The 53,627-nt window shown below is 70.2% G+C and carries 62 protein-coding genes (1 of these 62 running past the window's edge); 31 read left to right on the top strand and 31 right to left on the bottom strand.

Features of this window, described 5'->3' with window-relative positions:
- Positions 1-504, top strand: partial view of a TetR/AcrR family transcriptional regulator gene (locus FV226_RS09130; RefSeq protein WP_147750505.1) — the 3' portion only. It extends 138 nt beyond the left edge of the window; 504 of the gene's 642 nt are visible here — the last part of the coding sequence; its start codon lies beyond the left edge, outside the window; the stop codon is at positions 502-504.
- 173 nt (positions 505-677) lie between these two features.
- On the opposite strand, the gene dxr is transcribed toward FV226_RS09130, so the two are convergent.
- The 5 genes from dxr to pyrH all read right to left on the bottom strand — a co-directional run bounded on the left by dxr (position 678) and on the right by pyrH (position 4,986).
- Positions 678-1,856, bottom strand: coding sequence for a 1-deoxy-D-xylulose-5-phosphate reductoisomerase (gene dxr / locus FV226_RS09125; protein WP_147762658.1), 1,179 nt, complete (start codon positions 1,854-1,856; stop codon positions 678-680).
- Positions 1,857-1,870: 14 nt separating this feature from the next.
- Positions 1,871-2,731 carry a phosphatidate cytidylyltransferase gene (locus FV226_RS09120; protein WP_147762657.1) on the bottom strand — a complete coding sequence of 287 codons (861 nt, stop codon included), beginning with the start codon at positions 2,729-2,731 and terminating at the stop codon, positions 1,871-1,873.
- A 174-nt stretch (positions 2,732-2,905) separates the two neighbouring features.
- Complete coding sequence (frr, locus tag FV226_RS09115; protein ID WP_147750502.1) at positions 2,906-3,472, bottom strand: ribosome recycling factor; 567 nt, start codon at positions 3,470-3,472, stop codon at positions 2,906-2,908.
- 153 nt (positions 3,473-3,625) lie between these two features.
- A complete protein-coding gene (locus tag FV226_RS09110) occupies positions 3,626-4,117 on the bottom strand; it encodes a BLUF domain-containing protein (protein WP_210246579.1) in 492 nt (163 codons plus the stop codon).
- 146 nt (positions 4,118-4,263) lie between these two features.
- Positions 4,264-4,986: a UMP kinase gene (gene pyrH, locus FV226_RS09105; protein WP_147750500.1), complete on the bottom strand. Its 723-nt coding sequence runs from the start codon at positions 4,984-4,986 to the stop codon at positions 4,264-4,266.
- Between the two features lie 183 nt (positions 4,987-5,169).
- On the opposite strand from pyrH, the gene FV226_RS09100 reads away from it, so the two are divergent.
- The gene (locus FV226_RS09100; RefSeq protein ID WP_147762673.1) at positions 5,170-5,442 is read left to right on the top strand and encodes a BrnT family toxin; all 273 of its coding nucleotides are present in this window, start codon (positions 5,170-5,172) and stop codon (positions 5,440-5,442) included.
- A complete protein-coding gene (locus FV226_RS09095) occupies positions 5,411-5,689 on the top strand; it encodes a helix-turn-helix domain-containing protein (protein ID WP_147762655.1) in 279 nt (92 codons plus the stop codon). The genes FV226_RS09100 and FV226_RS09095 overlap by 32 nt, the downstream gene beginning before the upstream one ends.
- Positions 5,690-5,779: 90 nt before the next feature.
- Here the strand turns inward: FV226_RS09095 and tsf are convergent, their stop codons facing one another.
- The 11 genes from tsf to FV226_RS09035 form a co-directional block, all read right to left on the bottom strand.
- A complete protein-coding gene (gene tsf, locus FV226_RS09090) occupies positions 5,780-6,700 on the bottom strand; it encodes a translation elongation factor Ts (protein WP_147762654.1) in 921 nt (306 codons plus the stop codon).
- Positions 6,701-6,821: 121 nt separating this feature from the next.
- The gene (locus FV226_RS09085; protein ID WP_147762653.1) at positions 6,822-7,889 is read right to left on the bottom strand and encodes a 30S ribosomal protein S2; all 1,068 of its coding nucleotides are present in this window, start codon (positions 7,887-7,889) and stop codon (positions 6,822-6,824) included.
- Between the two features lie 124 nt (positions 7,890-8,013).
- Positions 8,014-9,276: a diguanylate cyclase gene (locus FV226_RS09080; protein WP_187277306.1), complete on the bottom strand. Its 1,263-nt coding sequence runs from the start codon at positions 9,274-9,276 to the stop codon at positions 8,014-8,016.
- A 149-nt stretch (positions 9,277-9,425) separates the two neighbouring features.
- Positions 9,426-10,169 carry a pseudouridine synthase gene (locus FV226_RS09075; RefSeq protein WP_147762651.1) on the bottom strand — a complete coding sequence of 248 codons (744 nt, stop codon included), beginning with the start codon at positions 10,167-10,169 and terminating at the stop codon, positions 9,426-9,428.
- 28 nt (positions 10,170-10,197) lie between these two features.
- Positions 10,198-11,118, bottom strand: coding sequence for a methyltransferase (locus tag FV226_RS09070; protein ID WP_147762650.1), 921 nt, complete (start codon positions 11,116-11,118; stop codon positions 10,198-10,200).
- Between the two features lie 221 nt (positions 11,119-11,339).
- Positions 11,340-12,338, bottom strand: a complete 999-nt coding sequence (gene era / locus FV226_RS09065; protein ID WP_147762672.1) for a GTPase Era — start codon at positions 12,336-12,338, stop codon at positions 11,340-11,342.
- 5 nt (positions 12,339-12,343) lie between these two features.
- Positions 12,344-13,138, bottom strand: a complete 795-nt coding sequence (gene rnc, locus FV226_RS09060) for a ribonuclease III (RefSeq protein WP_246691537.1) — start codon at positions 13,136-13,138, stop codon at positions 12,344-12,346.
- 8 nt (positions 13,139-13,146) lie between these two features.
- On the bottom strand, positions 13,147-13,944 hold the full coding sequence (lepB, locus tag FV226_RS09055) for a signal peptidase I (RefSeq protein ID WP_147762648.1): 798 nt from the start codon (positions 13,942-13,944) through the stop codon (positions 13,147-13,149).
- 139 nt (positions 13,945-14,083) lie between these two features.
- Positions 14,084-14,497 carry a holo-ACP synthase gene (acpS, locus tag FV226_RS09050; RefSeq protein ID WP_147750491.1) on the bottom strand — a complete coding sequence of 138 codons (414 nt, stop codon included), beginning with the start codon at positions 14,495-14,497 and terminating at the stop codon, positions 14,084-14,086.
- Positions 14,494-15,255: a pyridoxine 5'-phosphate synthase gene (locus FV226_RS09045; RefSeq protein WP_147762647.1), complete on the bottom strand. Its 762-nt coding sequence runs from the start codon at positions 15,253-15,255 to the stop codon at positions 14,494-14,496. The genes acpS and FV226_RS09045 overlap by 4 nt, the downstream gene beginning before the upstream one ends.
- Before the next feature lie 235 nt (positions 15,256-15,490).
- Complete coding sequence (locus FV226_RS09035; protein WP_147750489.1) at positions 15,491-15,757, bottom strand: hypothetical protein; 267 nt, start codon at positions 15,755-15,757, stop codon at positions 15,491-15,493.
- Positions 15,758-16,275: 518 nt separating this feature from the next.
- On the opposite strand from FV226_RS09035, the gene rpsF reads away from it, so the two are divergent.
- From rpsF to FV226_RS09005, 6 genes are all read left to right on the top strand, one after another.
- On the top strand, positions 16,276-16,749 hold the full coding sequence (rpsF, locus tag FV226_RS09030) for a 30S ribosomal protein S6 (protein ID WP_147762646.1): 474 nt from the start codon (positions 16,276-16,278) through the stop codon (positions 16,747-16,749).
- A gap of 3 nt (positions 16,750-16,752) precedes the next feature.
- A complete protein-coding gene (gene rpsR / locus FV226_RS09025; RefSeq protein WP_147725733.1) occupies positions 16,753-17,019 on the top strand; it encodes a 30S ribosomal protein S18 in 267 nt (88 codons plus the stop codon).
- 146 nt (positions 17,020-17,165) lie between these two features.
- Positions 17,166-18,200 carry a hypothetical protein gene (locus FV226_RS09020; protein WP_147762645.1) on the top strand — a complete coding sequence of 345 codons (1,035 nt, stop codon included), beginning with the start codon at positions 17,166-17,168 and terminating at the stop codon, positions 18,198-18,200.
- Positions 18,201-18,250: 50 nt separating this feature from the next.
- Positions 18,251-18,823 (top strand): 50S ribosomal protein L9, encoded by a 573-nt coding sequence (gene rplI, locus FV226_RS09015; protein ID WP_147750486.1) that lies wholly within the window; start codon positions 18,251-18,253, stop codon positions 18,821-18,823.
- Between the two features lie 273 nt (positions 18,824-19,096).
- A complete protein-coding gene (locus tag FV226_RS09010; RefSeq protein ID WP_147750485.1) occupies positions 19,097-20,584 on the top strand; it encodes a replicative DNA helicase in 1,488 nt (495 codons plus the stop codon).
- A 34-nt stretch (positions 20,585-20,618) separates the two neighbouring features.
- Entirely contained in the window at positions 20,619-21,101 is a 483-nt protein-coding gene (locus FV226_RS09005) for a DUF29 domain-containing protein (RefSeq protein WP_147762644.1), read from the top strand.
- 9 nt (positions 21,102-21,110) lie between these two features.
- Here the strand turns inward: FV226_RS09005 and FV226_RS09000 are convergent, their stop codons facing one another.
- Positions 21,111-21,428 (bottom strand): cupin domain-containing protein, encoded by a 318-nt coding sequence (locus FV226_RS09000; RefSeq protein WP_147762643.1) that lies wholly within the window; start codon positions 21,426-21,428, stop codon positions 21,111-21,113.
- A 195-nt stretch (positions 21,429-21,623) separates the two neighbouring features.
- Here FV226_RS09000 and alr point away from each other — a divergent pair, with 195 nt between their 5' ends.
- The 8 genes from alr to FV226_RS08960 all read left to right on the top strand — a co-directional run bounded on the left by alr (position 21,624) and on the right by FV226_RS08960 (position 30,179).
- Complete coding sequence (gene alr / locus FV226_RS08995) at positions 21,624-22,709, top strand: alanine racemase (protein ID WP_147750482.1); 1,086 nt, start codon at positions 21,624-21,626, stop codon at positions 22,707-22,709.
- Positions 22,710-22,756: 47 nt separating this feature from the next.
- A complete protein-coding gene (radA, locus tag FV226_RS08990; RefSeq protein WP_147762642.1) occupies positions 22,757-24,196 on the top strand; it encodes a DNA repair protein RadA in 1,440 nt (479 codons plus the stop codon).
- 219 nt (positions 24,197-24,415) lie between these two features.
- The gene (locus tag FV226_RS08985; RefSeq protein WP_147750480.1) at positions 24,416-25,024 is read left to right on the top strand and encodes a CvpA family protein; all 609 of its coding nucleotides are present in this window, start codon (positions 24,416-24,418) and stop codon (positions 25,022-25,024) included.
- Between the two features lie 184 nt (positions 25,025-25,208).
- A complete protein-coding gene (purF, locus tag FV226_RS08980; protein ID WP_147750479.1) occupies positions 25,209-26,687 on the top strand; it encodes an amidophosphoribosyltransferase in 1,479 nt (492 codons plus the stop codon).
- Positions 26,688-26,698: 11 nt separating this feature from the next.
- On the top strand, positions 26,699-27,445 hold the full coding sequence (locus FV226_RS08975; protein ID WP_147762641.1) for an SDR family NAD(P)-dependent oxidoreductase: 747 nt from the start codon (positions 26,699-26,701) through the stop codon (positions 27,443-27,445).
- 37 nt (positions 27,446-27,482) lie between these two features.
- Complete coding sequence (locus tag FV226_RS08970; RefSeq protein ID WP_147750477.1) at positions 27,483-27,890, top strand: dihydrofolate reductase; 408 nt, start codon at positions 27,483-27,485, stop codon at positions 27,888-27,890.
- 58 nt (positions 27,891-27,948) lie between these two features.
- Positions 27,949-29,073 carry a carboxylate-amine ligase gene (locus FV226_RS08965; protein ID WP_147762640.1) on the top strand — a complete coding sequence of 375 codons (1,125 nt, stop codon included), beginning with the start codon at positions 27,949-27,951 and terminating at the stop codon, positions 29,071-29,073.
- 35 nt (positions 29,074-29,108) lie between these two features.
- The gene (locus FV226_RS08960) at positions 29,109-30,179 is read left to right on the top strand and encodes a hypothetical protein (RefSeq protein ID WP_147762639.1); all 1,071 of its coding nucleotides are present in this window, start codon (positions 29,109-29,111) and stop codon (positions 30,177-30,179) included.
- Between the two features lies 1 nt (position 30,180).
- Here the strand turns inward: FV226_RS08960 and der are convergent, their stop codons facing one another.
- The 3 genes from der to FV226_RS08945 form a co-directional block, all read right to left on the bottom strand.
- Positions 30,181-31,524, bottom strand: coding sequence for a ribosome biogenesis GTPase Der (der, locus tag FV226_RS08955; RefSeq protein ID WP_147750474.1), 1,344 nt, complete (start codon positions 31,522-31,524; stop codon positions 30,181-30,183).
- A gap of 124 nt (positions 31,525-31,648) precedes the next feature.
- The gene (locus FV226_RS08950; RefSeq protein ID WP_147762638.1) at positions 31,649-32,359 is read right to left on the bottom strand and encodes a tetratricopeptide repeat protein; all 711 of its coding nucleotides are present in this window, start codon (positions 32,357-32,359) and stop codon (positions 31,649-31,651) included.
- Between the two features lie 94 nt (positions 32,360-32,453).
- Positions 32,454-33,059, bottom strand: coding sequence for an NnrU family protein (locus FV226_RS08945; protein WP_147762637.1), 606 nt, complete (start codon positions 33,057-33,059; stop codon positions 32,454-32,456).
- Positions 33,060-33,224: 165 nt separating this feature from the next.
- Here FV226_RS08945 and FV226_RS08940 point away from each other — a divergent pair, with 165 nt between their 5' ends.
- Together FV226_RS08940 and FV226_RS08935 are read left to right on the top strand one after the other, a co-directional pair.
- Positions 33,225-34,427, top strand: coding sequence for a hypothetical protein (locus FV226_RS08940; protein ID WP_147762636.1), 1,203 nt, complete (start codon positions 33,225-33,227; stop codon positions 34,425-34,427).
- A 62-nt stretch (positions 34,428-34,489) separates the two neighbouring features.
- On the top strand, positions 34,490-34,801 hold the full coding sequence (locus tag FV226_RS08935; protein ID WP_147762635.1) for a cupin domain-containing protein: 312 nt from the start codon (positions 34,490-34,492) through the stop codon (positions 34,799-34,801).
- A 60-nt stretch (positions 34,802-34,861) separates the two neighbouring features.
- On the opposite strand, the gene FV226_RS08930 is transcribed toward FV226_RS08935, so the two are convergent.
- Complete coding sequence (locus FV226_RS08930) at positions 34,862-35,311, bottom strand: hypothetical protein (protein ID WP_147762634.1); 450 nt, start codon at positions 35,309-35,311, stop codon at positions 34,862-34,864.
- 2 nt (positions 35,312-35,313) lie between these two features.
- On the bottom strand, positions 35,314-35,967 hold the full coding sequence (locus FV226_RS08925) for a hypothetical protein (protein ID WP_147762633.1): 654 nt from the start codon (positions 35,965-35,967) through the stop codon (positions 35,314-35,316).
- Between the two features lie 286 nt (positions 35,968-36,253).
- On the opposite strand from FV226_RS08925, the gene glyA reads away from it, so the two are divergent.
- The 5 genes from glyA to FV226_RS08900 all read left to right on the top strand — a co-directional run bounded on the left by glyA (position 36,254) and on the right by FV226_RS08900 (position 40,181).
- Positions 36,254-37,558, top strand: coding sequence for a serine hydroxymethyltransferase (gene glyA, locus FV226_RS08920; protein WP_147750467.1), 1,305 nt, complete (start codon positions 36,254-36,256; stop codon positions 37,556-37,558).
- A gap of 135 nt (positions 37,559-37,693) precedes the next feature.
- The gene (gene nrdR, locus FV226_RS08915) at positions 37,694-38,206 is read left to right on the top strand and encodes a transcriptional regulator NrdR (protein WP_147750466.1); all 513 of its coding nucleotides are present in this window, start codon (positions 37,694-37,696) and stop codon (positions 38,204-38,206) included.
- 17 nt (positions 38,207-38,223) lie between these two features.
- Positions 38,224-39,318, top strand: a complete 1,095-nt coding sequence (ribD, locus tag FV226_RS08910; protein ID WP_147762671.1) for a bifunctional diaminohydroxyphosphoribosylaminopyrimidine deaminase/5-amino-6-(5-phosphoribosylamino)uracil reductase RibD — start codon at positions 38,224-38,226, stop codon at positions 39,316-39,318.
- 3 nt (positions 39,319-39,321) lie between these two features.
- On the top strand, positions 39,322-39,951 hold the full coding sequence (locus tag FV226_RS08905) for a riboflavin synthase (RefSeq protein ID WP_147762632.1): 630 nt from the start codon (positions 39,322-39,324) through the stop codon (positions 39,949-39,951).
- Positions 39,948-40,181, top strand: a complete 234-nt coding sequence (locus FV226_RS08900) for a hypothetical protein (protein ID WP_147762631.1) — start codon at positions 39,948-39,950, stop codon at positions 40,179-40,181. Before FV226_RS08905 ends, FV226_RS08900 begins: the two co-directional genes overlap by 4 nt.
- 100 nt (positions 40,182-40,281) lie before the next feature.
- On the opposite strand, the gene FV226_RS08895 is transcribed toward FV226_RS08900, so the two are convergent.
- From FV226_RS08895 to FV226_RS08880, 4 genes are all read right to left on the bottom strand, one after another.
- A complete protein-coding gene (locus FV226_RS08895) occupies positions 40,282-40,704 on the bottom strand; it encodes a PaaI family thioesterase (protein WP_147750463.1) in 423 nt (140 codons plus the stop codon).
- A gap of 62 nt (positions 40,705-40,766) precedes the next feature.
- Positions 40,767-41,711, bottom strand: coding sequence for a prephenate/arogenate dehydrogenase family protein (locus FV226_RS08890; RefSeq protein WP_147762630.1), 945 nt, complete (start codon positions 41,709-41,711; stop codon positions 40,767-40,769).
- The gene (locus FV226_RS08885; protein WP_147750461.1) at positions 41,704-42,819 is read right to left on the bottom strand and encodes a histidinol-phosphate transaminase; all 1,116 of its coding nucleotides are present in this window, start codon (positions 42,817-42,819) and stop codon (positions 41,704-41,706) included. Before FV226_RS08885 ends, FV226_RS08890 begins: the two co-directional genes overlap by 8 nt.
- Before the next feature lie 99 nt (positions 42,820-42,918).
- Positions 42,919-43,815, bottom strand: a complete 897-nt coding sequence (locus tag FV226_RS08880; protein WP_147762629.1) for a chorismate mutase — start codon at positions 43,813-43,815, stop codon at positions 42,919-42,921.
- A gap of 239 nt (positions 43,816-44,054) precedes the next feature.
- Between FV226_RS08880 and FV226_RS08875 the strand changes: the two genes are divergently transcribed.
- Both FV226_RS08875 and metW read left to right on the top strand, forming a co-directional pair.
- Positions 44,055-45,260 (top strand): homoserine O-acetyltransferase, encoded by a 1,206-nt coding sequence (locus FV226_RS08875; protein ID WP_147762628.1) that lies wholly within the window; start codon positions 44,055-44,057, stop codon positions 45,258-45,260.
- Positions 45,261-45,325: 65 nt separating this feature from the next.
- A complete protein-coding gene (gene metW, locus FV226_RS08870; protein ID WP_147750519.1) occupies positions 45,326-45,967 on the top strand; it encodes a methionine biosynthesis protein MetW in 642 nt (213 codons plus the stop codon).
- A 90-nt stretch (positions 45,968-46,057) separates the two neighbouring features.
- Here metW and FV226_RS08865 read toward each other — a convergent pair whose 3' ends face one another.
- From FV226_RS08865 to FV226_RS08855, 3 genes are all read right to left on the bottom strand, one after another.
- Positions 46,058-46,513, bottom strand: a complete 456-nt coding sequence (locus FV226_RS08865; protein ID WP_147762627.1) for an RES domain-containing protein — start codon at positions 46,511-46,513, stop codon at positions 46,058-46,060.
- A gap of 26 nt (positions 46,514-46,539) precedes the next feature.
- Entirely contained in the window at positions 46,540-46,908 is a 369-nt protein-coding gene (locus FV226_RS08860; RefSeq protein WP_147762626.1) for an antitoxin Xre/MbcA/ParS toxin-binding domain-containing protein, read from the bottom strand.
- Between the two features lie 180 nt (positions 46,909-47,088).
- Entirely contained in the window at positions 47,089-48,093 is a 1,005-nt protein-coding gene (locus FV226_RS08855; protein WP_147762625.1) for an alpha/beta fold hydrolase, read from the bottom strand.
- A gap of 341 nt (positions 48,094-48,434) precedes the next feature.
- Between FV226_RS08855 and FV226_RS08850 the strand changes: the two genes are divergently transcribed.
- Positions 48,435-49,754, top strand: coding sequence for an MFS transporter (locus FV226_RS08850; RefSeq protein WP_147815312.1), 1,320 nt, complete (start codon positions 48,435-48,437; stop codon positions 49,752-49,754).
- 63 nt (positions 49,755-49,817) lie between these two features.
- The gene (locus FV226_RS08845) at positions 49,818-50,615 is read left to right on the top strand and encodes an SDR family NAD(P)-dependent oxidoreductase (protein ID WP_147762623.1); all 798 of its coding nucleotides are present in this window, start codon (positions 49,818-49,820) and stop codon (positions 50,613-50,615) included.
- A 112-nt stretch (positions 50,616-50,727) separates the two neighbouring features.
- Here the strand turns inward: FV226_RS08845 and FV226_RS08840 are convergent, their stop codons facing one another.
- Complete coding sequence (locus FV226_RS08840) at positions 50,728-51,084, bottom strand: SWIB/MDM2 domain-containing protein (RefSeq protein WP_147754595.1); 357 nt, start codon at positions 51,082-51,084, stop codon at positions 50,728-50,730.
- Positions 51,085-51,300: 216 nt separating this feature from the next.
- On the opposite strand from FV226_RS08840, the gene FV226_RS28940 reads away from it, so the two are divergent.
- The 3 genes from FV226_RS28940 (at position 51,301) to FV226_RS08830 (ending at position 52,607) form a co-directional block, all read left to right on the top strand.
- Positions 51,301-51,423 (top strand): hypothetical protein, encoded by a 123-nt coding sequence (locus FV226_RS28940; RefSeq protein ID WP_281406031.1) that lies wholly within the window; start codon positions 51,301-51,303, stop codon positions 51,421-51,423.
- Between the two features lie 173 nt (positions 51,424-51,596).
- Entirely contained in the window at positions 51,597-52,079 is a 483-nt protein-coding gene (locus FV226_RS08835) for a DUF2721 domain-containing protein (RefSeq protein WP_147762622.1), read from the top strand.
- 90 nt (positions 52,080-52,169) lie between these two features.
- Entirely contained in the window at positions 52,170-52,607 is a 438-nt protein-coding gene (locus FV226_RS08830) for a PRC-barrel domain-containing protein (protein WP_147762621.1), read from the top strand.
- A gap of 114 nt (positions 52,608-52,721) precedes the next feature.
- On the opposite strand, the gene FV226_RS08825 is transcribed toward FV226_RS08830, so the two are convergent.
- Positions 52,722-53,168 (bottom strand): hypothetical protein, encoded by a 447-nt coding sequence (locus FV226_RS08825; protein ID WP_238272576.1) that lies wholly within the window; start codon positions 53,166-53,168, stop codon positions 52,722-52,724.
- Positions 53,169-53,627 lie beyond the last annotated feature (459 nt).

The following is a 53,627-nucleotide window of genomic DNA, read 5'->3' as shown; positions in this document are numbered from 1 at the left end:
ACGGCTGGGGTCTCGAAAGGCACGCTCTACGTCTACTTCGACAGCAAGGAGGCGTTGTTCGAGGCGCTGACCCTGGAGGAGAAGCGCGGCCTCGCCGAGGCGCTGTTCAGGCTCGACGCCGACGACCCCGACGTCGCCGCCGTGCTGACGCGGCTCGGCACCACCTACCTCATCGAGATGGTCCGCCCCGAGCACGTGGCGGTGATCCGCATGGTGATCGGGGCGTGCGAGAAGTTTCCGCGCTTCGGCCAAGCCTTCTTCGAGGCCGGCCCGGCGATGGGCGTGGCGCGGCTCACCGCCTACCTCGACGCGCAGGTCACGGCCGGGCGCCTGAAGGCTGACGACACGAACCTCGCCGCCAAGCACTTCCTCCACCTCTGCCAGGCCGGCCTGCTGACGCGGTTGCTGTTCAACGCCGGCGATCCGGTGACGCGGGACGAGATCGACTATCGCATCCGGGAAGCCGTGCGGGTGTTCTTCGCGGGGTACGGCCCGGAGCGGTGACGAGCCGCGTTTGGGTATGATCGGCGTCGATGCTTACCGCATCCGCTCCGTCATTCCGGGGCTGCGAAGCAGAACCCGGAATCCAGAACCCTAGGTCGTGATCGAGATGGCACCGTCGGCGGCTCTGGATTCCGGGCTCGCCTGCGGCGCCGCGGAATGACGGCGGAGACGGCTTACCCCGCCGCGCGCAACCGCGGCAGCGCCGCCGTGCTCCAGGCCCGGACTTCGGCATCGATGGCCAGGGCCTCCTCGACGCCGTCCGGCGCCGTGCGGTGGAGGCCTGAGAAATGCGCGATGGCGCGCTCGACGAGTTCGGCGATGCCGTAGAACGGGATCGCGCCGGCGATGAAGGCCGCCACCGCGATCTCGTTGGCCGCGTTCATCACGGTCGGCGCGGCGCCGCCCTCGGCGAGCGCCGCGCGGGCGAGCGCCAGGCAGGGGAAGCGCGCTTCGTCGGCCGCCTCGAAGGTGAGGCTGCCGAGGGCCACGAGGTCGAGGGGCCGGCCGCGGGCGATGGTCAGGCGGTCACCGAGGCCCAGGCAGTGCGAGATCGGAACCCGCATGTCGGGCAGCGCCAGCTCGGCGGTGACGGCGCCGTCGAGCCAGTAGATCATGCCGTGGATCACCGATTGCGGATGCACCACCACGTCGAGGCGGTCCGGCTCGATGCCGAACAGGTGGTGCGCCTCGATCAACTCCAGCCCCTTGTTCATCAGGGAGGCGGAATCGATGTTGATCTTCATGCCCATCGACCAGGTCGGGTGGGCGGCGGCCTCGGCCGGCGAGGCGGCCGCGATGCGTTCGCGTGTCCAGGTCCGGAAGGGGCCGCCGGACGCGGTGATCATCATGGTGCGCACGTCCGCGAGCGGCCGCCCGGCCATCGCCTGGCTGAGCGCGTCGTGCTCGGAATCCATCGGCAGGATCGTCGCGCCGTAGCGCTTGGCGTCGCGCATGAAGGCGTCCCCGGCGCAGACCAGGCTCTCCTTGTTGGCGAGCGCGACCCGGCGCCCGAGGCGGAGCGCCGCGTGGGTCGGCTTCAGCCCGGCCGCGCCGCTGATCGCGGCGACGACGATGTCGGCGTCCTGCGCCACCGCGTCGAGGACCGCCGCCTCGCCCGCCCCGCTCGGGATGCCGGAGCCCGACAACGCCTCGGCGAGCGCCGGCCCGCCGGCCGGGTCGGCCAAGGCGGCGAAGCGCGCCCCGGTCTCGCGCGCGACCTTGGCCAGGGCGGCGGCGTCGCGGCCGCCGACGACGGCGCCGACCCGGAAGCGGTCCGGGTGCTGGGCCACCAAGTCGGTGGTCGAGCGGCCGATCGAGCCCGTGGCGCCCAGGATGGTGACGGTGTGGGTCACGGCGTAAAACTCCGTCAGGCCGCGAGGCGGCGCAGGATCAGGTACAGGCCGGCCAGCAGCGCGACGGCGAAGAACCCGTCGAGCCGGTCCATCACCCCGCCATGGCCGGGGATCGACGCGCCGGAATCCTTCACGCCGTAACGGCGCTTCAGGCCCGATTCGACGAGGTCGCCGCCCTGGCTCAGGACGGAGGCGACGGCGCTGGCGAGCCCGACCCAGACCAGCGAGGTCGCGGCGAGCGGGCTCCAGCCCTGGGCCCGGGCGAGCATGACGACGCCGATCCCGGCGGCGACCGCCCCGGCGAGGCCGCCGAGCGCGCCGGACCAAGTCTTCTTCGGCGACACCCGCGGCATCAGCTTCGGGCCGCCGAGCGTCCGGCCGGTGAAGTAGGCGACGACGTCGGTCGACCAGACCACGGCGAACATCCAGGCCGGCCCGAGGATGCCGATCGTCGGCGCATCGCGCAGGGCCACCGGCACCAGGGCGATCACGGCGCCGCCGGACAGCGCACCGAGCGCCCGCAGGCGTCCAGCATTCCCCTGCGCCAGGACGAGGCAGAGCACGGCGCCGAGCACCAGGATGGCCGGCACTGCGTAGCGCGGCGCGTCGCCCTCGAAGCAGGCGGCTGCCAGGATCAGCGTGCCGGCGACGACGGCGAGGAGCGCGCGGCGCGGCACCGTGCGGCTCATGCCGATCCACTCGGCGGCCCCGACGATGCCGGCCACGAGCCAGATCGCGGCGAACGCCCAGCCGCCGAGCACCAGGGCGGCCACGACGATCGCCGCCAGCACCAGCCCCGAGACGACGCGAAGGCCGAACTCACGGTTCGCGAAAGGGTTCTTCAGGGCGCCAGCGGTGGCGTCGGGGACGGCCATCAGCGGATCTCCGGCCCTCGAAACCGCGCGAGGGCAAGATGCGCAAAATGCTTCTCGTCCACGCCGCCCAACTCCGTCACATCGTCGTTTTGGACGCGATCGATCCCGGCGCCACACATCTCGGAAGCAGTCACGGGTTCGTTCTCCACTTGGGAGAGGGAGCCGCAAGCCGCCTCACACCTGCATGATTTCCTTTTCCTTGGACGCCAGCACCCCGTCGACCTCGCCGATGTACTGGTCGGTGACCTTCTGCACTTCGGTGGCCTGGCGCTTCTCGTCGTCCTCGGAGATGGCGCTGTCCTTAAGCAGCTTCTTGAGGTGGTCGAGCCCGTCGCGGCGCACGTGGCGGACCGCGACGCGGGCCTCCTCGGTATACTTGTGCGCGACCTTGACCATTTCCTTGCGGCGTTGCTCGTTCATCTCGGGGATGCGCAGGCGAATGGTCTGGCCTTCCGTCTGCGGATTGAGGCCGAGGTCGGATTCGCGGATCGCCTTCTCCACCGCCGTGACCATGCCGCGGTCCCAGACCGAGATCGAGAGCAGGCGCGGCTCGGGCACGCTGACGGTGGCGACCTGCGCCATCGGCATCGAGGCGCCGTAGGCGTCGACCTGGATCGGGTCGAGGATGCTGGGGGTCGCGCGGCCGGTGCGCAGCGATCCGAGGTCCTTGGAGAGCGATGCGACGGCGCCCTGCATGCGGCGCTTGATGTCGGACAGGTCGAAGGGGGTTGGTGTAGCCATGCGGGCGGTATTCCGACGCGAAGATCAGGAGTGAGATGGGCCTTGGGGCCGTTCGGGCGTTTCCATGGACCAAAATCCGACTCGCCGCAAATGGCGTCCGTCCGGATCGGGACTGCGATCGGAGCCTCTCGGCTCGGCAGCGCGCGCGGGTTCTCAAGCGCCCCGACGGGCCGGGTCTTTCGGCACGATCGGCCCAGCCCCGGACTTCTGGACGAAATGGCCGCCGTCGAGATGCGCGAAGGCACGCAGGAGTTTGATGGCGCTCTGGACCGGCATGTCGCTCGGGTCGAGCTTCGGGGTCGCGCCGTAATCCATGTAGATCGCGTCGAGGGCGTCGGAATGGCCGGCGAAGCCCACCATCCAACCCTCGAAGTCGCGCTGCTCGATGGGACGGCTCGACATGAGCACCATGCCGCTGTGGCGGTTGTCTGCGGCGAGCTTCCAAAGCTGTTCCGAGATCGCCGCCCGTTCCCCCTCCATCGCCTGAAGGAAGAAGTGATCGTTGAAGACCAGGGCCCCGGTCAGCCCGGACACGCGATCGTAGCGGTTGCAGGCGGTCAGGATGTCCTTGACCATCTCGCGCATGGAGCCACCGGCCAGTCTGATCTGATTTCGACTGAAGAACACGATTTGCGAAAGCGGCATTCGACGGGTCCGTCGTTTCCGCGCAAAGCTTATCCCGCGCGACGCGCCGGAATTAAAACCCTTCAATCCTCACCAAACCGTCACGACGAACTTCGCCCGCTGGTTGTTTTTCGCGGGCGTGCCCGAGCCGACCCGCGGGTGCCGTCTCAAGGCACGACCAGGGTGGAGGGCGCCTGCCCCGTCAGGATCGCGGTGATCGAGGACGGCGGGTGCACCGAGCCGACGACGATCGACAGCCGGCTCTCGCGGGCGAGGGCGAAGGCCGCCGTATCCATGATCTTGAGGTCACGACTGATCGCCTCGTCGTGGGTGATGCGGTCGTAGCGGGTCGCGTCGGGGTGGGTCTTGGGGTCGGCCGAGTAGACGCCGTCCACCTGCGTCGCCTTCAGAACCGCGTCGCAGCGCAGTTCCGCGGCACGGAGCACGGCGGCCGTGTCGGTGGTGAAGAACGGGTTGCCGGTGCCGCCGGCGAGCACCACCACCTGGCCCTTGTCGAGGTGGTGCAAAGCCGGCTGGCGCGCGTAGGTCTCGCAGATCGTCGGCATCGACACCGCCGACATCGTGCGGGCGGGCACGCCGGCCGCGTTCAGCGCTGTCTCAAGCGCCAGCGAATTCATCACCGTCGCCATCATGCCGAGCGAATCGCCGGTGGCTCGATCGATGAAGCCCGCCTGCGAAATCCGCGCGCCGCGGATCATGTTTCCACCGCCCACCACCAGCGCGACCTCGATCCCGGCTTCGATGGCTCGGGCGATGTCCTCGGCGAGCCCCGCCAGCGTCGGCGGATGGAGCCAGTACCCGTCCGGGGCGGCCAGCGCCTCGCCGGAGAGTTTGACCAGCACGCGGCGAAACGGCGTCGTCTCCGGCATCGTCCACCTCATAGGGTCCGGCGACACGGCCGCACCTGATCCAGAACCGAGGGGCTTCTACGTCACCCCGCCCCGGACCGTCGAGGGCTCGGAGACCCGGTCAGCGAACCGCTTCCGAAAAATCGGCGGCCGACCACGAGGATGAACTTGCCAGAAGTACGGAAATTCCGCACTCATCATCGGATGGACGAGCCGTTCGATCCCGGCAAGGACGCGATCAACCGCGAGCGGCACGGCCTGTCGCTCGCATTCGGCGACAGGATCATGCCGGACGAAGCCCACCTGATCATTCCCTCTGTCCGCCCGCAGGACGGGGAGGAACACTTCAAGGCTGTGGGGTCGGTCGAGGGCAAACTACACACGGCCGTGTTCACGTGGCGGAACGGGCGACCGCAGTTCATCTCGGTCAGAAGGAGCAACGCCGGTGAAGGACGAGCCTACCATTCTGGCCTCTGAGACCAGCGACCCGGAGGATTTCGACGTCTCGGCCACGACTTTGGATCGGGCGCAGAAGGCTCGGCTGATCCGCATGGCGCGCACGAGCCTCGGATTGTCGCAAGGCGAATTCGCTCTGCGCTTTCGGGTGTCGCTCGGAACCTTGCGCGATTGGGAGCAGGCGCGGACCACGGCACCCGATTTCGCGGTCGCCTACGTCCGCGTCATCGCCCGGCATCCGGACATGGTCGCCGCCGCCATCGCCTGAGGCGAACGCCGGCAGCCACGCCGTTCGACGGTACGACGCAAAAAGCCCCGGCCTTGCGGCCGGGGCTTCCCAAAACAATCGTGCTGCGGCTCAGCGCGACATGGCGGCGACTTCGCTCGCGAAGTCGGGGCCCTCTTCCTTCTCGATGCCGTCGCCGAGCGCGTAGCGCACGAAGCCGGTGAGCGCGACCGGGGCGCCGGCCTTGCCGGCGGCCTCCTTGATCACCTGGCTGATCGTCTTCGAGCCGTCGTGCACGAAGGGCTGCTCCAGGAGGGTGACCTCCTTGTAGTAGCTCTTGAGGCCGCTCTCGACGATCTTGGCCATCACGTGGTCGGGCTTGCCGGCGTTCTTCTCGCGCAGGATGTTCGACTCGCGCTCCAGCGTGGCGGCGTCGACGCCGGAGGCGTCGAGCGCAACCGGGTTGGTGGCGGCGACGTGCATGGCGATCTGGCGGCCCAGCGTCGAGAGGTACTCGACGTCACCCTCGGACTCGAGCGCGACCAGCACGCCGATCTTGCCGAGGCCCTCGGAGATCTGGCCGTGGACGTAGCTCGCGATCACGCCCTTGCTCACGTCGAGCTTGGCGACGCGGCGCAGGTTCATGTTCTCGCCGATGGTGGCGATGAGGTTCTGCAGCTTCTCCGAGACGGTCTCGCTGCCGCCGGGGAAGTGGGCGGCCTGCAAGCTGTCGAGGGTGCCGTCGGAGTCGAGCGCCATCTTGGCGGCCTCGCGGGCGAAGGCCTGGAAGGCGTCGTTGCGGGCGACGAAGTCGGTCTCGGAGTTGACCTCGACGATCGCGGCGTGGTGGCCGGCGGACTCGACGGCGACGAGACCTTCCGCGGCGACGCGGCCGGCCTTCTTGGCGGCCTTGGCGAGACCCTTGGTGCGCAGCCAGTCGACGGCGGCCTCGAGGTCGCCCTGCGTCTCGTTGAGCGCGCCCTTGCAGTCCATCATGCCCGCGCCGGTCTTCTCGCGGAGTTCCTTCACCATCGCGGCGGTGATGTTGGCCATGGCCGGTCCTTTCGTATCGTTCAGATGAGAGGAGCCCGACGTTCAGGGGTGAACGCCGGGCCCGAATGTGATGGTGCGGATCACGGCGCCCCGGACGGGGCCGCCGCGATCCATCGGGCGATCAGGCGGCGGCCTGGGCCTCGACGAAGCCGCGAGCCTGGGCGACCCAGCCGTCACGGCTGAAGCGGTCGTTGAGCTTCAGGTCGGCGTCGACCTTGGCGACGTCCTCGGGGCTCATCGCCGCGATCTGCCAGTAATGGTAGATGCCGCCTTCGTTGAGCTTCTGCACGATCTGCGGGCCGGCGCCGTGGAGCTTGGACAGGTCGTCCGGCGCGCCGCGAGGGGCGGCGAGCAGCTCGAAGTGCTCGGTGGTCTCGGCGAGCATCGCCACGTCGGCCGGGTCGAGGGCGCCCGACTCCACCGAGACGGCGGCAACCTCCTCGCCGGGAAGCTCCTCGGCCATCGGCTCCTCGGAGGCGCCGAGGTCGACGCCCGACGTGCCCTGGCCGCGGGAGATGCCGTCGATGGCGGCGCGGGCGATCAGGTCGCAGTAGAGCGCGATGGCGCGGCCGGCGTCGTCGTTGGCCGGGACCACGTAGGTGATGCCGTCCGGGTTGCAGTTGGTGTCGACGATGGCGGCGACCGGGATCCCGAGGCGCTGGGCCTCCTTGATCGCGAGCTGCTCCTTGTTGGTGTCGATCACGAACAGCAGGTCGGGCACGCCGCCCATGTCCTTGATGCCGCCGAGCGCCTTCTCGAGCTTGTCCTTCTCACGGGACAGCATCAGGCGCTCCTTCTTGGTGAGGCCCGGGCCGCCGGTGTCCAGGGTCTCGTCGACCTTGCGCAGGCGCGAGATCGAACCGGAGATGGTCTTCCAGTTGGTCAGCATGCCGCCGAGCCAGCGGGAGTTGACGTAGTACTGGGCCGAACGCTTGGCGGCCTCGGCGATCGTGTCGGCCGCCTGGCGCTTGGTGCCGACGAACAGCACGCGGCCGCCCTTGGCGACCGTGTCGCTCACCGCCTGCAGCGCGGTGTGCAGGGCCGGCACCGTCTGGGCGAGGTCGATGATGTGGATGTTGTTGCGGGTACCGAAGATGTAGGGCTGCATCTTCGGGTTCCAGCGGTGCGACTGGTGCCCGAAGTGGGCGCCGGCCTCGAGGAGCTGGCGCATGGTGAAATCGACGGCCATGAGTGTTCGCTTTCTTTCCGGTTGATGCCGCCGCGGAGGTAGCGACCGGCCGACGGATCGGCCGATCACCGGAAACGCCCCATTCAGGCATGGGGCCGGCTCCGCGTGTGGAATGGGCGGGGCCTTAGCAGAGGATCGCCGCCGGGGCAACGGTGTCGCCGGGCTCCGACCGGTGCGAGGGAGGACCGTCCTGCTCCGCCGCCACGGGGACGGGGCCGGGAAGCGCGCGGTTGCGGCCGGCCCGCTTGGCGGCATAGAGTGCGGTGTCCGCGGCGGCGACGAGGTCGCTCAGCGCGATGCCCGGCACGAGGCCGCCGGCTACGCCCAGGCTGGCGGTGACCACGCGGCCGGCCCCGAGCGCCGGGTGCGGGATCGCGGTCGCCTCGATGGCCGCCCTCACCGCCTCCGCCAGCCGCATGCCGTCGGCCAGCTCCATGCCCTGCACCAGGATCAGGATCTCCTCGCCGCCGAATCGGAAGGTCACCCCGCCGCGCCGGGCGGCGACCGCAGCGACGCCGGCGCTCACCCGGCGCAGGCAGTCGTCGCCCTCGACATGGCCGCGGCTGTCGTTGAAGGCCTTGAAGTGGTCGATGTCGAGCAGGATCGCCAGGACGGTGCGTGCCGGCGGCGATGGGGCCACGGCGTCGAAGTATTCGGCCAGGTACCGCCGGTTGAAGAGGCCGGTCAGCGCGTCCGTCCGCGCAGCGCGCGTGATCTGCTCGCGAAGCAGGGTGGCATGGAGCCCGAAGAGGAAACTCCTGCGCTCGTGGTATTCGATGATGTAGGCCGCGATCGAGAGGTGGATCAAGCAGGTCGAGTAGAACATGACGATCGCCATGGAGTTGGCGACGTCGAACATCCTCCACCAAAATATCACACTGAAATGGATGGCGATACTCGATACGAGCGCGATGAGCGCGTATCGAAAGCGGTTCTGCTGGACCACCGCTACGAACATCATGATGAGAACGTTCGTGTACTGATAATTGAGCTTGAAGACGCTGTCGCTCTGCGCCAGGACAAGCGTCGGCAACAGCAGGGAGAGCAGGCCGCAGACCACCGAGCTGCCTTCCATCCGAAACCGGGTCGGGTGCCGGCGTGCGATCCACAGCATTCCGAGCGCGAACGGCGTGAAGATCCCGATCCGGGCGACGACCATCATCGCGAAGACGTCGGGCAGGAGGATCTGGTCCAGCACGAGGAACAGGTCGTAGACCAGCACCCCGACGAGGGTCGTGATCGTCATGACGCGGGCGCGGGCCTCCCGGCCGTTCCGCTCGAACAACGTCTCGATCGGCCGCGCGAAGGCGAGGCGGCGGCTTCCCGCCGCGATTTCACGCTCGACGATGTCCGGCTGTAAGCCCTCGCCGATATCGTAGGATTGCATCGACGCGTACCTCGGCCTCTCGGCGACCACCTTAGGTCTAGATACCTTTCGAAGCGTTTTCATCGTCGATCGACGCCGTCGCATCGTCGGCGCCTGCGACAAGATGGACCACGCATCCGCAGGCGGGCGCGGGGGACCGACCGCCGGGCTTACTCCGCCACCGCGAAGACCACTGCGATCGCGAGCGAATCCATCACCCGATACGCCCCCGCCGGCAGGTCGGCCGGCAGGTCGAGCCCGCCGACGCGGTCGCGGTGGAGGGCCGTGACGTGGTTGCTCATCGCCGCGAACATGCGGCGGACCTGATGGTAGCGGCCCTCGTGCAGGGTCACGGTGGCGTGGGTCGCGTCGTCGGCGGAGAATCCCACGGGGAGGAGCGGCTTGTCGTCGTCCTCCAGCGTCAGGGTGCCGGCGGCGAGGATCGCGCCTTCGTCGCCCCGGAGCGGGCGATCCAGCGTGACGCGGTAGCGCTTGGCGACGTTGGCCTTGGGCGCGATGATCCGGTGCAGCAGCGCGCCGTCGTCGGTCAGGAGCAGCAGGCCGGAGGTTTCCTTGTCGAGGCGGCCGACGGTGGACAGCGCCGGGTCGCGGCGGCGCCAGCGCTCGGGCAGCAGCCCGTAGACCAGCGGGCCGGCCTCCTTGTGCGAACAGGTCACGCCCAGCGGCTTGTGCAGCATCAGCGCGAGGCCGGGCGGCGGGTCGATGCCTTCGCCGTCGACGGTCAGGCGTGCGGGCAGATCCGGGGTCACGGCGATGCGGGCGCCCGCGTCGTCGAGGGACGCGCCGTCGAGGACGATGCGGCCGGCCCGCGCCAAGCCCGCGATCTCGCGGCGCGAGCCGTAGCCGAGGTTGGCCAGCAGCTTGTCGAGCCGGGCGGTCGGGACCTTGCTCATCGAAGCCCCCGACTCAGACGAATCCGACTCACTTGCGCGCCTCGAACACCTTGTAGCCGTGGGCCGACGCCTTCACCGTCACCGCCTTGAAGGCCTCGGCGAGCACGCGCTCGTAGGGCAGGTGCGCGTTGGCCGTCAGCCACAGGCTGCCGCCGGGGCGAAGCGCCTCCGCGGCGCGGCGGATGAAGACCTGGCCGAGCTTCTGGTCCTCGGTGCCGCCATCGTGGAAAGGCGGGTTCGTCACCACGAAGTCGAGGCGCGTCAGGCCCAGGTCGGCGGCGCGGATGTCGGCCCAGCGGATACTGCTACGCGGGTCGCCGACGTTGCGGCGTGCCATCTCGACGGCGCGGCGGTCGACGTCGACCAACGTCAGCGCGGTGACGGCGGGTGAGGCCAGCACCGCGCGCGCCAGGATGCCGAGGCCGCAGCCGAGGTCGGCGCCGGCGCCCTTCAGCGCGGGCAGCGTCGCGAGCAGCAGCGCGCTGCCGGGATCGAGCCGGTCCCACGAGAAGATGCCGGGCTGCGTGCACAGCGCGAGGTTGTCGATGTGGCGCGGTGCGCCCTCGGAGAGCGCCGCGTCCAGCGGCAACGCGCCCTCGGGCCGGACGACGCGGCAGATCCGGTGGTGGCGCCTGGCCTCCTCGGCGCTGCCGCAGCCGAGGTCGGAAAGTTCACGCGCGAGCCGCGCCCCGCCGCGATCCTTCGGCGCCAGCGCCAGGAGGTCGCCGCCGGGCCGGAGCGCGCGAAGCGCCTGCGCCAGGACGAAGCGGCGCTCCACGGTCCCGGGCGGCGCGAGCATCCAGACCCGCGCGAGGCTCAGGTCAGCGCAATCCTCCAGCCGGGCCGATCCGGGAACGAGGGGCGAGACCTGGACGGCGCCGGGCGGAACGTCGGCGAGCTCCGCGGGCGGCAGGCCGTAGACGGCATCGGATAGGGACGTGTCGGACATGGGTATCGTGGATTTCGGTGTCGCGGATTTCGGTGTCGGTCGACTGAAGAGGCCATAGGGGATGCGGGCGACGCCGCGATGCGGCCGCTCCGCGCGGGAACGGCTCGGGATAGGCGGTCGGGTCGTCGTCGCGGAATCCGCTCACCGCCGGGTCGGCACGGAGAGCCCGACGCATCAACACGCCGTTTCGCGCGATTCGAAAAGGCGCGCGCAGAAAAGAATCAGCCGCGCGGGAATTCCAGGCCCATCTCGCGGTAGCGGGCCGGGTCGTCGGCCCAGTTCTCGCGCACCTTCACATGCAGAAACAGATGCACCGTGGTCTCGGCCACCTCGGCGATCTCGCGGCGGGCCGCCGTGCCGATCGCCTTGATGGTCTGGCCGTCCTTGCCGAGCACGATCGAGCGCTGGCTCTCGCGCTCGACGAAGATGGTCTGCTCGATGCGCACCGAGCCGTCCTTGCGCACCTGCCACTGATCGGTCTCGACGGTGGAGCGGTAGGGCAGCTCCTCGTGCAAACGGTCGTAGAGCTTTTCGCGGGTGATTTCCGAAGCGAGCATGCGGATCGGCGCGTCCGAGACCTGATCCTCTGGGTAAAGCCAGGGGCCGGCCGGCATCAGCTTGGCCAGAGCTTGCTTCAGCGTGGCGATGCCGTCGCCGTTCAGCGCCGAGATCATGAAGGTGTCGGCGAAGGGGATGCGCTTGTTCAGCTCCTCGGCCAGCGCGAGCAGCTTCTCGCGCAGGATGAGGTCGATCTTGTTGAGGATCAGGATCTTGTGCCGGCGCACGTCCGGCAGGCGCGCCAGGATCGTCTCCAGCTCCTCGTCGATCCCCTTGCGGGCGTCGACCAGCAGGCAGACCGCGTCGGCGTCGGCCGCCCCGCTCCAGGCGGAGTGGACCATCGCCCGGTCGAGCCTGCGCTTCGGCTGGAAGATGCCGGGCGTGTCGACGAGCACCACCTGGGCCGAGCCCTCGATCAGGATGCCGCGCACCAGCGCCCGCGTGGTCTGGACCTTGCGCGAGACGATCGAGACCTTGGTGCCGACGAGGCTGTTCAGGAGCGTCGACTTGCCGGCGTTGGGCACGCCGATCAGGGCGACGAAGCCGGCCTTGGCATCGGTGGGCGTGCCCGGCAGCAGGCTCGGGGGCGCCCGCTCCGCCGCCGCCTCGAACGCGTCCTCGGAATCGTCCTGCGGGTCGTCCTGGGGCTCTTCTTGGGCCATCGCGCTCATGTTCGGTCCTCGCTCGGCCGCTCGCCGACCCCGTTCCCTGCTTCGTGTCCGCCGGGGCCGCCACCCTCGACGATGCCCTCGCGGCCCAGCACGGCGCGGGCGGCGTCCTGCTCGGCGAGGCGCTTCGAAGGCCCCTCCCCGATCCCCGCCTCCAGCCCGGCGACGCGGGCGGCGATGCGGAAATGCGGGGCGTGGTCGGGGCCGGAGCGCTCGACGACCTCGTAGACCGGGATCGCGAGGCCGCGGCCCATCGCCCATTCCTGCAGCGCCGACTTCGCGTCGCGGCCGCGGGGCGCGCCGGTCGGCTCGGCCGGGCGGAAGGCGGATTCGATAAGCGCCCGGGCGGCCTCGTAGCCGGCATCCATGTAGACCGCGCCGAGGATGGATTCGCACACGTCGGCCAGGATCGTCTGGTTGCGGCGCCCGCCGCCCAAAACCTCGCCCTGCCCGAGGACGAGGTGGGGGCCGACGTCCCAGGCGGTGGCGACGGCGGCGCAGGTCTCGCGCCGAACCAGGCCCGCGAGGCGCCGCGAAAGGTCGCCCTCGTCGGACTCCGGGAAGGCGGCGTAGAGCCTGTCGGCGATGGCGAGGCCGAGGACGCGGTCGCCGAGGAACTCGAGGCGCTGGTAGCTGCCGACGCGGCCGGCCGCCTTGCTGACATGCGTCACCGCGCGGGCGAGCAGCGACGGGTCGGCGAAGCTGTGCCCGATCCGCGCCTCCAGCGCCGACAGGTCGGGCTTGGGCCGCGCCTTGCGCCGGGCGCGGGCGGAGGGGCGCGCCTCGTCGGCCAAGGCGGAGGTCAGTGGATCGTCGAGAACAGGCGGCCCCAGCGCACGTGGGCCGGCCAGTTCCATATCTGCCAGGCGGGCGTGCCCTCGTCGATCGAGAAGAAGATCATCTCGGCGCGGCCGACGAAGTTCTCGAACGGCACGTAGCCGACGTTGGCGAGGTCGCGCGAATCGGTCGAGTTGTCGCGGTTGTCGCCCATCATGAAGAAGTGGCCCGGCGGCACGGTGTAGAGTTCGGTCTTGTCCCAGAACCCGTTGTCGCCGTCGCGCTCGATCGTGTGGTGCACGACGCCGTTCGGCAGCGTCTCGTTGTACTGCGGCACCTTCGTCGCCTGGCCGTAGGGGTCGATGGTCTCGTAGTCGGCGATGCGCTCGCGCTTGACCGGCTTGCCGTTGATGTTGAGCACGCCGTCGATCATCTGGATCTTGTCGCCGGGCAGGCCGATCACCCGCTTGATGTAGTCGGTGGCGTTGTCCTTGGGCAGCTTGAACACCGCGATGTCGCCGCGCTTGGGCTCGGCCGCCCAGACGCGCCCTCCCGACTTGATCGGAAGGTACTCGCTTAACGGCAGGGAGTACTTCGAGTAGCCGTAGGAGTACTTCGACACGAACAGGTAGTCGCCGATCAGCAGCGTCGGGATCAGCGAGCCGGAGGGGATGTTGAACGGCTGGAACAGGAGCGTGCGCACCACGAGCGCGATCAGCAGCGCCTGGATCCCGACCTTCAGCGTCTCGCGGATGCTGGCCCAGGTGCCCGGCTGCGTGCGGACTTCGTGCTTTCCGTCCCGATCCAAGCGCGCGCGTTCCATCTGTCGATCCGTCTGGCGATCCGTCCGGGACGAGGCCGACGGCCCGCGCGGGCGCCGCCCGCGGCGCCCCACCCGTGTCCGTTGCGTCGCGGCGGTCTAGACCAAGCCGGGTTCCCCCGCAACGCGCCGGGATCGCGCGTCAATCCCGTCCGGTGCCCTCCGGCACGGCCTCGATGATCACGAAAGCTTGTGCCATCGGCGGATCGTCGGTGAGCGTGACGTGGACCTTGGCCCCGTGGCCGGCCGGAAGCATCGCGGCGAGCCGCTCCTGGGCACCCCCGGTGAGGCGGAGGGTCGGCTGACCGCTGGGGAGGTTCACCACCTCCATGTCGCGCCAGAACACGCCGTTGGCGAGGCCGGTGCCGAGCGCCTTGGCGCAGGCCTCCTTGGCGGCGAAGCGCCGGGCGTAAGAGGGCGCGCGAGCGGCCTTGCGGTCGCACCGGGCGCGCTCGCCGTCGGTGAACACCCGGTGGGTGAAGCGCTCGCCGAAGCGCTCCAGCGAGCGCTCGATCCGGCGGATGTCGCAGAGGTCGGAACCGATCCCGAGGATCATTGGCCCCGGCCTCCGGCGCGGGCCTCATCCATCGCGGTGCGCATGTCGCGGATCGCCTGGGGCAGCCCGACGAAGATCGCGTCGGCGATGAGGGCGTGGCCGATGTTGAGCTCGCGGATCTGCGGGATCTGCGCGATCGGCCCGACGCTGCCGGTGGTGAGCCCGTGTCCGGCATGGATCTCGAGACCGAGACCCTGCCCGTGCGCGGCCGCGCGGACGATCCGGTCGTGCTCGTGCGCCGTGGCCGCCGCGTCTCCCGCGATCGCGGCCTCGCAGTAGCTGCCGGTGTGAAGCTCGACCACCGGCGCGCCCAGCGCGTGGGCCGCCTCCATCACGGCCGGGTCGGGCTCGACGAACAGCGAGACGCGGATGCCGGCCTCGGCCAGCGCCCGGATGCGGGGCGCCAGGTGCGCGCGCCCGCCGACGATGTCGAGGCCGCCCTCGGTGGTGCGCTCCTCGCGCTTCTCCGGGACGAGGCAGGCGGCGTGCGGCTTCAGCTTGAACGCCAGCGCCACCATCTCGTCGGTGGCGGCCATCTCGAAGTTGAGCGGCACCGTGAGCGTGCGGGCGAGCGCTTCCATGTCGGCGTCGCGGATGTGCCGCCGGTCCTCGCGCAGATGCGCGGTGATCCCGTCGGCACCGGCTTCCACCGCCAGATGCGCGGCCTTCACCGGATCGGGATAGGCCCCGCCGCGGGCGTTGCGGACGGTGGCGACGTGGTCGATGTTCACGCCGAGGCGGAGAGGCTGTGCCGACATGCGCCGACCTTTATCAGAGGGCTTCGGGTTGGACGCGTCGTCCATAGCCCAGATCGCGCCGCCGTGGCGCCTCGCCGGAGCGGAAAATCCGCCGCATCGCCGGGGCTTCGAAGGCGGATGCGCCCGCCGGCGGATCGTCGCGCCCTCCCTCGAAGGCGCCCTCGAACGCGAAAAGGCCGGGCGCGATACGCCCGGCCTTTCCGAAGATGCCGAAAGACTCGGCGGTATGCAGAGCTTAGCGAACCGGGTTGGCGCCGGCGTTGCCCGGAACCGTGCGGGTGCCGTCCTCGCGGGCGGCCGGCATCGTGGTGGCGGCGCCCGGAGCGGTGCCGGTGGTGGCCGGCATGTCGCCGCGCACGGTGCCGCCCTTCTCCATCGCCTTCTCGGAGTTGCTCTTCACGCTGCCGGGGTTGTTCATGTTGCCGGTGGCGGACTGCGCGAACGCTGCGCCCGACAGCGCGAGCACGAGAGCCGTGGCGGAGATGAGGGTCTTACGCATCAGATGTATCCTTTATTTGATCGATGTGGATCAGGAACGTTGCGCGACACCGATAGTTCGGAAGAATTTTTTCGCGGCGATGCCCGGCCACAGGGAACCGGGCCTAACGGTCTGTCACCATTTCGATTTTTGCGACTGATAAATCACTGTCGCCGTGCCGAAGCGCTTCGCGCGGCGCGATCGCTACCGGGCAGGCATCCGTGCGACCCGGCGGGTGCGCCTTCTCGATCCGGCCTTGCGGGCGGGCCTTGCGATTTTCGGCGAAACCGACTATCGGCCCCCTTCGCGTTCGCTCCGGCTGGGGGCTGAACGGACGGTGCCGTTCGCGGCACAGGCTTTCTTCGCGTCGCCTCGGGCGACATCCGAACGAGCCGTCGTCCCGTGTCTCCGCCTTCGATCAACCGCTCGGGCCCCTTAAACGGCTCGGAGGGCTTGGCGCCGGGCGATCTCGCGAACCGAACCGGCCCGGAACTCATCGTGCATCTGCATGTCCGGGCCTCATTCAAGCTGAAGGGCCCGTAATGCCTCTCTACGAGCACGTATTCCTGGCACGCCAGGACGTGACGTCCCAGCAGGTCGAGACGATGATCGAGACCTACAAGGGCGTCATCGAACAGAACGGCGGACGTTTCGAGAAGATCGAGATGTGGGGCGTCAAGTCCCTCGCCTACCGGATCAAGAAGAACCGCAAGGCGCACTTCACCTTGCTCAACATCGACGCCCCCCCGGCCGCCATGGCCGAGATGGAGCGCCAGATGCAGATCTCGGAAGACGTGCTCCGCTTCATGACCATCCGCGTGGAAGAGCTCGAGCACGAGCCGTCCGCGATGATGCAGAAGCGCGACCGCGACGACCGCAAGGATCGTGAGCGCGGCCGTCGTCGCGACGACGAGGGCTTCGGTGGTGGCGGCGGCGGCTTCGGCGGCGACCGCGACCGTGGGGATCGCGGCGATCGCGGCGACCGGCCCGAGCGCAACTTCGGCGGGGAGAACTAAGCCATGGCATTCGGTGCAAGTGCTGGTGGAGCCGCCGGCGGCGGTGGCCGTCGTCCGTTCTTCCGTCGTCGCAAGACCTGCCCCTTCTCCGGCGCCAACGCGCCGAAGATCGACTACAAGGACGTGAAGCTGCTGTCGCGTTACGTCTCGGAGCGCGGCAAGATCGTCCCGTCCCGCATCACCGCGGTCTCGGCCAAGAAGCAGCGCGAGCTCGCCCAGGCGATCAAGCGCTCGCGCTTCCTCGGCCTGCTCCCCTACGTCATCAAGTAGGCTTTTCGCGGAGGTCGCCGGTCCGGTCTTCGGAGCCGGCGGCCTCGATTCCCGGGCGGCGGACATCCCCGCCGCCCGATCGTTGGGTCGCTTCCTGCCTCTAACCCCGCCCGCATTTCGAGCGCGGCGGCGGGACAGCGGATTTCATGGTTCAGAACCTCGGCATCGGTATCGGCGCGGGCCTCGTCTCGGCACTCCTGTTCGGAATGCTGCTGAAGGCCACCCCGCTCGCGATCGTCCTCTACCTCCTGGCGCCCCTGCCGATCCTCATCGTGGGTCTCGGCTGGAATTCGCGCGCCGCGCTCGCGGCGGCCGCCTCCGGCAGCCTCGCGCTGGCGCTCGTCGTCTCCCCTTATCTCGGCCTGGGCTTTGCGGCCTACCTCGCGGTGCCGGCCTGGTGGCTGGCCTACCTCGCCCTGCTCGGCCGACCGAACGCCGACGGCACCCTCGAATGGTATCCGACCGGGCGCCTGCTCGGCTGGACCGGGGCGACGGCGGCGCTCGCCTTCATCGCCATCGCCGTGATGTCGGCGCCGAGCCACGAGGCGTTCGAGGGTCAGCTCAAGGGCTTGGCCGGAACGATCGTCCGTGCGCAAATGCGCGACCTGCCGAGCGCCCCGGCCAAACCCGGTACGGACAAGCCGGGCGCCGACACGGCCACCGCCGACAAGGCCGAAGCTGGCAAGCCCGGCGAGACCGCCGACGCCGCGCCCGCGGCCGCGGAAGCCCATGCCGAGCTGGTCGACGCGCTGGCCCGCACCGTGCCGGCCTTCGCCGCGAACGGTCTCGCCCTGCTCCTGACCTTCTATCTCTGGGCCTCCGCCCGCATCGTCCAGCTCTCGGGCCGCCTGCCGCGGCCCTGGCCGGACATCCCTGCGACCATCATGCCGCGCACCATGCTCGGGCTGCTGGCGGTGGCGGCGGTCCTCGCCTTCGCGCCGGGCTACGCGGGCGTCCTCGGCACCGCACTCGTCGGTTCGGTGAGCGCGGTCTTCGCGCTGCAGGGGCTCGCCGCCTTCCACGACCGCAGCCGCGGCCGGCCCGCCCGCGGCATGATGCTGTTCGGCCTCTACCTGATCCTGTTCTTCACGCAGGGCATCGCCCTGATCGTGCTCACCCTGTTCGGCCTCGCCGACACCGCGCTCAACCGCCGCCGTCGACCCGACGGCGCGGCCCCTTGAGACCCCGGCCGGCCCGCAGCGGCGGCCCCACTGAGAGAAGGACGAAAACCATGGAAGTGATCCTGCTTGAGCGCGTCGCCAAGCTCGGCCAGATGGGCGAGACCGTGAACGTGAAGCCGGGCTTCGCCCGCAACTTCCTCCTCGCCCGCGGCAAGGCGCTGCGCGCGACGGAAGGCAACAAGAAGCACTTCGAGACCCAGCGCGCCCAGCTCGAGGCGAAGAACCTCGACCGCAAGAAGGACGCCGAGGCCGTCGCCGAGAAGCTCGACGGCCAGACCTTCGTGCTCATCCGCCAGTCGGGCGAGTCCGGCGTGCTCTACGGCTCGGTCTCCACCCGCGACCTCGCCGAGGTCGTGACCAAGGACGGCTTCACCGTCGAGCGCGGCCAGTTCACCCTGAACCAGCCGATCAAGACGCTCGGCCTGCACGTGGTCCCGGTGGTGCTGCACCCCGAGGTCGACGTGAAGGTCACCGTCAACGTCGCCCGCAGCCCCGAGGAGGCCGAGCGTCAGGCCCGCGGCGAGTCGGTCACCGAGCGCGAGGCGTTCAACCTCGACGACCTCGGCCTGGAAGTCGGCATGGCGCTGGCCGAGGCCGGCGAAGGCGCCGACGACCGCGGCTGATCGCGCCGCCCTCCCGCCTCCTGCGATGGAGACGGAGGGCTGTGGATGGCGGTGACAGCGGGGACGGCGCCCCGAGAGGGTTGACGCGTTCATCGTTTGTTCCAAGATGGACGCCCGTTCCTCGAACCGAGGGGCGGGCGTCCTCGCGTTCCGGGCTACCGTGACGCGGACGTCGGCGGCTAAGCATCGGTCAACCCTACTGGTGCCATGGTCGTCGGATCTTGTTCGGGATGCGGGGCCGGCCCGGCCCGCATCGATTCGGAGCGACCGCCGATGGCCCTGCCCAATGCCCTAGCGGCCAAGCTCGAAGCCGTGCAGGCGGAGTACCGCGTCGCGCCGCACAATATCGACGCGGAGCAGGCGCTGCTCGGCGCGATGCTGGTGAACAACGACGCCTACTACCGCGTCTCGGACTTCCTGCTGCCCGAGCACTTCATGGAAGACGCCCACCAGCAGATCTTCCAGGTGGCGACCTCGCTGATCAAGGCGGGCAAGCTCGCGACCCCGATCACCCTGAAGACCTATCTCGGCGACGCCGACTTCGGCGGCCAGACGGTGATGCAGTACCTCGCGCGGCTCGCCGCCGACGCCACCACCGTCATCAACGCCGGCGAGTACGGCCGCACGATCTACGACCTCGCCATCCGCCGCCGGCTGATCACCATCGGCGAGGACCTCGTCAACGGCGCCTACGAGGCGCCCGTCGAGCAGGCGCCGCGCGACCAGATCGAGGAAACGGAGCGGCGGCTCTACGAGCTGGCGGAAGCCGGCCGGTACAGCGGCGGCTTCCAGAAGTTCTCGGACGCGCTGACCACCGCCGTCGACATGGCGGCCAAGGCCTACCAGCGCGAGGGCAAGCTCTCGGGGCTGGCCACGGGGCTCTCCGACCTCGACGCCAAGATGGGCGGACTGCAATCCTCCGACCTGATCATCCTCGCCGGCCGTCCGGCCATGGGCAAGACCTCGCTCGTGACCAACATCGCCTTCAACATCGCAAAGGCCTACCAGGGCGAGAAGCAGGCCGACGGCACGATCAAGACCAAGAACGGCGGCATCGTCGGGTTCTTCTCGCTCGAGATGTCGGCCGAGCAGCTCGCCACCCGCATCATCGCCGAGCAGTCGGGCGTGCCCTCCTACAAGATCCGCCGCGGCGACATCCGGCCGGAGGACTTCTACAAGATCACCGACGCCGCCCGCGACATGCAGACGATCCCGTTCTACATCGACCAGTCCGGCGGCATCTCGATCGCGCAGCTCGCCGCCCGCGCCCGGCGCCTCAAGCGCCAGAAGGGCCTCGACGTGCTGATCGTCGACTACCTGCAGCTGCTCGCCGGCTCCGGCAAGCGCTCGGACAACCGCGTGCAGGAGATGACCGAGATCACCACCGGCATGAAGGCGCTGGCCAAGGAGCTATCGGTGCCGATCATCGCGCTGTCGCAGCTGTCGCGCCAGGTCGAGAACCGCGACGACAAGCGCCCGCAGCTCTCGGACCTGCGCGAATCGGGCTCGATCGAGCAGGACGCCGACGTGGTAATGTTCGTGTTCCGCGAGGAATACTACGTCAACAACAAGAAGCCCCGCGAGGGCACCGAGGAGTTCTTCGCCTGGGAGGCGGAGATGAACCGCGTCCACGGCAAGGCCGAGGTCATCCTCGGCAAGCAGCGCCACGGCCCGACTGGCACGGTGGAGCTGCAGTTCGACGCCAACATCACCCGGTTCTCGAACCTCGCCCAGAGCGACCGGCTGCCGGACCAGATGTGATAGGCTGTGACCGCGCGAATGGAGGAGGACGACCGTGGCGGCGCCGAGACGCGTGGAGAGCCCGAGATCCGGAACGGCATACGAGGCCGACCTCGCGGCCTGGTCGCTGGAGCAGGCCGCGCACCTGCGCGCGGGCACCTGGGATCGCCTCGATCTCGCGCATCTCGCCGATGAGATCGAAGCCTTGTCCCGCACGGAACACCATGCCCTGACGAGCGCCCTGCGCGTGATCCTGCTTCACCTGCTGAAATGGGATCACCAGCCCCAGCGGCGCACGCGCGGCTGGGCCACCTCGATCAAGACGCAGCGCCTCTCGGTCGCCGAACGGATCGAGGACAGCCCGAGCCTCGTGCCGCTGCTTCCGCAATTCCTGGCTCGCGCCTACCGCCGGGCTCGGATCGAGGCCGCAGGCGAGACCGGCCTCGACGAGTCGGTGTTCCCCACCGCGTGCCCGTATCCCTACGAGGCGATCATGACCCGCGCGATCGCGTGGCCGCCCGAACCCGAGGTCTCGTAGGCGCCGGCGCTACAGCGTCACCAGCGCACCGGGCTGCTTCACCTCGATCTCGACGAAGGCGATCGGATGGTCCGAGCCGTTCATCACGTCGTGGCGGATGCCGGCCGGGCGACTGTAGGCCTGCCCCGCGGCGAGCGCGGTCTCGCCGACCTTCTCGCCGTCGTGGACCCGGAGCGTCCCGGCCACCAGCATCACCACGAAGTAGGGCCAACCGTGCTCGTGCCAGCCGGTCACCGCGCCGGGGGCGAAGTCCCACCGGGTGATGCGAAGCGTCGCATCGTCCTGCTGGACGGTGGGAATCGCCGGGATCGTGCAGGCGAACGCCATTCTCGGTGATCCTTCCTCGCGGGCCTTCGACGCGCCGACGGCTCCGGCGTCGGCGGGAGCCCAGGCCTTGCAGGCGCCGTGCCTTCCGGCCGCTGGCGCGTTAATGGCATGCCTTGCGGGTCGCCCGCACGCATGGCGAATCGACCGCACGCTTGGCGAAAACCTCGGAGCCCGACGATTTCCCGAGACAGCACCGTGACAGATGCCACCGGGCACGGCGCCCGCCTCACCGTCGATCTCGGCGCCGTCGCGGAGAACTGGCGGCGGCTCGCGGCCGAGGCGCCGGGCCGCGCCTGCGCCGCGGTGGTGAAGGCCGACGCCTACGGCTGCGGCTCCGACGCCGTCGTGCGGGCGCTGTGGACGGCCGGCTGCCGCACGTTCTTCGTCGCGCATCTCGGCGAGGCCGCACGGGTGCGGGATGCGCTGCCGGAGGCTGCGATCTACGTCCTGAACGGGCTGCTGCCCGGCGCGATGCCGGCCTATGCGGCACTGGACCTGCGCCCGGTGCTCGGCTCGGTGCAGGAGCTGTCCGATTGGGCCGCCTTCGGAGGCGGGACGCGGGCCGCCGCGCTGCACGTCGACACCGGCATGAACCGCCTCGGGCTCTCCGTCCCGGACGCGTTGGCGCTCGCTGGCGACCCGCGGATCGCGGCCGCCGGAATCGACCTGATGATGAGCCACCTCATCAGCGCCGAGCTGCCCGGGGAACCCGTCAACGCCCGGCAGATCGCCGACTTCGCACGCGTGCGCGCGGCGTTCCCCGGCATTCCCGGATCGCTCGCGAACTCGTCGGGCGTCTTCCTCGACGGGGCGACGCATCACGACCTGCTGCGCCCGGGCTACGCGCTGTTCGGCGGCAACCCGACGCCCTATCGCGCCGCCAACCCGATGCGGCCGGTGGTGCGGCTGGAGGCGACGATCCTGCAGATCCGCCACGTCGAGGCCGGCGCGCAGGCCGGCTACAACGGGCGGTGGACCGCGCCCGCCCCCCGGCGCCTCGCGACGCTCTCGCTCGGCTACGCCGACGGCTATCCCCGCGCCGCGAGCGGCCGCGGCCATGCGCTCGTTTCCGGCATCCCCTGCCCGATCCTCGGCCTCGTCTCGATGGACCTGATCATCCTCGACGTCACCGAGGCGCCCGAGGCCGCGCGCGGCGGCGTCTCCACGCTGATCGGCGACGCGCTCGACGTCGATACGGTCGGACAAGCCGCGGGCACGATCGGCTACGAGATCCTGACGGGGCTGGGTTCCCGTTACGTTCGCACGTATATCGGGGGCTGACGCCGTCCTCCGCCACGGAGTCGGACCCGCTGATTCGTCGCGAGCGCATGGCAAAGATCCACCAGACCTTCATCTGCCAGGCCTGCGGCGCGGTCTACAACCGCTGGCGCGGGCGCTGCGAGGCCTGCAACGGCTGGAACACGATCGTCGAGGAGACGCCCGGCGGCTCCGGCCCGCAATCGGGACCGGCCGCGACCCGGCCCGGCCGCGCCCGCGGGCGCGTGTTCCCCCTCGAAGGCCTGACCGGCGAGGCCCGCGAGGCGCCGCGCATCCCGTCCGGCATCGGCGAGCTCGACCGCGTCACCGGCGGCGGCTTCGTGCGCGGCTCGGTGATCCTGCTCGGCGGCGATCCCGGCATCGGCAAGTCGACCCTGCTGATGCAGGCCTCGGCCGCCATGGCCAAGACCGGCGAGCGCGTCGCCTACATCTCCGGCGAGGAGGCGGTGGGGCAGGTGCGCCTACGCGCCGAACGCCTCGGGCTGTCGGGCCACCCGGTGGAGCTGGCCGCCGAGACCAACGTCGAGGACATCGTCGAGACCCTGTCGCAGGGGCGCCCGCCCGCGCTCGCGATCATCGACTCGATCCAGACCATGTGGACCGAGACCGTCGAGTCGGCGCCCGGCACGGTCACGCAGGTGCGCTCCTCGGCGCAATCCCTCATCCGCTTCGCCAAGACCAAGGGCACGGCCGTGATCCTCGTCGGCCACGTCACCAAGGACGGGCAGATCGCCGGCCCGCGCGTGGTGGAGCACATGGTCGACGCCGTCGCCTCGTTCGAGGGAGACCAGGGCCACCACTTCCGCATCCTGCGGGCGGTGAAGAACCGCTTCGGGCCGACCGACGAGATCGGCGTGTTCGAGATGACCGACATGGGCTTGGCCGAGGTGCCGAACCCCTCCGCCCTGTTCCTGGCCGGCCGAGACCACCAGGCCGCCGGCACCGCGGTCTTCGCCGGAATGGAGGGCACGCGCCCCCTGCTCGTGGAGATCCAGGCGCTGGTCGCGCCCTCGTCGCTCGGCATGCCGCGCCGGGCCGTCGTCGGCTGGGACCCGAACCGGCTCTCGATGGTGCTCGCGGTGCTGGAAGCCCATGGCGGCATCCGGCTGGGCACGCACGACGTCTACCTCAACGTCGCCGGGGGCCTGCGCATCTCCGAGCCTGCGGCGGACCTGGCGGTCGCGGCAGCCCTCGTCTCGTCCCTGTCGAGCGCGGTGCTGCCGCCGGAGACGGTGTATTTCGGCGAGATCGGCCTATCGGGCGCGATCCGGCCGGTGGCGCAGGCCGGCGCACGCCTCAAGGAGGCGCAGAAGCTCGGCTTCGCGAAGGCGATGACCCCGCAGGGGCGCGGCGAGACGGTGGATCGGGCGTTCGCGACGGAGTCGCTGCGCCACATCGCCGACCTCGTGGCCGGAATCGCCGCCAACGGGCCGCGACGGGTCGGCTCAGGCAAGCGCCGCCATGCGGCCCACGACGAAGACGAGGATTAAACGGCCGACCCAGTCCGGTCCTACGAACCATCCGCGCTGGATCGCGGGTTTGGACCAGGGGGCAGAAGCCTGTCTGCAACCGGCGGTTCCGGCGGCCGGCGGTCGCCGCCGAGGGTGACGGCCGAGTTTCACCGCGATATAAAGCGCGCGCGGTCCCAGGGGAGCCGCAGACCGCATCGCTTTCGTCGTGGCATCTCCCCATCCGATCCGAACCCGCAGATGCCGTTTTCCGTCCTCGACCTCGTGGTGCTCGGCATCGTCGTGATCTCCGCGCTGCTGGCGGCCGTCCGCGGCGTCACGCGGGAGGTGCTTGCGATCATCGCCTGGGTCGCCGCCGCCGCGGTGGCGTGGTCGCTCTATCCGATGCTGCTGCCGACGGTGAAGCAGCACGTGACCAGCGACACCGTGGCCCTCGTCGCCTCGATCGCGGCGATCTTCCTCGGCACGCTCATCGTCGTCTCGATCATCACCGTGAAGATCTCCGACGTGGTGCTCGATTCGCGCATCGGCGCGATCGACCGCTCGCTCGGCTTCCTGTTCGGCGCCGCCCGCGGCTTCCTGATCTGCGTGATCGGCTGGGTGTTCCTGTCCTGGCTGGTCCAGGGCAAGGTCCCGACCTGGGCCGCCGAGGCGCGAACCCGCCCGATGCTCGAGAAGTCCGGCGACGCGCTCGTGGCACAGCTGCCCGAGAACCCGGAGGGCTTCCTCAAGCAGTTCAAGAAGCCGAAGGTCGACACCCCGCAGAACGAGCCGGTCGACGCGCCGGCCGAGACCGAGACGCCGGTGGTGCGTCCGACCACCCCGGCCGTGCCCGCGCCGCGGCGCTGAGGCCGCCTCCGCATGCTTATGTCGCCGTGGTCACCCTGACCTGCGTTCGATCCGGCTTGGTTGCGATGCCGCGAGCGCTCAGATAACGCCTTGACGACGGCGCCGCGGGCCGACCGCGCGGATCCGCTCCGGGCGGCCCCTTGCGGCATTCCGGCGGACGGCAACCAGGGATCGACCTCAGGCCATGTCACACCACGCCGCAACCGTGGATTCCGTGTTCGATCCCGAGACCGATGGCGACACGCTCCGCGAGGAATGCGGCGTCTTCGGCATCTTCGGCCATCCCGACGCCTCGGCGATCGTCGCGCTCGGACTGCACGCCCTGCAGCACCGCGGCCAGGAGGCGGCGGGCATCGTCGCCTTCGACGGCGAGGTCTTCCATTCCGAGCGCCGCCCCGGGCTCGTCGGCGATTCGTTCTCGGACGGCGGCACGATCGAGCGGCTGAAGGGCCGTGCCGCGATCGGCCACGTGCGCTACTCGACCACCGGCGGCACCATCCTGCGCAACGTCCAGCCGCTCTTCGCCGAACTCGCTGGCGGCGGGCTGGCGGTGGCGCATAACGGCAACCTCACCAACGCGCTCTCGATCCGCCGCGACCTCGTGCGCGACGGCGCGATCACCCAGTCGACGTCCGACACCGAGGTGATCCTGCACCTGGCTGCGCGCTCGCGGAAACCCCGGATCGTCGAGCGCTTCATCGACGCGCTGCAGGCGATCCAGGGCGCCTACGCCATCGTCGCGCTCACCAACAAGAAGCTGATCGGCGCCCGCGACCCGCTCGGCATCCGCCCGCTGGTGCTCGGCGAACTCGACGGCCGCTACATGCTGGCCTCCGAGACCTGCGCGCTCGACATCATCGGCGCGAAGTTCGTGCGCGACGTCGAGAACGGCGAGGTCGTGGTGATCTCCGAGGACGGCATCGAGTCGATCCGCTTCGCCGACAAGGTGCCGATGCGGCCGTGCATCTTCGAGTACATCTACTTCGCCCGGCCGGATTCGGTGGTGAACGGCAAGAGCGTCTACGCCGTGCGCAAGAACATCGGCGTCGAGCTCGCCCGCGAGGCGGCGGTGCCGGCCGACGTGGTGGTGCCGGTGCCGGATTCCGGCGTGCCCGCGGCCTTGGGCTTCGCGCAGGAGACCGGCATCCCCTTCGAGATGGGGATCATCCGCAACCACTATGTCGGCCGCACCTTCATCCAGCCGACGCAATCGGTGCGCGAGCTCGGCGTGCGGATGAAGCATTCGGCCAACCGCGCGGCGATCGAGGGCAAGCGCATCGTGCTCGTCGACGACAGCCTGGTGCGCGGCACCACCTCGGTGAAGATCGTGCGGATGATGCGCGAGGCCGGCGCGGCGGAGGTGCATTTCCGCATCGCGAGCCCGCCGATCACCTATCCCGACTTCTACGGCATCGACACGCCCGAGCGCGAGAAGCTGCTTGCCGCCACCCACGACCTGGAGGGCATGCGCCGCTACATCGGCGCTGACTCGCTGGCCTTCCTGTCGATCCCCGGCCTGTACCGGGCGATGGGGGAGAACGAGCGCGTCGAGGCCTGCCCGCAATACACCGACCATTGCTTCACCGGCGACTACCCGACCGGCCTGACGGACCTGGCCATCGCCGGCCCGAAGCGCCTCGCCATGCTCGCCGAAGCGGATTGACCGTCCACAACATGACCGAAACCAAGACCCTCGACGGCCGCGTCGCCGTCGTCACCGGCGCCTCCCGCGGGATCGGCCGTGCCGCGGCGCTCGCGCTCGCGGAAGCCGGCGCGCACGTCATCGCCGTGGCGCGCACGCAGGGCGCGCTGGAAGAACTCGACGACGCGATCCGCCGGGTCGGGTCGAGCGCGACCCTCGTACCCCTCGACCTCACCGACTACGACGGCATCGACCGGCTTGGCGCGGCGATCAACGACCGCTGGAAGCGCCTCGACATCGTCGTCGGCAACGCCGGCATCCTCGGCAACCTCATGCCGATCGGCCACATCACCCCCAAGGTGTGGGGCCAGGTGATGGACGTCAACGTCACCGCGAACTGGCGGCTGATCCGCTCGCTCGACCCGCTGCTGCGGATGTCGGATGCGGGCCGGGCGATCTTCGTCACCTCCGGGGCGGCTTCCAAGTGCAAGGCCTATTGGGGGCCCTACTCCGTGTCCAAGGCGGCGCTCGAGGCCCTGGTGCGGACCTACGCGGCCGAGAACGCGACTACGGCCGTCAAGGCGATGCTGCTCAATCCCGGACCGTTGCGCACCGACATGCGCCGCGCTGCGATGCCGGGCGAGGACCCGGAGACGCTGCGGACGCCGGAAGACCTCGCGCCGCACTTCGTCCGGCTGGCGAGCCCCGGATCGACGGATTCCGGCACAATCTACGACTTCCCGACCGACCGCATCCTGACCCCGCAAGCGACGCGCTGACGGGTCCGGACGGCGCCCGCACCATTCGGATATCCTGATGATCGACGTGCGCTGCATCTGCGCGATCGGCCAGCGCGGCCAGCTCGGGCTGAACGGCCAGCTCCCCTGGGAGGGCAACACCGATCCGCTCTTCGTCGAGGACGTGACGCGATTCTTCGCGCTGACCATGGGCCACGTGCTGATCGCCGGCCCGAAGACGGTGGCCTCGGTGCCGGCCTTCGCGTTCGAGGATCGCACCATCGACGTGATCCGCTCGCACGAGGACCCGGAGGCGGTGCTGGCGCGCTATCCCGGCCGCCGCGTCTTCGTCGGCGGCGGCATCGCGGTCTGGAACGTCTACGCCAAGTACATCCAGAACTGGGACGTGACCCGCCTCCCCTACGACGGCGACGCCGACCGCTGGTTCGACCCGGCCTGGCTCGTCGGCGGGGCGCTGCGCGGGTGACGGCATCCTTCGCGGACCCGGCGCGTTTCAGCGGACGTGCCGAACGCGAAGGGATGCGATGACCACCGAGAGCTACCGCTTCGGCATCGAAGAAGAGTACTTCCTGGCCGACGCGGAGACGCGCGGCACGCCGCGGCGCTCGGTCAAGCCGTTCCATGTCGAGGCGGCCGAACGGCTGCCCGAGGCGGGGCGCGAGTTGCTGCAGTGCCAGGTCGAGGTCTGCACGCCGCCCGTCACCGATTTCGCCGAAGCAAGAGATTCGCTCGCCCGGCAGCGTGGGGCGCTCGCGGACCTCGCCGCCGAGCACGCGCTTCTGATCTTCGCCGCCGGCACCCATCCGGTGGCCGACTGGTCGCGGCAATTGCCGACCAAGGGCGACCGCTACCGCGGCATCCTGCGCGACGTCGGCTTGGCCGGGCGGCGCAGCCTGATCTGCGGCATGCACGTCCACGTCGAGGTGCCGGACCCGGAGGCGCGCGTCGACCTGATGAACCGGCTGCTGCCGTTCCAGCCGCTGCTGTTCGCGCTCTCGGCCTCCTCGCCGTTCTGGCAGGGCAAGCCGACAGGGCTCACCGCCTATCGCCTCAGCGCCTTCGGCGAGCTGCCGCGCACCGGCCTGCCCGAACTCTTCGCCGACGCCGCCGCCTACGCGCGCTACGTGCGGATCATGACCGAGGCGGGGTCGATCCAGGATGCGAGCTTCCTGTGGTGGTCGCTGCGGCCCTCGATCAAGTTCCCGACGCTGGAGCTGCGCATCGCCGACAGCTGCACCCGACTCGCCGACGCGCTGACCATCGCCGCCCTGTTCCGCTGCCTCGTGCGCCTCGTGGTGCGCCGGCCGGACCTCAACGCCGGCCTCGACGGGGTCTCGCGGGCGCTCGCCGACGAGAACCTGTGGCGCACCCAGCGCAGCGGCGTCGGCGCCGAGCTGATCGACGAGACGCGCGAGGCGGCCCTGCCCTTCGCCGACGCGCTGGAGGCGGTGCTCGACCTCGTCGCCGAGGATGCGGCGGCTTTAGGCTGCGCGGCCGAGGTCGCCCACGCCCGCACCATCGCCGCCGAGGGCACCAGCGCCGACGGCCAGATCGCCGCCTTCGAGGCGGCACGGGAAGCCGGCCTAAACAACCGCCAAGCCCTCGACGCCGTCGTGGATTGGCTGTCTCGAACGACGCGGGGTGCGTGAGGGTGCCGTCGCCCGGTGCGGCTCCCGTTGCGCCCGTGCGCGTCCTCTGCCTCGGCTACAGCGTCACCGAGGAGGTCGGCTACGTGGAGCGGGCCGGCGAATGCGCCGCCGCCGAGGGGGCCGACCTCGTCTTCCTGAAATCCGGCTGGGGCGGGCACAGCGTCCACGCCATCGCCTACATGATCGACGAGATCCTCGACACGATCGCCTGCGATCGGGTCCTGCTGGAATTGTTCACCGGCAACGTGCGCTACTACGACCGCCGCGCGCTACGCTTCTTCCTCGACCAGATCCTCGCGGCGACCGCCCGCCGCGGCCGCCCCGTCGCCTTCCTCAATCTGTATCAGGGCGGGGTCGACTACACGTCGGAGACGGTCGCCGGCCTCCTCGACGAATACGAGGCCTGCCTCGGCATCCCGATCCTCGATCTCGCCCGGCCCGTGGCTGCATCAGGCCCGGAGGAGCGCGCGCTCTGGCTCAAGGACGGCACCCACGTGACGCCCGCCGGCGCCGACCACTACGGCCGGCAGGTCTACGACTTCGTGCGCGGGCGCGGGTTCGGCGCGGCCTACATCCACCGCTACCGGGCGTTGCCGAGCCTGTTCACGCCCCTCAGGCTGGTGGCGATGCCGGACTGCTCCTGCCCCTTCGCGATGCAGCGGAACGGCATCCCGCTGCACTATGCGACGATCCCCGAGAACACGTCGCTCTCGATCAATCTCGGGCGCCGCGCCGACGTGCGCGCGGTCATGACGACCTACGGCCCCCTGAACGGGACGCTACGCTTCTCGAGCCCGTCCAGCGAACGCACCCGCGACGTGCTGCTCTACGACCGCTTCAGCTACTACGCGCGCTCGATCGTCATGAACGTGAACCTCAAGGGCATCCGGACCCTGACGTGCTTCCAGCGCGACATCGTGCCGGACATCGAACTCGCGAAGGGCGAGAAGAACACCGGGCCGCGGATGGGCTACGTCTCGCACGTGTTCCTTCACCGGCGACTGACGCCGACGGAATGGCTGCGCCATCACCGGCACCGCGCGTTCTGGGTCATGCACCGCCTGCGCCGTGCCATCTCTCACTCTCGCAAGAGAACCGGCGCGTGACCTAACCCTTGTCGAACGGGTTCGACGAGGTCCGCAGGCTCCAGCGGATCGGCGTGCCCGGCAGGTCGAACGATTCGCGCAGGGAGTTGGTGAGGTACCGCTGGTAGCTCTTCGGCAGGGCGTTGAGCTGGTTGCCGAACAGCGCGAAGTGCGGCGGGCGGCTCTTCACCTGGGTGGCGTAGCGGATCTTGATGCGCCGGCCCGACACCGCCGGCGGCGGGTTGCGCTGCGTCGCCTCGGAGAGCCAGTCGTTGATCCGCGACGTCGAGATGCGGGTGTCCCAGACATCCGCCGCCTTGATCACGGCCTGCATCAGCTTGTCGAGGCCGTCGCCGGCCAGCCCCGAGAGCGGCACCACCGCGACGCCGCGCACCTGCGGCAGCAGCCGGGTGCAATCCTCGCGCAGGGTCTTGAGCAGGCCCGGCTGGTCGGCGACGAGGTCCCACTTGTTGAGGCCGATCACCAGGGAGCGGCCCTCGCTCTCGACGAGGTCGACGATGGTAAGGTCCTGCTTCTCGAACGGGATCGTGGCGTCGAGCAGCACCACCACCACCTCGGCGAAGCGCACGGCGCGGATGCCGTCCGACACCGCGAGCTTCTCGAGCTTGTCCTCGATCCGGGCGCGGCGGCGCATGCCGGCGGTGTCGTGCAGCTTGATCCGGCGGCCGTGCCACTCCCAATCGAGCGAGATCGAATCACGGGTGATGCCGGCCTCCGGGCCGACGAGCAGTCGGTCCTCGCCGAGCATCCGGTTGATCAGCGTCGACTTGCCGGCGTTCGGGCGGCCGACGATGGCGACCTTGAGCGGCTTGCCGCGCGGGTCGTCGTCCTCCTCGTCCTCGTCGGTTTCCGGCAGGTTCTCCTTCAGCGCCTCGTGCAGCTCGCCGATGCCCTCGCCGTGCTCGGCCGAGAACGGGATCGGGTCGCCGAGGCCGAGGCGGAACGACTCGTAGGCGCCGGCCATCCCAGCGCCGCCCTCGGCCTTGTTGGCGATGAGGATCACCTTGCAGCCGGCCCGGCGCACTAACTCGGCGAAGGGCTGGTCGGCGGGCAGGATGCCGGCGCGCGCGTCGATGACGAACAGCACCACGTCCGCTTCGAGGATCGCGGCCTCGGTCTGCATCCGCATCCGGCCGAGCAGCGTCGCCGAATCGGCCTCCTCGAGGCCCGCGGTGTCGATGATGCGGAAGTTCAGGCCGCCGAAGGCGACGTCACCCTCGCGGCGGTCGCGGGTGACGCCGGGGCGGTCGTCGACCAGCGCCAGCTTCTTGCCCACGAGGCGGTTGAACAGGGTCGACTTGCCGACATTCGGCCGTCCGACGATCGCGACGGTCGGCAGTTCCATGGGGTGGTCCGTTCTATGATCGGTCGAGCCGCCGGGCCGGCCCGGCGGCGAAAGTCTGGAGAATGCCCAAAACCTCCGGTGCGAGCCAGTCGCACCGGAGGTTTTGGGCCAGCATCTTGGGCGATCAGCGGGTGATCGGCGGCGGGGGCGCGGCGGGCTCTGGCTTCGCCTCTGTCACAGTCACCGGGCCGCCAGCCACCAGTGCGACGTAGACCTCGATGCGCTGGCGCAGGTTCTGCGGCGTCTCGGGGTCCATGTTGAGCTGGTCGAACCAGCGCCCGGCCTCGTCGTACTGCCCGCTCTTCAGGGCAGCGAGGCCCAGCATCTCGCGGGCCGTGAAGCGGAAGGGCGAGCCGGCGGCCAGGCTCTGCAGGCTCGCCAGCGCCGGCGCCGGGTCCGGCAGGTCGAGGCGGATCAGCGCGGCACGAAGCCGGGCCAGGTCGCGCAGGCCGTCGCCGAGCGCCGTGTCGCCGGAGATGGCGTCGAAGGCGCCAGCGCCCGCGGCCGGGTCGCGCTTGGCCGTCTCGGCAGCCGAGCGGAACCGGGCGAGCAGGCGGTAGCCAGCCGGCCCCTGCGTGCCGAGGGCCTCGTAGGCCTTGTCGGCCTCCGCGACCTTGCCGTCGCGGGCGAGGCGGTTGGCCTCGTCGAATTGCTGCGAGGCGGCCTCGGCCGCGTTGCGCTGGGCCGTCTGCCAGTAGCGCCAGCCGCCGACGCCGGCCACCACCAGGATCGCCACCGCGATGATCACACCGCTGTAGCGGCGCCAGATCTCGGCGACCTTGTCTCGGCGATAGTCCTCGTTGACCTCGCGGATGAACTCGTTGTTCTCAGCCATCGTATCCCGGTCCGGCGCGTGAGCCAGACGACCTGAAGCGTCTCGATCGGCCCGCGCCTAGCACGCGGGCGCCGGTTTGGCGACCGGGCAGGCCTCAGGCTTGGCCCGGCCAGGCGTAGACGCCGATCAGCAACGGGTGGAGGTACTTGCCGAACACGAACCAGGCGACGACGCCGACGACCACCGCGATCGCGTCGTTGCGCCAGCCCGCAGGCGCCGCGGCGCCCCCGTGCTGCGCGACGACCTGGCCCGCGGTGAGTGCCCGGCGCTTGGCGCTGATCCGTGCGACCACCGCCCAGGCGAGGAACGAGCCGAACAGCAGGATCGAGCCGAGGTCGCCGTTGGCGAGCAGGTGCGCGGTCGCCCAGATCTTCACCGCGAGCAGCATCGGGTGCTTGGCTTTCGCCCGGATGTGACCCGGCAGGTAGGCCGAGGCCAGCACGATGAAGGCGAGCAGCACCAGGATCAGGGACAGGTGGCGCGTCCAGACCGGCGGATCCCAAACCGCGATGTAGCCGGCGGCGCGGTAATTGTGGAAGCCGACCCCGATCAGCACCAAGCCGAGGACGGACAGGAGCATGTAGCCGAGCTTGTACTTGCCCTCGCCGACCTGGCCGACGACCTCCGAGCGCTTGGCGCGCAGCATCGAGAAGGCATGGGTGCCGAGGAACAGCACCAGCCCGAGGATCAGGATCAACATGGAAGGGAACACTCGGCTGGGGAGGATCGGACGCCCCGCACCGGCGGGAAGCCATTCTGTAACGGTTCTGAACAGAAACTCCGGTGGTTTGTCCAGGCGCGCACGGTCTGCTTCAACCGCGCACGTCGTCTACGCGCGCCCTGGGCGCACCCACTGGTCACCCGCATGCGCCTCCGCCTCGTGCTCGCCGTCCTGTCGCTGCCGACGCTCGCGCAGGCGGCGGCCGAGCCGCCGCTGTCGAGCCTGACCCTGGTCGGGCCACCATCCCTCGTGTTCAAGGCCGGGCGCGACGCCTGCGACGGCGCCGACGTTCCCGACGCCTCCGCCCGCGCGTTCCGGGACGCCACCGGCGCCGTCGCCCTGTTCGGGATGCACTACCGCAACCGGGCCTTGCGCGGGCCGGACCTCGACCGGCTCAAGCTCGACTGCAAGGTGGTGCTGGACTCGGGCGAGAAGGCCGATCCGGCCCTCTACGACGACCGCTCCTGGATCACCGCCACCTGGACCGAGGACGGCACGGCGGTCGCCGCGCTCGTGCACCACGAGTATCAGGCGAACGAACATCCGGGGCGCTGCACCGCCAAGGGCTACGAGGCGTGCTGGTACAACACGATCACCGCCGCCGCCTCCACGGACGGCGGCCGCAGCTTCCTGCGCAGGGCGCCGCCGGCGGTGGCGATGGCGGCCCCGTTCCGGCAGGAGGTCGGCCAGGGGCGCCACCGCGGCTTCTTCAACCCCTCGAACGTGTTCGCCGACGGGCGCTTCCGCTATGTCTTCGTCTCGACCACCGGCTGGGACCGTCCCGGCGACCAGGAGGCCGGCGTCTGCCTGTTCCGCACCGCGACGCCCGCCGACCCGGCGAGCTGGCGCGCCTGGACCGGCACCGGCTTCACCGCCGCCTTCCCGGACCCGTACCGCACGAAGGCCGCAGCGAAGGGGGCCGAGACCTGCAAGCCGGTGGCGCCGTTCCCGACGCCGGTCGGCGCCGTGGTGCGCCACCGCGGCACGGGCGCCTTCGTCGCGGTCTTCATGGCCAAGAAAGGCGACATGGCCAAGAAAGGCGACGGTCCGGCCGGCGCGAGTTTCCCCGAATCCGGCTTCTACTGGACGAGCTCGCGCGACCTGCTCAGCTGGGACGTGCCGCGGCTGCTCGTCGCCGGGGCGACGCTCTACGACGACCCCTGCGCGGCGCCGGGCGGCCTGATCGCCTACCCCTCCCTCCTCGACCCCCGCGCCGAGGGCCGCAACTTCGACGACGTCGGCGACACCGCGATCCTCACCTACGTCACGCTGAAGACCGAGGGCTGCACCATCACCTCGGACCGCGACCTGCTGCGGCGGCCGGTGGCGATCAAGGTCTGGCCGTGACCGGTTCGTGACTTGATAGGCCGCGGGCTCGGCGGCATCGTGACGCCAGCAACGGAGCCGCCATGACCGCCCACCTGATCGCCTGGGACGAATGCGACGCGAGCGTCGCCGCCAACGGCGTCGCCAGGCGCAAGATCCCGGGCGCGGGCGCCAGCCTGGTGCGGATCGTCGTCCCCGCCGGCACCTCGGCCCCGCGGCACAGCCACGCCCACGAGCAGTTCGTGCAGGTGCTCTCCGGCTCCGGCACCCTGGAGACCGAGCAGGGCCGTGCGGCATTCGGCCCCGGCAGCGTGTTCCACTTCCCCCCGGAGGCGTGGCACGCGGCAGAGTTCACGACCGAGACCGTGCTGGTGGAGATCAACTTATCGGCGTGAAGTCCGGCGGACAGGTCGTTCGATGCCGCCCATCTCGTCAGCACCTTCGACATTCGGCACTCAGGATGTCGTGCGACCAACCTGCCCTGATTCGATCTGATCGACCCCGTTTTCGGTATCCTGCGCATAGCGCACGGATTCTCTGGCACGAAGAATTTTTCCCTCTTGTGGGTCGAAGGCTATGCCATCGGTCAGCGCCAGGCAGGCGGCCAGTGCCAACCAAGTGCCGGCGCAGCCCGGCAGGGTCGCGAAATTGAAGGCGTAGGTGTAAGGCCACGGCCCACCGAGATCGATGTCTTCATAGGTCTCCGCCAATTCTGTGAATGCGCAAGCGCCGAACTCGAACCCGGCCTCCCGGCCACGCCAGAGCGCCGAAAGGTGTCCTCGATGATATGCGAGATCCCGAGCCGGTTTCAATTTCAGATCGAACCCGAGGGCATCGATCGATGCCTGCCATTCTTCGATCGAGCCGATCGGACGCGCACAAAATGCGTAAGCTTCCATCGTCATAATCAATATTCCTGGATTTTTACGAGTGTTGCCGCGACGAATTTTGAAAACAATACCGAGGCATGCTTTACGGATATGCCGCGACTGATATGAATTTCGATGATCGGCACATCCAGGCCAATTCCCAGGCTACTGCGAAGCTCTCGAATTCGAGACGGCGTCAGGAGAGCACCTCCTGTCTGAAAGTCCCATACTGCCAGGATCGGAGAAGATTCGGTTCTACCATCGCGTAGAACGACATCGGTGCGGACGCTACCATCCAAACCGTATCGGACGGTATCTCCAAGACTGAAGCTTTGCTCAATCCCATGTCGACCGATGCCTGGAATATCGAGATCACGAAGCATTGCTGCCGTCGTCGTGTGCACTTGAACACCGTAAGCCGCGCCACTGCCTTCACCAACGATCGAGACGGCCTCCTTGACGACATCGACGAGAAGCTCGGTTTTCGCGTCGATCCTTGCATTCCCCGTTTTGTCTATTCGCGTGCATACGATCTGGCCGGCGCCGCCGATCCAGCACCCGTCTGGGCCGCGAGGTTGATCCTGTCGAAAGCCGGCTTTGAGGGAATGGCTGAGCGCAGACAGCATCGCGATCTGCAATCGGATCTCTGCGACCCTGTGCTTGAGCCGATGCCAGTCTCGTTGCTCGCTCATTACAGCGCTCCCTCGAAGGAGATGCCATGGCATAAAGTCCTATTATCGTCAATATTCCTATGCTTCAGGCCTTCTGGAGGGCTGCCCGATCCCCCGGCAATGGTTCCGACGCGCAACCGGTGCCGCGGCCGGTCCGACCTCAACTTTTCTTGCCCCCCGCGGCAAAAAGGCCTGTGTTGGCGGGTCTCGTGCACGTGTGTAAAGAAGACGGCTACGAAGGCTCGTCCGTGCACGCCGACGGGACGAGCGCGCCGATTTCGCCCGCATACAAGAACAGAGGCCATCCATGAGCGCCGGTACCGCTGCCGACAAGCATTTCTCGAATTCGTTCTTCGCGGCCTCGCTGAGCGACGCGGACCCTGAGATCGCCAAGGCCGTCGACCAGGAACTCGGCCGGCAGCAGCACGAGATCGAGCTGATCGCCTCCGAGAACATCGTCTCGCGCGCCGTGCTCGAGGCGCAGGGCTCGGTGCTGACCAACAAGTACGCGGAGGGCTATCCCGGCCGCCGCTACTACGGCGGCTGCCAGTTCGTGGACGTGGCCGAGAACCTCGCCATCGAGCGCGCCAAGCGCCTGTTCGGCGTCGGCTTCGCCAACGTGCAGCCGAACTCCGGCTCGCAGGCGAACCAGGGCGTGTTCCTGGCGCTGATGCAGCCCGGCGACACCTTCCTCGGGCTCGACCTCGCCGCCGGCGGCCACCTCACCCACGGCGCCCCGCCGAACGTGTCGGGCAAGTGGTTCAAGCCTGTCTCCTACACCGTGCGCCGCGACGACCAGCGCATCGACATGGAGCAGGTCGAGGCGCTGGCCCACGAGCACAAGCCGAAGGTGATCATCGCCGGCGGCTCGGGTTATCCGCGCCACTGGGACTTCGCCAAGTTCCGTGAGATCGCCGACGCGGTCGGCGCGTACTTCTTCGTCGACATGGCCCACTTCGCCGGCCTCGTCGCCGCCGGCGTGCACCCGTCGCCGTTCCCGCACGCGCACGTCGCCACCACCACGACCCACAAGACGCTCCGCGGCCCGCGCGGCGGCATGATCCTGACGAACGACGAGGCGCTGGCCAAGAAGTTCAACTCGGCGATCTTCCCTGGCATCCAGGGCGGTCCGCTGATGCACGTCATCGCCGGCAAGGCGGTCGCCTTCGGCGAGGCGCTGAAGCCCGAGTTCAAGATCTACGCCCGCCAGGTGATCGAGAACGCCAAGGCGCTGGCCGACACGCTGATGTCGGGCGGCTACGACATCACTTCGGGCGGCACCGACAACCACCTGATGCTGGTCGACCTGCAGCGGAAGGGCCTCACCGGCAAGGCGGCGGAAGCCGCGCTGTCGCGGGCCGACATCACCTGCAACAAGAACGGCGTTCCCTTCGACACGCAGAAGCCGACGATCACGTCGGGCATCCGCCTCGGCACCCCGGCCGGCACCTCGCGCGGCTTCGGCGTCGCCGAGTTCAAGCAGATCGGCGGCTTCATCGTCGAAGTGCTCGACGGCCTGGCGGCCAAGGGCGAGACGGGGGATCCGGAGGTCGAGGCCTCGGTCAAGACCCGCGTCCACGCGCTCACCGACCGGTTCCCGATCTACGGCTGACCGGAACGCCGCCGGCACCTCACTTCCGGCGTGCACCGCAACACGATAGAGACGGCCGCGGATCGCCACGATCCGCGGCCGTTTTCGTTTCGCGAGAGGCAGCCGTCTTTCCGGCTCGATGAAAAGGTCCGCCCGATGCGGTGTCCCTATTGCGGCGGCTCCGAGACGCAGGTGAAGGATTCGCGGCCGAGCGAGGACGGGGCCGCGATCCGCCGCCGCCGGGTCTGCCCGGACTGCGCCGGCCGGTTCACCACTTTCGAGCGGGTGCAGCTGCGCGAGCTCGTGGTGCTCAAGCGCTCGGGCAAGCGCGTCCCCTTCGAGCGGGACAAGCTCCAGCGCTCGATCGGCGTCGCCCTGCGCAAGCGCGCGGTCGACCCCGAGCGGATCGAGCGGCTGGTCAGCGGCATCACTCGCCAGCTCGAGAGCGGCGGCGAGGCCGAGATCACCTCGGAGGCGATCGGGGAGCTGGTGATGGAGGGTCTGAAGGGCCTCGACGATGTCGCCTACGTGCGCTTCGCCTCCGTCTACAAGAACTTCCGCGAGGCCAAGGACTTCGAGGACCTGCTCGGAACGCTCGCAGAGGCCGGGGTCGCCCCGCCCGAGGGCGTCGTGGCGGGCAAGCCGCGCCCGGCGCGGTCCCGGTCGTGATCGCCGACGTGCGCTTCATGCGCCTCGCCCTGGCGCTCGGGCGGCGCAACCTCGGGCGGACCTGGCCGAACCCCTCGGTCGGCGCCGTGGTGGTCGCGGGCGAGCCGGGCGCCGAGCGGATCGTCGGCCAGGGCGTCACCGCCCCGGGCGGCCGCCCGCACGGCGAGCCGCTGGCCCTGGCGGATGCCGGCGACGCCGCCCGCGGCGCGACGCTCTACGTGACGCTGGAACCCTGCTCGCATCACGGCCGCACCCCGCCCTGCACCGACGCGATCGTCACGGCGGGCATCGCGCGGGTGGTCAGCGCGATGGAGGACCCGGACGCGCGGGTCTCGGGCCGCGGCCACGCGCTCCTGCGGGACGCCGGCATCCCGGTCGAGACCGGGCTGCTTCGGAGCCAGGCCCGCCGCGACCATGCCGGGCACGTGACGCGCGTGACCCTCGGACGGCCGCATCTCCACCTCAAGCTCGCGCGCACGCAGGACGGGTTCGCCGCCGCCTCCGACACGGAGCGGCTGCGCATCACCGGCGCGATCGCCGACGGCGCGGTGCATCTCTGGCGGGCGCATGCCGACGCGATCCTGGTCGGCATCGGCACCGCCCGCGCCGACGACCCCTCGCTCACCGTGCGCCTACCCGGGCTCGCCCCCCGCTCGCCGCTGCGGGTAGTGCTCGATTCGCAGCTGCGGCTGTCGTCGTCGAGCGTGCTCGTGCGCAGCGCCCACGACGTGCCGACGCTGGTCGTGACGACGCGCGGCGCCCCGGCCCATGCCAAGCGGATGCTCGAATCGCTCGGCGTCGAGGTGGTGCGCGTGCCGGCGGACGAGCGCGGGCGGGTCGACCTGCACGCGGCGCTCGCGATGCTGGGCGAGCGCGGATTGACGCGGCTCTGCAGCGAGGGCGGCCCCCACCTTGCCGACGCGCTGGCCGAAGCCGATCTCGTGGATACCTGCACCCTCATCACCGGTCCCGGCACCTGCGGGCCGCAGGGCGGCCTGCCGGCGGTCGGCCCGCATCTCGGGGCGATGCTGGACGGCGAACGGTTCCGGATCGCCGAGTCCCTCGACCTGGGGGCAGACCGGGCGACGACCTACGAACGCAACGAGGCTTAAGCGATGTTCACCGGTCTCGTCAGCGACGTCGGCACGGTCCTCTCGGTCTCGGGCGACGCGCGCATGCGCCGCCTCACCATACGCGCCGCCTACGACGCGGCTTCGATCGCGCTCGGCGCCTCGATCGCCTGCTCCGGCCCCTGCCTCACCGCGGTGTCGATCGAACCCTCCGACGGCGGCTGCGTCTTCGCGGTGGACGCCGCCGCCGAGACGCTGGCGTTGACCACGGTCGGCGCCTGGGAGGCCGGCACCCGGATCAACCTGGAACGGTCCCTGAAGATCGGCGACGAGCTCGGCGGCCATCTCGTCACCGGCCACGTCGACGGCGTCGCCGAGATCCTCGAGCGCGAGACCGTCACCGCCGGCGCCTGGGGCGCGAGCGAGCGGTTCACCCTGCGGGCGCCGGCCGACGTCGCCCACTTCATCGCCAAGAAGGGCTCGGTCTGCCTCGACGGCACGTCGCTGACCGTCAACGCGGTCGAGGGCGACACCTTCTCGGTCCTGCTGATCCCGCACACGCTGGAGGTGACCACCTGGGGCGAGCGCCGGGCGGGCGACCACCTGAACCTCGAGGTCGACCTGATCGCCCGCTACGCCGCACGGCTCTCGGAGGGGCGCGGAAGCGCGGCATGAGCCTCGTCTCGAACGAGCGGATCACGCCGTGCGCGTCCTACCTGAACACCGCTGCAGGCGGCCTGTTCAGCGCGGGCGTCGTCGCGCCGCTCGCTGCCACCGTCTTCGGCGTTTCGGCGCAGACGAGCCTGTCGGCGTTGACTCTGGCAGGCGGCATCGCGATCTTTCTTCTCGCGAGCATCGCGCTGCACACCTGTGCGCGCGTCATTCTCGGAAGGCTGAAATCATGACCGATATTCAGATCGTCGCCTTCGTCGTGGCGCCGCTGATGGCGGTCGCCGTCGGCTTCGGCGTCACGCTCTGGTCCCGCTACGCCGATCGGTAGGTCCCTCACCGCGGCGGGATCGAATACGTCCCGTTCGCCTGCGCCACGAGGTCGTCCGAGCCGGGCGCCGTGATCCGCACCTCGCCGACGGCGAGGCGCCGGCCGAGCTTCAGCAGCGCGACGTCGGCGACCAGCACGAGCCCCGCTGGCTTCCTGAGGAAATTGAAGGTGAGGCTGGTCGTCACCGCGAGGGCCACCGGCCCGATCTGGGCGAGGATCGCCGCGTAGAGCGCGTAGTCCGCCAGCGCCATCATCGCAGGGCCGGACAGCGTGCCGCCCGGGCGCAGGAAGCGATCGTCTCCATCGAGCCGCATCCGCGCGGTCAGCGGGCCGACGGCCTCCAGGTGGAAGGCGCGACCGCCCGCCTGCATCTGCGGAAACTCCCGGTCGAGGAAGTCGCGGGTATCAGTAAGGGTCATCGCGGTCATGCCAGCCGTTGCAGCATGGCGGCACGGCGGCGGCAAGACGAACGGCCTGCCGTCCAGGCGAGCTACCCTGCGTTCGGGACGCCCTCCGCCGCCCGCGCGCGGCCGAAATCGGCCTCCGCCGTCTCCTGACCCTGCGCGACGATGCCCCGGCGGATCGCGCGGGTGCGGGTGAAGAGGTCGTGTAGCGCGTCGCCGTCGCCGTAGCGGATCGCCCGGGTCAGCACCGACAGGTCCTCGTTGAAGCGCCCGAGCATTTCCAGCACCGCCTCGCGGTTGGTCAGGAAGATGTCGCGCCACATGGTCGGATCGGACGAGGCGATGCGGGTGAAGTCGCGGAAGCCGCCGGCCGAGAACTTCATCACCTCGGATTGCGTCACCTGCTCGAGGTCGGCGGCGGTGCCGACGATGTTGTAGGCGATCAGGTGCGGCACGTGGCTGGTGATGGCGAGCACGAGATCGTGGTGCTCCGGCGTCATCGTCTCGACGACGGCGCCGAGCCCCTGCCACAGGGCGCGCACCCGCTCGACCGCGGCCTCGGGCGCGTCCTCCGGCGGAGTGAGGATGCACCAGCGGTTGGAGAACAGCGTCGAGAAGCCGGCATCCGGCCCGGAATACTCTGTGCCGGCGACGGGATGGCCCGGCACGAACACGATGCCGTCGGGCAGGTGCGGGCTCACGGCCGCGACGACCGAGGCCTTCACCGAGCCGACGTCCGAGACCACGGCGCCGGGCTTGAGGTGGGGGGCCATCGCCGCGGCGACCGGGCCGATGGCGCCGACGGGCACGCACAGGATCACCAGGTCGGCCTGCGCCGCGCCGGCCGCGGCATCGCCGGTGACCGCGTCGGCGATGCCGAGGTCGAGGACCCGCGCGCGGACGGCTTCGTCCGCATCGATCGCGACGACGCGCTCGGCCAACCCGTAGCGGCGGGCGCCGCGGGCGATGGACGAGCCGATCAGGCCGAGGCCGACGACGGCGAGGCAGCCGAGCGGCGCGGCCTCAGGCATGGTCGCCTCGCATGAAGGCGCCGAGTGCGGCGAGGAAGGCTTCGTTGCTCTCCGCGCCGCCGATGGTGACGCGGAGCGCGTTCGGCAGCCCGTAGGCGGTCACCCGCCGCACGATCACGCCGTGGGCGGTCAGGAAGGCGTCGGCTTCCGCCGCCGAGCGGCCGGGCGCGTCCGGGAAGTGCACGAGCATGAAGTTCGCCACGCTGGGCGTCACGGTGAGGCCGAGCGCGCGGGCACCCTCGACCATCCGCGGCAGCCACTCGGCGTTGTGGGCGGCCGCAGCCGCGGCATGCGCCTCGTCGGCAAGCGCCGCCGCGCCGGCCGCCATGCCGGCGGTGGACAGGTTGAACGGCCCGCGGATGCGGTTGACCGCCTCCATCACGTGGGCCGGCCCGACCATCCAGCCGATCCGGAGGGCGGCGAGACCGTGGATCTTCGAGAAGGTACGGGTCATCACGACGTTGTCGGCGTCGCGCGCGAGCTCGAACCCGGCCGAATAGTCGTCCGCCTGGACGTATTCGGCGTAGGCGCCGTCGAGGACCAGCAGCACGTCGCCCGGCAGGCCGGCATGCAGGCGGCGCACCTCGGCGAGCGGCAGGTAGGTGCCCGTCGGGTTGTTGGGGTTCGCGACGTAGACGATCTTCGTCCGCGGGGTCACGGCGGCGAGGATCGCGTCGACGTCGGCCGTGAGATCGCGCTCGGGGACGACCACGGCGGTGCCGCCCGCCGCCAGGATGGCGATGCGGTAGACCAGGAACCCGTGCTCGCAGAACACGCCCTCGTCGCCGGGGCCGACATAGGCGTAGGCCAGCAGCGACAGCAGCTCGTCCGAGCCGGCGCCGCAGACGACTCGGCTCGCATCGATGTCGTGGCGCGCAGCGATGGCGTTCCGCAGCAGGGCGGAGGTGCCGTCGGGGTAGACCTCGAGCTTGGCCGTCGCCGCCTGCATCGCCGCCACCGCCGCCGGGCTCGGGCCGAGCGGCGTCTCGTTCGACGAGAGCTTGTGGATCTTGGCATGGCCCGGCGCCCCGCTCTTGCCGGGAACGTAGAGGTCGATCGCCAGGACGCCCGGACGGGGCACCGGGCGGAGACGGGGAGAGGCGGACATTCTTGTTCGCAGTCTGAAGAAGAAACGCGTGAGGCGCCCGTCTACAGCATTTCGCGCGCCGATGAAGCGGGGCGCGACCGGATTAGGGCGCCGAGGCGCTCACACCCGGAAGCGCGCCGCGTGGCTGCCGGTCTCGTCGAGGCTCGACGCCGCCGCGCCCGCGCCGTCGAGCGCGTCCGCGAGTTGCCGCGCGCCGACGCCGCCGGGCACCGCCAGAAGAAGACGCTCGGCTTCGCCCTTGGGCCTGCCCCGCGCCACCACCTCGCCGTAGAGCCCCTGCACGGCGCGCTCGGCCTCCTCCGTCCAGGCGGCACAGCGGACCGCCCACAGCACCCAGTCGCGCTGCGCCGCCGCCGGGTCGTCCAGCGGTTTGGCCACCACGAAGACCGGGGTGCCGGCCGGGTGGGCCGGCCGCTCGATGAAGGGCAGCCGGGCGATCACCTTCGGGCGGCCCTCGCCGATCAGCCCCTCCCACCAGGCCTCGCCCTTGCCGGGCCCTCTGCCCGGCCCCGTGCCCGTCGCTGGCGCCTGCGCCGCGCGCGGGTCGAAGCGGAAGATACCGAGGTCGCCGCGCGAGGCCGCCACCGCCTCGATCACAGCCGCGCAGGTCGGGTGCGGGCGGTAGGGCACCGTGAAGCCGAAGTGGAACCGGGCGGAGTCGCGCATCGCCGGATCGCCTGCGGAGATGTCGGCATGCACCGAGAACGGCGCCTGGACGTAGGTGAAGGTCGCGATGATGACCCGCCAGATCCCCTCGACGGTGTCGAGCGGCAGGAGCCCGCGGTGGCGGTCTGCCACGCGCCGCATCATCGCGGCCTCGCGGCCCGGACGGAAGGCGGAGCCCGAGGCCGAGGTGCCCTTCACCGCGATTAGGCGGTCGATGATCCCGCCGCGCTGGATCAGCAGCGCGTGCATCTCGGCGTCGATCCGGTCGATCTCGGCCCGGAGGGCGGCGAGGTCTTCCATCGGCGGCGCGGCTCGTTTGGGGAAGCGCATGGTTCGACAAGCTGAGGACGGGGCTGCTCGGGCGTGTTTACGGCCCGCCGCGCCGAAGGGCCAGCGTGCGCCCGCCGCAGGATCGACAACCGGCTGCGGATGAACGGGCATGCCGGCCGCCCGCTTCGTTGACGCTCGACGGCGCGCACACTACCTCGGGTGTTGCGGCGGGCGCGGGAAGCCGACGATCTCGCAACCTTCGTCAGCGCCGCGCGCGGGAAGCCGTTTCCAGCAGCCTCATGGACAATCCCCTCGACCCGGCCCTCGCGGCCGCCCCCGCGACGGAGCCGGAGACCCGCAGCCGCGAGCCGTCGCAGGCCCGCGACCCGGCGGGGCTCGTCGCCCGGTTCGAGGCCGACCGTCCGCTGACGATGGATTCGGGCGCCGAACTCGCACCGTTCCAGGTCGCCTACCAGACCGCGGGCACGCTCAACGCCGCGCGCACCAACGCGGTGCTGATCTGCCACGCGCTCACCGGCGACCAGCACTTCGCCCACCCGCACCCCGTCACCGGCAAGCCGGGCTGGTGGACGACCCTAGTCGGCCCGGGCAAGCCAATCGACACCGATCGCTACTTCGTCGTCTGCTCCAACGTGATCGGCTCGTGCATGGGCTCGACCGGGCCGGCCTCGATCGATCCGGGCACGGGCTCGGCCTACGGCCTCGACTTCCCGCTCGTCACCATTCGCGACATGGTCCGGGCGCAGGCGATGCTGCTCGACCATCTCGGGATCGACGACCTGTTCCTGTGCGTCGGCGGCTCGATGGGCGGGATGCAGGTGCTGCAATGGGCCTCGCTCTACCCCGAGCGGGTGTTCGCGGCGATGCCGATCGCCACCGGCGCGCGCCACTCGGCGCAGAACATCGCCTTCCACGAGGTCGGCCGGCAGGCGATCATGGCCGACCCCGCCTGGGCCGACGGGCGCTACCTCGAGGCCGGCACCCGGCCCTCGAAGGGCTTGGGCGTCGCGCGGATGGGCGCGCACATCACCTACCTCTCCGAGCCGGCGCTCCACCGGAAGTTCGGCCGCCGCTTCCAGGGCGGCTCGGCGCCGACCTTCTCGTTCAACGCCGACTTCCAGATCGAGAGCTACCTGCGCCACCAGGGCCTCTCCTTCGTCGAGCGCTTCGACGCCAACGCCTACCTCTACCTGACGCGGGCGATGGACTATTTCGACCTCGCCGCCGACCATGGCGGCGTACTCGCCAACGCCTTCAAGGGCACCAGGACGCGGTTCTGCGTGGTCTCGTTCACCTCCGACTGGCTGTTCCCGACGGCCGATTCCCGCGCGATCGTCCACGCGCTGAACGCGGCCTCGGCCCCTGTCGCCTTCGTCGAGGTCGAGAGCGACAAGGGCCACGACGCCTTCCTCCTCGACGAGCCGACGCTGTTCTCGGCCGCCCGCGGCTTCGTCGACGCGGCCGCACGGGCGCGCGGGCTGTGAGCGGGCGCGACGACCTCGCCTTCGGCGACGCCGCCTCCGGCACGCCCTGGGAGGCGGCGGACGACCTGCCGCGCACGCCCGAATCCGGGGCTGCCCGCGTCGATCACCTCGTGGTCCTCGGCCTCGTGCCGCCGGGCGCCCGCGTCCTCGACATCGGCTGCGGCGACGGCTCGCTGCTGGCGCTGCTGCGCGACCGCCGCGGCGTCGACGGGCGCGGCATCGAGCTGTCGCGCGAGGGCGTGAACGCCTGCCTCGCCCGCGGCCTGCCGGTGATCCAGGGCGACGCCGACACGGATCTGGAAAACTACCCCGACGACGCGTTCGACGTGGTGGTCCTGTCCCAGACCATCCAGGCGACGCGCAACCCGCGCATCGTGCTGGAGCACCTGCTGCGCATCGGCCGGCAGGTGGTGATCTCGTTCCCGAACTTCGGGCATTGGCGGGTGCGGGCGGAGCTCGCCTTCCGCGGGCGGATGCCGATCACCAAGATCCTGCCTGAGGCCTGGTACGAGACCCCGAACATCCACCACTGCACCATGCGCGACTTCGTGGAGCTGTGCCACGCGGTCGACGCCCACATCGAGAAGGCGGCGGCGCTCGACGCCCGCGGCCGCCCGATGCGCTTTTCGATGCCGTGGTGGTTCTGGAACCTGATCGGCGCGCAGGGGGTGTTTTTGCTGCGGCGGGGTTCGCCCGGCAGAGCGTGAGCGGATGCAGGATGCCGGGTCCGCCGATCCTTGATCCTTCGGGTCGGCGGCCCGTCCACGGAGACCCGACATCCCGTGGTTGAGCGCAGATCAACGCGATGGAAACATACGTTGATCCCACCAGACCGGGCGATGTAGGCTGTATGCGATCCGATTGAATTCAGCGTGTCGCGGATTGATCAGAATGTTGTTCGCGGCCCGCGCAACCACGCTGGGCACGAAGAGCAGGAGCGAACGCCCCTCGTGGAGCCATTCCTCGCCGTAGGCTTTCGATACCGCACAATCGGGATGATCCCACCCCGGAACGGCCGCCTGGTTCAGCATCTCGTACGATAGGCCGACGAAGAGCGTGATCTCGACGAAGTGTTGGTTCGGCGGTAGCGCACCGCTTCCGTGAACGAGCTTCTCCAGTAGTGCCGTCGCATAGTCTGCGGCGGCGTAGATCATCGGGCTTGCCGGCGTGTTCCAACGTCCGGGAAACAGGCCGGACCCGGTGGCATCGAAGATCGGATGGCTGCCGTCGGGATCACCGATGCGATAGGCCATCTGAACCTGACGGAGCGTCTGCCCCGTCACGCCGCCGAGCCGTATTTAAGGCGCCCGAGCACGGCCTCGACCCGTGGGCCGCCGAACTCCGATTCCAGAACCACGTCGATCGGGGGCCGCCCTTCTAGAAGCGGATGCGGCCGATGCAGGAAGTCGCGGGCCGCGTCATCGTCCTTCCAGACCTCGCAAGCCATCTCCCAGACGCGCGCCACGCGGACGACCTTGGCGCCCTCCAGCGCGGAAAGCGTCGCATCGCCTGTCGATGCGGACCGCCGCCGATGCAGGGTCGCCCGCTTCACCAGATGAAAGGCAAAGGTCCGGTCGTCGGGCGCCACCGCGGTGGCGACGCGGGCGACGGCTCCGATCGGCAGGCCAGCATTGATTCGGGCGACCATTTCGGATTGCGGGATGGCGCCGGAAGCGTACGGCGCGATGCCGAGCAGATCGGCAAGAGCGGACTCCTTTTTTCATCGGATGCTCCGAAACCAGATGAGACCATAACAGGTCTCATTCGAGACTTTTGCCACCCGTAGCGCTTCAGTTTCAGCTACTCGGGGCCGCGCCTCCCAGCGCCCTCAATGCGCATTCAAGAAATCCAGCATCGCCGCGTCGAACCGGTCGGTCGCCTCCATGTGGACGAGATGGCCGATGCCCTCGAACACGATCGCCCGGCCGTTCGGCATCTTCGCCGCCAGCGCCGTCGCGTTGTCGGCGTTGCGGCCCATCTTGGCGGCGAGTTCCGGCGGCGCGAAGGGCTTTCCGGGCGCGTTGTGGTCGGCGCCGCCCATGATGAACAGCGTCGGCATGGGAAGCAGCGGGATCTCGTGCACCACCGGCTGCCCCCAGATCATCGTGTAGGAATTCACGAAGGATTGCAGCCAGCGCGGATACTCGCCAGCCTCCTTCACCCGCTCGCGCACCGCGACGAAGGGCTCGATCGCGGCTTCCGGCAGGGACAGCGCGTAGCTCGTCATCAGCTGCCGGCGGTAGGCGGCCGCCGTCAGCTCGCCCTCGCGCTTGAGCAGGGTCTCGTTGCCGACCGGCGGCACGCTGTATCGGTAATCCTCGAGCCCGATCGGCGCTTCGAGGACGAGGCTGTTGACGCGCGCGGGCGCGTTGCGCGCCAGCCGCACCGCCAGCATCCCGCCCATCGAGTGGGCGACCACGTCGACCCGTGGCAGGTTGAGGCGGTCGAGCAGCGCGACGGTGTCGGCGGCCATCGCGTCGAAGGTGAACGGGCCGACCGGCTTCGAGGACTTGCCGAAGCCGAGCTGGTCCGGCGCCACCACGCGGTAGCCCGCTCCGGTCAGCGCCGCGATGACCGGGGCCCAGTAGCTCGCCGGAAAGTTGCGGCCGTGCAGCAGCAGGGCGGTACGGCCGTTGGCGGCGCCGGTCGGCGCCACGTCCATGTAGGCGAGGCGCTGGGCCTCGCCGTCGCGCGACAGGGCGAGGAAGCGCACCGGATACGGGTAGGCGAACCCTTCCAGCCCGATCCCGAGGGGAGTCGCATCCTGCGCGGCCGCCGCCATCGGCAGCAGGGGCAGCAGGGCGAGCAGGAGAGCTGTGGTCCGTGTCGTCATCGGCATCTCGGGGCGTCCCTCGGATCGAAGCCAAGACCCGATGCCGTGTCGCGAAGGCGGAAAAGCGGCGCATGCGGGAAGGATCGCGCCGCCATGTCACCGGCGCGCTGCTCGATCCTGCGTGAGGCCCCTATGTCCGAAGCGAGGCAGCGGATGCAGGCCGCCGAGGCCGGCGGCGCACAGCGGGGTTTTCGAGGATGAGCGAGACGGCCGGATCGCCCGGACGACGCGAGGCCTGCGGCCCGGAGGACGGCCCGCCCCGTGACGGCGGTCCCGTCGGCCCGCCCCCGGCCCCCACCCAGGCGTCAGACGGGCTGCCGCCGCGCGAGCGCCTTCTGGCGATGGCGGCGGTGTCGCTCGCCATGACCATGGCGGTGCTCGATGGGGCGATCGTCAACGTGGCGCTGCCGGTGATGGCCAAGGACCTCGCCGTCGACCCGTCCGCGGCGATCTTCGTGGTCAACGGCTACCAGATCGCGGTGACGGCGGCGCTCCTGCCCTTCGCCTCGCTCGGCGACATCCTCGGCTACAAGCGCGTGTACCTCGCCGGGCTCACGGTGTTCGTGGCGGCCTCTCTCGCCTGCGCCTTCGCGCCGAGCCTCGGCTTCCTCGTCGCCGGGCGCCTCGCGCAGGGGCTCGGGGCCGCCGGCGTGATGAGCGTGAACATCGCGCTGGTGCGTTTCATCTACCCCCACCGGATGATCGGCCGCGGCGTCGGAAACGTCGCGCTCGTCGTCGCCGTCGCCTCGGCGGCCGGCCCGACGGTCGCCGCCGCGATCCTCTCGGTGGCGTCCTGGCCGTGGCTGTTCCTGGTCAACCTGCCGGTGGGCGGGCTCGCGCTCTTCGTCGCCTCGCGGACGCTGCCGGCGACGCCGCGCAGCGGCGCGCGGTTGGATGCGTTGAGCGCGGTGCTGAACGCGCTGACCTTCGGCCTGCTGATCGTCGGCGTCGATCGGCTCGGCGACCCCGCCGGGCGGATGGTCGCCTTCGCCGAGATCGGGGCGGCGATCGCGGTCGGCGCGGTGTTCGTGCTGTACCAGCTGCGCCTGCCGGCGCCGCTGCTGCCGGTGGACCTGCTGCGGATCCCGGCCTTCGCGCTGTCGATGGCGACCTCGATCGCCGCGTTCGCTGCGCAGATGAGCGCCTACATCGCCCTGCCCTTCTACTTCCAGGACGTGTTGCACCTCTCGGGCACGCAGACCGGCTTCCTGATGACGCCGTGGCCGATCGCGATCGCGGCGATGGCGCCGATCTCCGGACGGCTCGCCGACCGTTACCCGCCGGGCCTGCTCGGGGGCGTCGGCCTCGGTCTGATGGCGTCCGGCATCGCCGCGATGGCGCTGCTGCCGGCCGCGCCCGCGACCCTCGACGTCGTCTGGCGGCTGACGCTGTGCGGCCTCGGCTTCGGCCTGTTCCAGACCCCGAACAACAAGGTGATCATCACCTCGGCCCCGCGCGAGCGCAGCGGCGGCGCCAGCGGCATGCAGTCGACCGCCCGGCTCACCGGCCAGTCGCTGGGCGCGGCGATGGTGGCGGTGATCTTCGGAATCACCCACGGCGCCGGATCGGACCGGGCGGTCTCGGCGGCGTTGTGGTGCGCGGTGCTGCTCGCGCTGTTCGGCGGCTGCGCCAGCGTGCTGCGGCGCGGCAGGGCCGGGTAGGCTGCATGCCACCTGGGCCGCGGGGGCCGCGTTGACGGACATCCACAACAGGGATCGACCAGCATGGACATGAACCTGAAGGGCCGCAGCGCCCTCGTCACCGGCTCCACCGGCGGCATCGGCTACGGCATCGCCAAAGCGCTGCTCGAGCTGGGCGCCCGCGTCGGCATCAACGGGCGCACGGCCGAGCGCGTCGAGGCGGCGATCGCGCGCCTGCGCGCGGAAAACCCGGCGGGCGAGCCCTTCGCGGCGGTCGGCGATGTGGCGACGGCCGAGGGCGTCGATGCGCTCGTGGCAGCGCTGCCGGACGTGGACATCCTGGTCAACAACACCGGGATCTTCGAGCCCAAGCCGTTCTTCGAGATTCCGGACGCGGACTGGCAGCGCTTCTTCGACGTCAACGTGATGAGCGGCGTGCGGCTGTCGCGCGCCTACGCACCGGGGATGGTGGCGCGCGGCTGGGGCCGGGTGGTGTTCATCGCCAGCGAGTCCGGCATCAACATCCCGGTCGAGATGGTCCATTACGGGATGACGAAGACCGCGCAGCTCGCAGTCTCGCGCGGGCTCGCCGAGACGGTCTCCGGCACCGGCGTGACAGTCAACAGCGTGCTGCCCGGCCCGACCCTTTCGGAGGGCGTCGCCGAGTTCATGAAGCAGATGGCCAAGGGATCGGGCGAGGCCGACCTCAATGCGCTCGGCCGGGAGTTCGTCGCAGAGCACCGGCCGACGTCGCTGATCGGACGGCTAGCCAGCGTCGAGGAGGTGGCCAACATGGTGGCCTACGTCTGCAGCCCGGCAGCGAGCGCGACCAGCGGCGCGGCGCTCCGGGTGGATGGCGGCGTCCTGCGCAACATCGCGTAGCGGGCGGACGACGCGCGGGGCGGCGCGAGGCCGCCCCGTTCGGGCGCCCGCCGGCACGGGACGATCCGGGAACGAGGTCTCCGGACCGGGCCGAGGACGGGGCGCGACCGGCTCAGGCCTTCAGGTGGGCGGCGAGGTGCTTGTTCATCTCGAACATGCTGCACTTGTCCTTGCCGAAGACTTTCTTGAGCTTGTCGTCGGCGAGGATCTCGCGCTTGTTCTCCGGGTTCTGGAGATTGTGCTTCTTGATGTATTCCCAGACCTTGCTGACGACTTCGCCGCGCGGGATCGGGTTGGTGCCGACGATCGCGCCGAGGTCGGCCGAGGGCTTCAGCGGCTGCTGCAGGGCGTTGGGCTTCGCGCCGGCGGCGGCCTTGGTCGCCTTGGGGGCCGCGGCCTTCGCGGGCTTGGCGTCCTTGGTCTCTTTCGCCGCCTTCGGAGCGGCCTTTTCCGTCGTCTTGGTTGCCATGGGGGTTCCTCCGGTTCTCGCTGCGAGCGTGAACGTGACATCCCCGCAGCAGGGGGTAGCCTAGCAGCAAGAACTAAGGGCTAGCGCTGCCGTTCCAAGGGAAAACAGGAACAGTTCCCGTTATCATCCACAGGGTGTGACGCCAGCGGGCACACGTGGCGCCGGATTTCGCGCGGCGAAACCCTTTCTTCACCGGATCGGAGGACAGATCCGAAGATGGTCAGCACCGCCCTCGCCCTCGCCTTCGTGTCCGCGTTCGCCCTGGTCCTCGGCCTCGGGCTCGGCATCGCGTCCGAGCCGAATGCTTGCGAGCGACCGCCCGGCGCCGGGCTGGTCTGAGGTCGGACGCCCGCCCCGCATCGAAGACTTGGGATCGACGTCTTGCGCGCAGGCGCGTCCTTCGCCTTGCGCGCAAGATGCGATCCGGGCGAACCGGCCGGCCGCCCGGACGTTTCAGGCGGCGGAGGACGGCCCTCCCCGCCTTCGTCCTCCCGCCACGGAACGCCCATTCCATGTCGAGCCTCGAGCCGAACACCCTCGACGGCATCGCGCACATCATCCAGGTGGCGCTGACGCCGGTGTTCCTGCTGTCCGGGGTCGCGACCCTGCTCAACGTCTTCGGCGCCCGCCTCGCCCGCGTCTCGGACCAGGCCGAGCGGGTCTCAGGCCTGCTCGCCGGCGCGACCGAGACGGAGCGCCTGCGCCTCGACCACCGGCTCGACCGCCTGCGGCTGCGCGCGCTGCTGCTCGACGCGGCGGTGGTGCTGGCGGCGCTCTCGGGCGTCTCGACCTGCGGCGCCGTCCTCACGCTCTTCGTCGGCGCGCTCCGCGACGCCACCGTGGCCGGCGTGCTGTTCGCGCTGTTCGGCGCGGCGATCCTGTGCACGCTCCTGGCCCTGGTCGCCTTCGGCGCCGAGATGCTGTTTGCCAGCCGCGGCGTCCGCAACCGGGTCGCCCTGCGCCGGGCCGAGGCGGAAGCCGGGCCGGAAGGCTGAGACGCGGCGGAACCCATCGCGAATCCGGGCTTTCCTAGGCCGACGCCCGGATCACCGGGCGACCGAGTCCTTGCGATAAGGGAGATCGCGATGCCGACGGAACTTCCCAACGAGCGCAGCATCCGCAAGCCCGGCTCGATGGAGCTCGACCCCTCCGGCGAGGGCGTGGCCATCGACGAGACCGCCCGGCTGATCGCCTCGAACAAGGTCGAGGGCACGGCGGTCTACGACGCGGCCGGCAAGCACCTCGGAACGGTGCACAACTTCATGGTCGACAAGGTCTCGGGCCAGGTCGCCTACGCGGTGCTCGCGTTCGGCGGCTTCCTTGGCCTCGGCGAGAACCACCACCCGCTGCCGTGGAAGGCGCTGACCTACAGCGTCGACCTCGGCGGCTACGTGGTCGACATCGATCCGGCGACGCTCGCCGGCGCGCCGAGCCACGGCCCAGGCGAGGACGGCTTCGCCGACCCGGCCTATGGCGGCCGGCTCGACGACTATTACGGCCCGCGGCTGACGGCGGCCGTCTAGAACGTGACGGGTTAGAGCATTCTCCGTGATCTCTGGATCACGGAGAATGCTCTAACCTGCTGTTTGGTCGTATTTTCTTCACGCGAGCCGGCATCCACCTCGCTTGAAAATGCTCTAGAACTTGCCACCGAGGCCGACGCCACCGCCCGGGGTCAGGGCCGGCGCCATCGAGCTCGACGAACCGCCGGCGGTCGGCTCTCCGTCGATCTCGTCGCGGCGGATGCGGCGCGGGCCGTCGTTGGCCGCGCGCGCCTCGTTGCGCTTGTCGCGGGGCAGGTCGAGGGTCCGGGTCGGGGCGGTCGCCAGCGGGCGACCGTCGGCGTCGACGTTGGCCATGCGTGCCTCGCGGCCCGGCAGGGCGCTGCGCAGCGACGGCGGCGGGCCGACCTCGGCCGCCGGCATCACGCCGCCGCCGCCGCCCAGCGCACCGCCGAGCGCTTGGCACCCGGCCAGGGCCGCGCCGAGGGAGAGCGCGGCGGCCGTCAGGGCGAGCGGGCGGCGCAGGCGCAGCGCGCCGGTCGTGACGGACGAAATTGCGGCAGACGAGATCCGGGCAGACATGGGCGGTGCGGTCCTGTTTCCTCGTGGCGGCCGGTCTCGAACCGGGCCGCCGTGACGGGGTTGACGGCCTGTCTACGATGCAGATTGGGCGAAAACCAGACGCCGCCGCGTCCGCCGCGGGACGGCTCGTGAGCCGCAGGCGCAGCCGAGGCGAGGGCGAACGGCCCGAAACATGCGGGTCCGCCCGCGGATCGCGATTCACAACTTCGCCTTGGTCGAACGGCATGCGAAGGTCGTGCTCCCGCAGCCCGTGACGACCCGGTGGACAGATCCCCGCCGCGCCACGGCCGCGCCGCGCCGACGCCAGCACTTGAGGACCTTGCGTGACCACATCGATCCGGATGATCGCGACTGCGACGATCACCCTTTGGACCGCCCCCTTCGGGAGCGCGTCCGCCATCGCGCAGACGCCCGCCCCCCAGGCCGCGCCGGCCGCCGGCGAGGCCTGGGGGGCGGGCG

Origin of the sequence: Methylobacterium sp. WL12, from assembly GCF_008039475.1 — a bacterium.
Lineage (GTDB): Bacteria > Pseudomonadota > Alphaproteobacteria > Rhizobiales > Beijerinckiaceae > Methylobacterium > Methylobacterium cerastii.
The sequence above is the reverse complement of the archived record's forward strand: the minus strand, read 5'-3'. Positions and strand labels throughout refer to the sequence as shown.

What these genes read in the sequence shown, in the direction of transcription:
- FV226_RS09100 (WP_147762673.1), top strand. Translation starts at nt 5,170, where the DNA reads ATGGACGAGCCGTTCGATCCCGGCAAGGACGCGATCAACCGCGAGCGG.
- FV226_RS08900 (WP_147762631.1), top strand. Translation starts at nt 39,948, where the DNA reads ATGAGCCTCGTCTCGAACGAGCGGATCACGCCGTGCGCGTCCTACCTG.
- FV226_RS08825 (WP_238272576.1), bottom strand. Translation starts at nt 53,168, where the DNA reads ATGTCTGCCCGGATCTCGTCTGCCGCAATTTCGTCCGTCACGACCGGC.
- FV226_RS08895 (WP_147750463.1), bottom strand. Translation starts at nt 40,704, where the DNA reads ATGACCGCGATGACCCTTACTGATACCCGCGACTTCCTCGACCGGGAG.
- FV226_RS08860 (WP_147762626.1), bottom strand. Translation starts at nt 46,908, where the DNA reads ATGGTCGCCCGAATCAATGCTGGCCTGCCGATCGGAGCCGTCGCCCGC.
- purF (WP_147750479.1), top strand. Translation starts at nt 25,209, where the DNA reads ATGTCACACCACGCCGCAACCGTGGATTCCGTGTTCGATCCCGAGACC.
- FV226_RS08950 (WP_147762638.1), bottom strand. Translation starts at nt 32,359, where the DNA reads ATGGCTGAGAACAACGAGTTCATCCGCGAGGTCAACGAGGACTATCGC.
- FV226_RS09085 (WP_147762653.1), bottom strand. Translation starts at nt 7,889, where the DNA reads ATGGCCGTCGATTTCACCATGCGCCAGCTCCTCGAGGCCGGCGCCCAC.
- FV226_RS08970 (WP_147750477.1), top strand. Translation starts at nt 27,483, where the DNA reads ATGATCGACGTGCGCTGCATCTGCGCGATCGGCCAGCGCGGCCAGCTC.
- FV226_RS08835 (WP_147762622.1), top strand. Translation starts at nt 51,597, where the DNA reads ATGTCGAGCCTCGAGCCGAACACCCTCGACGGCATCGCGCACATCATC.
- era (WP_147762672.1), bottom strand. Translation starts at nt 12,338, where the DNA reads ATGGCCCAAGAAGAGCCCCAGGACGACCCGCAGGACGATTCCGAGGAC.
- radA (WP_147762642.1), top strand. Translation starts at nt 22,757, where the DNA reads ATGGCAAAGATCCACCAGACCTTCATCTGCCAGGCCTGCGGCGCGGTC.
- der (WP_147750474.1), bottom strand. Translation starts at nt 31,524, where the DNA reads ATGGAACTGCCGACCGTCGCGATCGTCGGACGGCCGAATGTCGGCAAG.
- FV226_RS09075 (WP_147762651.1), bottom strand. Translation starts at nt 10,169, where the DNA reads ATGAGCAAGGTCCCGACCGCCCGGCTCGACAAGCTGCTGGCCAACCTC.
- FV226_RS09110 (WP_210246579.1), bottom strand. Translation starts at nt 4,117, where the DNA reads ATGCCGCTTTCGCAAATCGTGTTCTTCAGTCGAAATCAGATCAGACTG.
- FV226_RS08845 (WP_147762623.1), top strand. Translation starts at nt 49,818, where the DNA reads ATGGACATGAACCTGAAGGGCCGCAGCGCCCTCGTCACCGGCTCCACC.
- FV226_RS08840 (WP_147754595.1), bottom strand. Translation starts at nt 51,084, where the DNA reads ATGGCAACCAAGACGACGGAAAAGGCCGCTCCGAAGGCGGCGAAAGAG.
- rpsR (WP_147725733.1), top strand. Translation starts at nt 16,753, where the DNA reads ATGGCATTCGGTGCAAGTGCTGGTGGAGCCGCCGGCGGCGGTGGCCGT.
- nrdR (WP_147750466.1), top strand. Translation starts at nt 37,694, where the DNA reads ATGCGGTGTCCCTATTGCGGCGGCTCCGAGACGCAGGTGAAGGATTCG.
- FV226_RS09070 (WP_147762650.1), bottom strand. Translation starts at nt 11,118, where the DNA reads ATGTCCGACACGTCCCTATCCGATGCCGTCTACGGCCTGCCGCCCGCG.
- acpS (WP_147750491.1), bottom strand. Translation starts at nt 14,497, where the DNA reads ATGATCCTCGGGATCGGTTCCGACCTCTGCGACATCCGCCGGATCGAG.
- FV226_RS28940 (WP_281406031.1), top strand. Translation starts at nt 51,301, where the DNA reads ATGGTCAGCACCGCCCTCGCCCTCGCCTTCGTGTCCGCGTTCGCCCTG.
- FV226_RS08885 (WP_147750461.1), bottom strand. Translation starts at nt 42,819, where the DNA reads ATGTCCGCCTCTCCCCGTCTCCGCCCGGTGCCCCGTCCGGGCGTCCTG.
- FV226_RS08925 (WP_147762633.1), bottom strand. Translation starts at nt 35,967, where the DNA reads ATGAGCGAGCAACGAGACTGGCATCGGCTCAAGCACAGGGTCGCAGAG.
- FV226_RS09045 (WP_147762647.1), bottom strand. Translation starts at nt 15,255, where the DNA reads ATGTCGGCACAGCCTCTCCGCCTCGGCGTGAACATCGACCACGTCGCC.
- FV226_RS08855 (WP_147762625.1), bottom strand. Translation starts at nt 48,093, where the DNA reads ATGACGACACGGACCACAGCTCTCCTGCTCGCCCTGCTGCCCCTGCTG.
- FV226_RS08940 (WP_147762636.1), top strand. Translation starts at nt 33,225, where the DNA reads ATGCGCCTCCGCCTCGTGCTCGCCGTCCTGTCGCTGCCGACGCTCGCG.
- rplI (WP_147750486.1), top strand. Translation starts at nt 18,251, where the DNA reads ATGGAAGTGATCCTGCTTGAGCGCGTCGCCAAGCTCGGCCAGATGGGC.
- FV226_RS08930 (WP_147762634.1), bottom strand. Translation starts at nt 35,311, where the DNA reads ATGACGATGGAAGCTTACGCATTTTGTGCGCGTCCGATCGGCTCGATC.
- pyrH (WP_147750500.1), bottom strand. Translation starts at nt 4,986, where the DNA reads ATGCCGGAGACGACGCCGTTTCGCCGCGTGCTGGTCAAACTCTCCGGC.
- FV226_RS08935 (WP_147762635.1), top strand. Translation starts at nt 34,490, where the DNA reads ATGACCGCCCACCTGATCGCCTGGGACGAATGCGACGCGAGCGTCGCC.
- glyA (WP_147750467.1), top strand. Translation starts at nt 36,254, where the DNA reads ATGAGCGCCGGTACCGCTGCCGACAAGCATTTCTCGAATTCGTTCTTC.
- FV226_RS09120 (WP_147762657.1), bottom strand. Translation starts at nt 2,731, where the DNA reads ATGGCCGTCCCCGACGCCACCGCTGGCGCCCTGAAGAACCCTTTCGCG.
- FV226_RS08875 (WP_147762628.1), top strand. Translation starts at nt 44,055, where the DNA reads ATGGACAATCCCCTCGACCCGGCCCTCGCGGCCGCCCCCGCGACGGAG.
- frr (WP_147750502.1), bottom strand. Translation starts at nt 3,472, where the DNA reads ATGGCTACACCAACCCCCTTCGACCTGTCCGACATCAAGCGCCGCATG.
- FV226_RS08890 (WP_147762630.1), bottom strand. Translation starts at nt 41,711, where the DNA reads ATGCCTGAGGCCGCGCCGCTCGGCTGCCTCGCCGTCGTCGGCCTCGGC.
- ribD (WP_147762671.1), top strand. Translation starts at nt 38,224, where the DNA reads ATGCGCCTCGCCCTGGCGCTCGGGCGGCGCAACCTCGGGCGGACCTGG.
- FV226_RS09020 (WP_147762645.1), top strand. Translation starts at nt 17,166, where the DNA reads ATGGTTCAGAACCTCGGCATCGGTATCGGCGCGGGCCTCGTCTCGGCA.
- FV226_RS08965 (WP_147762640.1), top strand. Translation starts at nt 27,949, where the DNA reads ATGACCACCGAGAGCTACCGCTTCGGCATCGAAGAAGAGTACTTCCTG.
- FV226_RS08850 (WP_147815312.1), top strand. Translation starts at nt 48,435, where the DNA reads ATGGCGGCGGTGTCGCTCGCCATGACCATGGCGGTGCTCGATGGGGCG.
- FV226_RS08905 (WP_147762632.1), top strand. Translation starts at nt 39,322, where the DNA reads ATGTTCACCGGTCTCGTCAGCGACGTCGGCACGGTCCTCTCGGTCTCG.
- rpsF (WP_147762646.1), top strand. Translation starts at nt 16,276, where the DNA reads ATGCCTCTCTACGAGCACGTATTCCTGGCACGCCAGGACGTGACGTCC.
- FV226_RS09080 (WP_187277306.1), bottom strand. Translation starts at nt 9,276, where the DNA reads ATGCAATCCTACGATATCGGCGAGGGCTTACAGCCGGACATCGTCGAG.
- tsf (WP_147762654.1), bottom strand. Translation starts at nt 6,700, where the DNA reads ATGGCCAACATCACCGCCGCGATGGTGAAGGAACTCCGCGAGAAGACC.
- FV226_RS08865 (WP_147762627.1), bottom strand. Translation starts at nt 46,513, where the DNA reads ATGGCCTATCGCATCGGTGATCCCGACGGCAGCCATCCGATCTTCGAT.
- FV226_RS08945 (WP_147762637.1), bottom strand. Translation starts at nt 33,059, where the DNA reads ATGTTGATCCTGATCCTCGGGCTGGTGCTGTTCCTCGGCACCCATGCC.
- lepB (WP_147762648.1), bottom strand. Translation starts at nt 13,944, where the DNA reads ATGGAACGCGCGCGCTTGGATCGGGACGGAAAGCACGAAGTCCGCACG.
- FV226_RS09000 (WP_147762643.1), bottom strand. Translation starts at nt 21,428, where the DNA reads ATGGCGTTCGCCTGCACGATCCCGGCGATTCCCACCGTCCAGCAGGAC.
- FV226_RS08985 (WP_147750480.1), top strand. Translation starts at nt 24,416, where the DNA reads ATGCCGTTTTCCGTCCTCGACCTCGTGGTGCTCGGCATCGTCGTGATC.
- FV226_RS08880 (WP_147762629.1), bottom strand. Translation starts at nt 43,815, where the DNA reads ATGCGCTTCCCCAAACGAGCCGCGCCGCCGATGGAAGACCTCGCCGCC.
- FV226_RS09010 (WP_147750485.1), top strand. Translation starts at nt 19,097, where the DNA reads ATGGCCCTGCCCAATGCCCTAGCGGCCAAGCTCGAAGCCGTGCAGGCG.
- FV226_RS08830 (WP_147762621.1), top strand. Translation starts at nt 52,170, where the DNA reads ATGCCGACGGAACTTCCCAACGAGCGCAGCATCCGCAAGCCCGGCTCG.
- FV226_RS08975 (WP_147762641.1), top strand. Translation starts at nt 26,699, where the DNA reads ATGACCGAAACCAAGACCCTCGACGGCCGCGTCGCCGTCGTCACCGGC.